This is a genomic window from Floridaenema evergladense BLCC-F167 (assembly GCF_041929205.2).
Lineage (GTDB): Bacteria > Cyanobacteriota > Cyanobacteriia > Cyanobacteriales > Aerosakkonemataceae > Floridanema > Floridanema evergladense.
In genome coordinates this window covers 5,165,515-5,223,185 of record NZ_CM171625.1, presented here as the reverse complement: position 1 = coordinate 5,223,185, position 57,671 = coordinate 5,165,515, and the positions used below count along the sequence as shown (strand labels likewise).

Genomic DNA, 57,671 nt, shown 5'->3' with positions numbered 1-57,671 from the left:
ACTCCACCGACTAAATCAACTAATTGACGGAATGCTTCGGTGGTGACTCGGACATAGCGATCGATCTGTACGCCATCCAAAGTGTTACTAACAACTTCAGCTGCTAAAGCTGCACCACCATCAGCATTTGCTTGGTTAATTTTATCAATGCTTAAAAAGGGATTGTTTACATGAGTATCGCGGGGAATAGAAAGCATTTTCACTGAGTTTTCAGTCGGGTCTAAACGCAATAATAATAATGTATCGCTGCGACCATTTAAACCAGCAGGTGAGTCTTTTTGTGCATCAGGAACTCGATCGACTCCCATAACTAAAATGTTAACTGGTCGCGTCATTTTATGAACAGCGAACTTTTGAATTATATCTGTTAGCGATCGGGTTTGATGCTCTGCTTTGACAAAAGGTAAAGGTGCAAAAATTCCTAAAACAATTCCCAAACTAACAGCAACAGCGGTTGTTACACCAAATGCTAAACCCCATAAAAGACTTTGATTTTTTGCAGTTGATTGAATTCGCTTTACTGCGCCAGTTGTTAAACTTTGCAATTGCTGAACTGGCGAAGTTTTCGCAGTTTCTGAGGGAAAATTAGCCGAACTAGACTCGGAACCATGATTTATTGGTTCTGCGCTATCCATTTTTAACACTCCTATCACACCAAAAGCAATTTGATTTGCTTGTATTGCGTCAGTTGAATTTACTAACTTGAACAGATGAAAAGGCTAATTTCCTTTTTTGTCAAGTCAAAGCATTATACAAGGATTATGCCCTACTGCAAAAGAGTATAATATGAAACTGCTCCAGGCGCAGAGGACGCAGGGAAAGAAAAGAGAGGGAGAAACCGAGTTTTTGACTTTAAGTTTGGCAAAACTCGGTTTCTGAGAGTGGTTTAGATTGGCGATCGCAAATCTGGCTGTATACTATTAAACAAAATTTGCCAATTTTCTCCACTCGAAGCGCTTTCTGTTTCTTTCACCTCAAAAGTGAGGTAACAAGCTTTTGGTTCTTCTAACGCCTGTACGCAAAGTTCGGCGATATCTTCCCGACTTACTTTACCTCGAATATTGTCGCCTTGTTCAAACACTAAAGTTTTGCCTCCTGCTTCTTCAGTTAATGCAGTAGGTCGGATAATTGTGTAAGCAATTCCACTTTCTCTAACGCTATCTTCTCCCCGCAATTTCCAAGTTAAAATTCCCCCTAACGCATCATTCATTCTCACAGCTGGGGGTTCTTCTTCTAAGTTAATTCCCGGACGACCTGGACGAGTAACACCAGCAGAACTTACTAAGATAAACTGAGGTAAATTCGCACCATTGTAAGCTTTAATTGTTTCGATTTGCAAGGCAAAACCGCCTGGAGTAAAGTTAGGATTAAGTGCGCCATCATATTCAAATTTGCTCAACATTAATTGCAAAGAACGAATTTGACTAGCATCAATCTTTTCCCCATCGGGTACAGTTTTAGCGCGAAAAACGGGAACTAAATCGGCAAAAGGAATGCGAATATCGATCCAAGTATTTGCGATCGTGTCAAAAGAATAGCTATAACCAATTCCATCCCATTTTGTGTCGGTTCGCAGAAAAAATTTATAACGTTTGCCATCACCTTTAACGCGCAACTCAACACCTTCGTAAGCAGATAAATCCAAAGGTGTATCAAAATTGCGAGTGCGAATGGAAGCGAAACCTCCCGAATTTGCGGTGGAAACATTACCAGCAAATAAAGCAGTATTATCTACTAATTGGATATTGCTGGCGCTAACTCCACCCATCACTACATCATCGATCGCACCCCAAACATTTTTAATTTCCTCCCCAGCATTCCGAAAATCAAAAATCATTTTCTCGTCAGCTTTCCCTAAATATTTCGCTGCTGCTTGCACCAAATTTCTCACACCTTGGTATTCGACAATTTCGGGAGAATCTACCACTTCAGGCATATAAAATTTCACACCTTGATAATACTTTTCCCGGTTAGGAGTGTCGCCTTCCACAGGTTGCACACGCGCACCAGTACAACAAATTACCGCAGTAACATTTCGGAAAACTTCCTCAGTTAAAGTTTCCGGTTTAGTAATATCACCTGCAATTAATTCCAGGTTATTACCCAACATTTCCCTTGCTTTTTCCACATTTCGCACCAAAGCGCGTACTGAATATCCGCGTTCCAAAAGTCGTTTTACTACGCGCTTTCCCACACCGCCAGTTGCACCAACTACTAACACTACTCCCACTCTTTTTCCTCCCTTAAATTGAGTAGATTTTTCATTGAAATTTCCTGAAAATATCCGCTGAATGCAGTTGACAAAGGGAATTACTTCAAAGTAAGTGAGAGTTTGGAAAAATCTGCCAAATTCCCAAGGTGCGCGATTATTTGCTGCCATAATCTATCCTTGCTACTTAGTGCGATCGCCCACCTTTATTTTAAAATGGAAAAAGGTAATTTGTGATTCGTGATATGGATGTGAGGCAGTGATTCCAGAATTTGATGAAAACGGTAATTTACCTCCAGGGATTCATTTTTGCGAATGGGAAGAGTTTAAAGAGAGATTTGCTACTAATTCTATGAAACGGCGGATGATAGATGGTTTAGAATTAGCAATGACCCAATTAAAAGCAGCAGATTGTAGAATCGTTTATATTGACGGTAGTTTTGTTACTAGTAAACCAAATCCAGGAGATTTTGATGCTTGTTGGGAACCAGAAGATGTAAATTATAATTATCTCCGAAAAAATGCCCCTATATTACTAAACTATTTAGATCGTAGCGCCCAGAAATCTAAATATAAAGGTGAAATATTTCGTTCAGATCAATCCGTAGGAGATTACGGTTTAACTTCTTTAGAGTTCTTTCAACGTGATAGAGAGTTAAATTCAAAAGGTATTATCGCTATAGATTTAGTAAGGTGGAAACCATGATTAAAAATGAAAAACAGTATGAATACAGCCAAGAATGCGCTCGAAGATTTGAATATTCTATCAAGTCGTTAGAGCAGGATGAAGAACTGAAGAAAAAAGACCCCGAAGGGTGGCAACTTTCTCGCGATGTCAAACAATCTCACCTGATTGCTTTACAAGCAGAAATTGCTGAATACGAACGACTGATTAACTGTAACAAAAGTCAGCCAATTCAAATTACAGTTGAGAGCCTAAATAAGCTACCTGATGCTTTAATTAAAGCTAGGATAGCTGCCAAAATGAGTAAGCAAGAATTAGCAGAAATCTTAGGAATTGAAGAACAGCGAGTTAAGCAGTACGAAGAGACAGATTATCAGTGTGCCAGTTTTGTGGAAATTCTCGAAGTTAGCACAGTTTTGGGTGTAGAATTTGCAACAGCTGTAGTGCAAGTAGATTTTGAAGAAATAGAAGCTGCGAAACAAAGTGCAGAAAAATGGCGAAAGGAAAAAGTAAGTACGACAAGTAAACCTGATAAATATTAGTAAGTTGTTCAGCAAAATAGGATTAAATTATTAGCTTAGGAACTATTCATAGTGATGAAAGAGTGCTAATACAATTTCACATAAAGGTTGATTCAAATAAATTATAGGAGTGAGTTTAGCTAATATCTTGCGCTACTCACTGTCAAACCTCAACAAAACTCGCACCCATTTCCTGCTAAATTAATAACATAATTTCGCTAACTTTTCATCACCATGTCTTCCCAACCCCAACTATTAACCGATCCATTTTTGCAACTTCCTACAAAAGACTCGATTCGAGTAGTTTGGTTTACAGAATTTCCCGGTTCTCGTCACACTGTTACCTTTGGTGAGAATTTGGACAAAAATGTTAGCGCCAACACAATTAAACTCAGTCGCACCCGCGAAGATCAAAAGTCAAAAGTAGGAAAACAAACCGAAGAAAACCAAGTTTATCAACAACCAGTTGAGCGGAATATCTGGCGACACGAAGCAGAAATTACTGGTTTAATTCCAGGTAAACGAATTCCTTATCGAGTAAATAGTGAAAGGGAAGATGGGGAAATTGTAAGTAGTGAAATTTTTACTCTTGCAGCTAAACCTTTACCAGAAACACCTTTAAAAATCTTGCTAACTTCCGATCATCAATTAATGCCAATGACAGCAGCAAATTTGCAAAAAGTAACCGAAACAATTGGCAGAGTTGATACTGTTTTTTTTGCTGGAGATTTAGTGAATATTGCCGATCGCGCTTCCGAATGGTTTGATGATAACCGAGGTAATGCTTTCTTTCCTTGTTTGCAAGGAAAAGCTAAATCTAAACTAGAAAAAAATGGTAATTTAATTACTTACAAAGGCGGAGAAATCATTCAACACGCTCCTATATTTCCTGCACTTGGAAATCACGAAGTAATGGGTAGATTCTCCCAAGAAAACAGCTTAGGTGAACAATTCAACGATCCTTTACCCCGCGAAATTGCCAAACAAATTTATCATGATAAAGCTAATATATCTGAAGAATTATGGTTAAAAAATTACTCTTTTAATACCGATACTTACGAAGAAATTTTTACCTTACCTAATGATAGTTCTGGCGGGAAAAAATATTATGCAATTACTATTGGTGATGTGCGTTTAGTAGTATTGTTTGCTGCTTGTGCTTGGCGCAGTCCTAGTTTAGCTAGTACTATTAAAGGGAAGTATCGGGAGAGCGATCGCGATTTAAACAACCCGGAAAATTGGGGATACGGACAACATATTTTCGAGCCAATTCATCAAGGTAGTAACCAATATCAATGGTTAGAAAAAGAATTAAACAGTCCCGAATTTCAACAAGCAAAATATAAAGTAGTAATGTTACATCATCCACCCCATTCTTTAGGTGATAATGTAGTTCCTCCCTTCACTTATCCAGTGCAAATAATCGATCGAGACAGTGAAGGCACAATTAAATCAGTTCGCTATGAATATCCCAAAGAAAAAGATTATTTAATTCGGGATATTGAACCATTACTCAACGCTGCAAAAGTACAATTAGTATTATTTGGACATTCCCATTTATGGAATCGTTTTGTTAATTCCAGTGGCGTTAATTTCCTCGAAACTTCCAACGTTGGTAACTCTTATGGTGCAGCTTTAGGCGATAATAAACGACCTGTACCTATTAACAACTCGGAAAATTATGCTGCAACTGGCGACCCCAACGGATTAGATCCAATTATTCCAAAAATTGCGCCTTTAGTTAATGAAAATAATCAACCATTGCCATATATTGCCAGTAATGATATCACTGTGTTTAGTATTTTAGATACTGGCAATGGTACAGTGAGCAGTTATCGCTTTGATACAAGAGAACCAAATTCTCAGGTAATTAAATTTGATGAGTTTTATTTGAATTAAGTAGGGTGCGTCAGAGTAACAAGATTGATGGAAATCGCCAAAATCCTCAATTCTGATGCACCCTACAAAACCGATTTATGAGTTGAATTGGGAACGTTTTCGCTTTCTCTTAATCGCCTGTTTTGCTAACCAAAAAGCACCCACAGAACACAATACACTTGCAACTAAAGCAATTACAAAGGGGTGAGGGGGAAGGAAAATTCGATCGCGCCCCGGAAAACTCCAAGGTTGTGTAATTAAACCGGATGTAGAAGCAACGATCGCACCTGCGGCAATTCCCACACCTACCGCTTGAATCAAATCTTGCAAGTCTTGATTAGCTTTTTCTTGCTGTTTTTGTTTGGTTTGTTCAGTTTCTTGGCGTTGGCGATCGCGTTCTGCTTGGTCAATTTCTACTATTCCCCGAATTGAGGCGATCGCTTGTTCTATTAAATCTGTTCCATGTTCAAAATAGCCTAAATCTGCTTTGATTTGCCTCTGGAAATGTGGCGCGGTTTCTTGTCCGAAATACTTGAGAAACGATAGTTCTTCCTTATCGATTTCTAGTTTACCACAAATTTTCTGAATTGTCTCATTATAATTGTAAAGATTAATCTCAATTGTATTGCCAAAATCTTCCATTTTTCGGAGTAAGCGAGTGTAGGATAGAGACTTTCTGGCGAGGGTTTTTAACTGGGTTTTAAAATCGTCGAGATAAGTGTGGTTAGGATTAGATGTATCGAGTTTTTGTTGAATGCGATCGAGATTTTCTTCTATTTCACTGTAAGCTTGGTTTAGTGCTTTATAAATCAAGCGACTAGCTTGAAAAGCTTTGGTGATTTTGGCACGATACAGGAATAAAATAATGAGTTCCTGTTGATACTGATCATATTGTTGATCTGCCGTTTCATCGCGGAATAACCAAACAAGAACCTGGGAGTCTTGTTTGGGGTTTCCATATTCAAAAATAGCACTATCAAACAACTCACCAGCGCGGGAAAAAGGGGGTGTTTTGTCTCCGAGTAAAGTTTGACAACATTGATCGGCTAAGTTGCGGAGATATTTGCGATCCCTTTGTTTAGTTTTGTTGGTTAACCAAGCGGTTATGAGCAGAGTTTGTCCTAATATTTTATCAGATTTAGGCAGAATTAAGATATGATTAGGATTAAATTTTTGTAGTACCTCAACCTCGACATCTCCCACAGTTTCATCCGCATCAGAATAGCCGATATTGAACCAAAGCGCATAACAATCTTGGATTTTTTGGGGTTGAGCAAATCCTTCGATTTCGGGATTTTGAGTGCTAGTAAAATTAAGACTATCGTCTTTAAGTAAATAGGTGCGATTATCGTTATTTGAATCATCTGGGAAAATCAGCTTATCAGTAATATTTTCACCCTGAAAAAAGCAGTTAATAATTTTATCTGCTGCTTGCCAAAGAGGATTTTTAGATCCTTCTGCGCCATCAGTTAGGGAATAAGCAAAGAGGTAAATATTAGGGGCAAAAATCTTATTTACTTGGTTATCCATAGAAATTCACTTAATGGCGAGGGTTTATCGGTTATTTTCAGGCATTTTTATCTAGTAAATCTGCGAATAATGGCATCTTGTAATTGTAAGTCGGTTAGGAAGTCATTTTGCGATCGCCCAGCCATATACTGCATAATAATTTCGGCAGATTGTAACATATCAAGCAGAGATTGTAGATCCCGTTCCATAAATTACCTGTGCAGAAGAAAGAATAGCTTGACGACGCAAATAGTTACGACTAGTTTCAATACCTTTCCGAGTCACTAAATCAACATCACGCTGAAAAAGTGTTTTGAGTTCTTCTTCCATCTCAGCTAAATCAAACAGCGTTGGATGAGCTTCTTGGTGAAATTGTACCATCACATCAATATCGCTATTTGCATGAAAATCATCCCGTAAAATAGAGCCAAATAAGGCAAATTCTGTCACCTGCCATTTGTGACAAAATTCAGCTATTTTTTCCATTGGCAGGGCGTTTTTTGTTGTTGTAGCCATCTTCAATTTCCTCAAGACACATTTCAATTACTTCGCGGATATTTTGCATTAACTCATCAATGGTTTCTCCTTGGCTATAGCAGGCTTTAAGTTGTGGAACTTCACCAATATATAAGCCGTCTTCGTCTCTTTCAATCACTACATAAAACTCTTTATTTGCCATTTGTAAATTCTCACTTTTGTTCTGATTTTTCGATTTTTTCCCGCAAAGCTTTGTAAATTTCAGGATAGCGATTTTCGAGAATATTTTCTAAATTTGTATCTTTACTTTTTTTCGGTTTTGGTTTGCGGTTAGCAGCAAGGATTGCCTCTGCTAGTCCTTCATAATCATCGCACAAGTCCTCAATTCTCTTGGCAATATCTTCCAGTGATTCTTGGTTGATTTTTTCAATGTCTTTTTGCATTGAATCTAACCCAGCTATTGCACCAGTCTTCTCGAAAATCTCTGGGTTAACATCCCAAACTTTAAGAAAGCTATTAATCAATTTTTCGGGTTCCATAATGTTATATTCCTCTAATCAGTTCGTTTAAAAAATCTCGGATTTTACTGTCCAACGGCGCAAAAAGCAGCCCAATAATAAGGCGACTCATACCGTTTAACATCAAGTTTTTTCCTCCAACCTAATGTTAGGTCATAGCACATAGCTTTGCGTCGTTCCTGATTAATCAACTGACAACCCTTAATCCAATCTAACAACTCTGCAACTGTTGTTGAGCGCATCCACTCTTGGGTTTTTTTCAGCGCCAAAGCTGCTGGGGGTTGACTTTTTCCCAGGAGGGTTTCATAAAAGCGAATCATAAAAATTGCCGTCGAGACATCATTCACCGCCCATAATGTGCCTAAGACATTGCGCGAACCTGCGAAGAAAAACCCTGCCAGAATGCTGATATATTCATCACTAGTAGTGCTAATGTCGGTGATTCCCGTTTCGCAGGCGGAAAGGGCAACTAGGCGACAGTTCCGCAAGCGCAGGTTAAAGATTTCTGGCAATGTGAGACATTCTTCGGGGTTAAAGTCTCCCCGACGAGAACGAATCACCGGGATGCCTTTTTCGGTGGCTGCGGTTTCTGGGAGTTTGGCATCAGCGAGTATTAGTCCTGAAATGCGGGGGTTGGTGAAGTTGAAATAGCCGTGACAGGAGAAATGGGCGAAAGTGGTTTCTTTTAACTGGGTGATGGCTTGGTTGAATGCGGTTTTATTGGCGGCTTTTCCTGGTAATACCGTAGCGGGGTTGAAGGCGGTTTGAATCGCTTCTACTTCGATGTCGGTGTAGGCTAAGTCGGCGGTGGGGTTTTGGATGGCGAAAAGAGATCCCCCCCCTGCCCCCCCTTCATAAGGGGGGGAGAAAGAGGAAGAGGAGAGAGGTGGCTCCCCTTGTGAAGGTGATCCCCCCCCTGCCCCCCCTTCATAAGGGGGGGTGGTATTTCCCTCAGATCTTGCACCAGGGGAGGTAGAACCTCCCAGATCCTCGTTCCCAGGTTGAACCTGGGAACGAGAACCTCTCAGATCCTCGTTCCCAGGTTGAACCTGGGAACGAAAAATGGAGGCTCTGCCTCTTTGCTCAGGGGAGGTGGTATTTTCGGATAAGGATAGCTGCAAAATCTGACTGCTGGGGGCATAGCGAATGCCTTGGGGGAATCTGTCGCTGAGATATTCGGTTTGGGAAAGGGGTAAGGCGTGGAGGGGGAATAAATGCAAGGCGCGATAGGGGATTAAGATTAACTGCTGATACTGGGAGGGGATTTGGGAAATTAGGTGATTTAGTTCCAGTATTTCGGCTAACCGTTGCAGGTATGAGGGTAACTCTTGTCGCCAGTGGTTGTCGCGGCTGAGATAATCGGTTAAATATTCATTTTTCAACTGTTCTAAGGCAGCTACGGCACTGCTATCGGTAGAGACAACTATGGGGTGTTCGCCTTGGTGGGTGACGATGAAGGCTTGGATGCCTTTAGAGGTAAGATACCACTCGACAAGTGCAGTTTGTTCATTGACTAATGCCTGTATCTCCCGGTAGCGGATGGGTTGGACTTGTTGCCCGAAGCGGAATTTTGGGTCGTGGGGGGTGATTTCGGTGGCGATGAAGTGGTCGATTTGTTGGCGTAACTGGGTGAGGTTTTGGGAGTCGTTGGGGGTGGGAGTGGTGGAGGGGGAAAGGGCGATGCTGCGGGTGTCGTCGTTGGGGGAAGGGTTGTCTGGGGGGGAGGCGCTACTGTCGCGCTGCTGCTGGAGGTTCCACCACTGTTGATATAATCTGTCGTAGCGTTCCCAGACTTCTGGGGAAACTCCTTCGGGTTTCAGGCGGGTAGCGGCAAGGAGTTCGACTAAGTTTCTGGCTTTGCTGCGTTCGGCATATTCTAAGGCTGCGGCGTAATTTTCTAATTCTAGGCAGACTTCGATCGTTACTTTATAGAGTTTCTGCCATTCTTCGGCTAACTTCTGTCGCGCTGCTTCGCCGCCAAGGGTGATGCCACTGCGAATTTCTTCTACGGTGTCAATGGCTGCGGCAAAGGTATCGTAAGCATTTTGGATTTGGGAAGCATCCCGATAGGCAAGTCCTAAATTAAATGAGGTTTTAGCATGGTTTTGGGGAAAAGCGGTGGGGGTATAAACGGATAAAGCAGCTTGATAAGATGCGATCGCATTTTCCAGATTCTCCCCCCGTTCTCCTTTGATGCGGTTTCTGTAGGCATTCCCCAAGTTATTTTGCGTCATTGCCCAATCTTCGGGAAAAGCGGTGGGGGTATAAACGGATAAAGCGGCTTGATAAGATGCGATCGCATTTTCCAGATTCTCCCCCCGTTCTCCTTTGATGCGGTTTCTGTAGGCATTCCCCAAGTTATTTTGCGTGGTTGCCCAATCTTCGGGAAAAGCGGTGGGGGTTCTAACGGTTAAAGCGGCTTGATAAGATGCGATCGCATTTTCCAGATTCTCCCCCCGTTCTCCTTTGATTCTGTCACTGTAGGCAGTCCCCAAGTTATTTTGCGTCATTGCCCATTGTTCGGGAAAAGCGGTGCGGGTATAAACGGTTAAAGCGGCTTGATAAGATGCGATCGCATTTTCCAGATTCTCCCCCCGTTCTCCTTTGATTCTGTCACTGTAGGCAGTCCCCAAGTTATTTTGCGTCATTGCCCATTGTTCGGGAAAAGCGGTGCGGGTATAAACGGTTAAAGCGGCTTGATAAGATGCGATCGCATTTTCCAGATTCTCCCCCCGTTCTCCTTTGATTCTGTCACTGTAGGCAGTCCCCAAGTTATTTTGCGTCATTGCCCATTGTTCGGGAAAAGCGGTGGGGGTTCTAACGGTTAAAGCGGCTTGATAAGATGCGATCGCAATTTCCAGATTCTCCCCCCGTTCTCCTTTGATTCTGTCACTGTAGGCAATCCCCAAGTTATTTTGCGTCATTGCCCAATCTTCGGGAAAAGCGGTGCGGGTATAAACGGTTAAAGCGGCTTGATAAGATGCGATCGCAATTTCCAGATTCTCCCCCCGTTCTCCTTTGATGCGGTATAAGTAGGCATTCCCCAAGTTATTTTGCGTGGTTGCCCATTGTTCGGGAAAAGCGGTGGGGGTTCTTACGGTTAAAGCGGCTTGATAAGATGCGATCGCATTTTCCAGATTCTCCCCCCGTTCTCCTTTGATGCGGTATAAGTAGGCAGTCCCCAAGTTATTTTGCGTGGTTGCCCATTGTTCGGGAAAAGCGGTGGGGGTATAAACGGTTAAAGCGGCTTGATAAGATGCGATCGCATTTTCCAGATTCTCCCCCCGTTCTCCTTTGATGCGGTATAAGTAGGCAGTCCCCAAGTTATTTTGCGTCATTGCCCAATCTTCGGGAAAAGCGGTGGGGGTATAAACGGTTAAAGCGGCTTGATAAGATGCGATCGCATTTTCCAGATTCTCCCCCCGTTCTCCTTTGATTCTGTCACTGTAGGCATTCCCCAAGTTATTTTGCGTCATTGCCCATTGTTCGGGAAAAGCGGTGGGGGTATAAACGGTTAAAGCGGCTTGATAAGATGCGATGGCGATTTCTAGGTTATGCGATCTCCTGCCTAATGGAAAATTCTTGATATCAATGGCAATACTATTTAATAATGATGCTAAAGCTTGATTCTTCTCCAGATTATTCGGGTCAAGTTCTGAGTGAAACCATTGTGTGAGAATTTCCCCAAAGGTCAGGTCAAGTTTATCTTGATGTTGTGCTAAGAAGGGATAAACTACCTTGGGGTCGCTGTCGCTGTCAATTTCTACTTGCAACAATCCCATTAAAAAATTGAAATACTCTTCCCCTGTGGCATTACCTTGAGTTTCGCCACCTTCACCCCCAGAAGAGTTGAGATATTCCCCCACCTTTTGCGCCAGATTTCGCAAAAAACCCGCCTGATTTTCTTCCCCTGCTTCCTGCAACTGTTGCGCCAGCAGTTCGCACACCTGCACAAATCCCCCATCCACCAAATCGAGAGACTGGCTGAGAATTTGGTTTTCCTCGCCACTGGGACAGGTGAGGAGTTGTTGAATTAAATTGAGATAAGCTGCGATGCGTTCTTCGTTCATAATCTTTACACCTATAACTAACCACGATAGGCATCCCGCCGATGCCTTACCAGCACGATCAGCACTATCCTCTCCCGATCGTCGATAATATAAACCACGCGATAATCACCGATGCGAATTCGATAAAAATCGCTCCCCTTCAACTTAACCACACCTTCTGGACGAGGTTCCAAACTCAAGCGATCTATCTCCTCGGCAATGCGTACCTGAAGATTGATATCTAGCGATCTCAATTCCTTAGCCGCAGAGTTTTTAAAACGGATTGTATAATCCTCATTTGTCATTAGCTTGAGCCTCGATTTCTTGCTTGAGATCTTGCCAAGAAACCTCTTCTTCATCCTGACGAGTATGTGCTATCAACAAATCATAAAAATCTTCCCACAACTCACCCCACTGGGCTAAATCAATTAATACCGCCTGCTTTTCCCCCGCCTCATTCACAACAAATTGAATTCCTTTCATAGTTTTGTTCCCCAAACTAATTAATAAATAGACGAATAATTTTTTTGTTCTTTCAGCTTCTTAAAATCCCTCAAGAATAGGGTTCTATACTCAATATTCAATCCTCCGCCTCCGCTAAAAATTCAAGAGCTTGTTCCCGACTAAGCAAAGGAGTTTCTTTCGCCTCATTCATGGCTTTATTCAAGCAATAATCTTCAATACTTTCAGTTATTGTTTCGATGGATTGACTATCTTCCGGTAGAATTTTCCTCCATAAATCAATGGGAATCACTACCGCCGTTTGGTTGCCATGAGAATCTGTGATATATTTAACTTCTGAGTCATTCATTATTTTTTAAATCTCCTTTCCTTTGAGGTAGGAATACCTTAATTATGGCATAAACCCAGTTTCTTAGTTAGTCGCTAGTTTCACTAGCTGCCGCCAATACCTCTATATATAAAGAATCGCTTACCCGAAAGCTTGCTTGTTCAATCAAATTATCGATTATGGGTCGAATTTCTCTCACTAATCCCCGGCGTTTAGCTACCAGCAAAATACCCAATAAACCCGTAATAGATAGTCCCAAACGGACAGCTTGCCTACGTCCTAATCGTTCATCAATTAACAATTCTTCTGCATTAAGTTCCAAGGCTAGAGCAATAGCTTCTGATTCTCCCCGATCTAAATTGTATTCTGTTTGTAGGGTTTCTATTAGTTGGTAATCGCTTGGCTGATAAACCTCAATCCAATCTAAGGATAAAGCATCTATAATCCGCGAATTATCCTCACCCCCTCGCCTCAGTTCATCTGCAACCGCAGGAGGAATTAACACCCGTTCATAAAGTTGCTGCAATAATAAAAGATAACCCACTATTACTAATCCATTGATGGGAGATGTATCGCTGACAATAATCATAGCCATCCTTTGGTTTTTAAGTGTTGAATATCTTCTTGCAATTCCTCTACATCATAATGAATGTTAATCCCGCGTTCTGCCATCAATTTCTGAAAGCTGATTTGAGATATATTCAATAATTCTGCGGCTTTTCCTAAACTAATTTTTTCCTGTTGGAATAACATCAAAATCACTTCTATTAGCAACTTATCTTCAGATAATCCACTCGCTTTTACGATGTCATCAGAAATAATTAAACTCATCTTATAACCTCCCAATTAAATGATTTAAACTCCACAAAAGTGCAAACAATGGCTTTTATTATAGCAGAATCCGTTTTTTTAATTAAATATTGCGTTCTAATCGTTTGACTAAAAACAAACTCAAACCGTAGAGGGTAATACTTTCGCCAAACATTTCTAAAAATTCCTCTATGGTGATTTTTAAACTCGATAAAATCAGTGCTAAGGAGTTGCCATTTTCTGCCATTTGAGCGAATTTAACTTGCAAAAACAAGTAATATATAAAATCTAAAAATACTCCGCCAGCAAATGAAAGGATGACTCCTAATACTGTAATAAATGTTCCTTTAGGATAAGCTTTCCAAAGTGCTATTATGTCCCGATAACCAAGCAAGATAATGATAATTCCTGCTGGTACATAGACAAATATCCAAGCACCTCCTCCACCAGGAAATCGAGGCATCCAATCTAATGAATTGAGGAATTTTGGTAATTCGGAAGAGTGAAATTTAAACAGTTTTTCGATGAATAAATCGAGAAATCCTGCGCCGACTGCTAAGAGGAACCAACGGGAAGGAAGGGGTGCAGAACGCTTTTTTCGGAAAGCTGCAATTACTAAACAAATTCCAATTAAAAGCAGTTGAATTGCTGAATAGATTACAGGGATTGACCATTTGCGATCGAAATCAAAAACCCCTAAAGCTTTGCCTGTAGTTACAGCACTTATCAAATAGATTAGCGCGAGGATGGTGTCGATCGCAATTAAGCTAAACAACCCTAATTTACTGTAGTGCTTAATCGTCGCTGGATTTGATAGTCTCATCTCTGGTAAATCTGTTAACTAAGTTACAGTAATAATTAATACTTTTAGCTACTTTAATTTAATTTATTTTCTGAAAAGTCTTCAACAAATTGTAAAGTTATATTGCAAATATTTAAAAAAATATTGAAAAATAAACCAAATTCTAATTCAAACTTTAACGTAGAAATTCATAGCAATATTACGAGGATCGCATCATGGCTAATGATATACAGAAGTACCGGATGGTCTGCACTCTTACCTTTGGCGATATCTACGGTCAAATAGTAGTTTGGTTAATTGTAATTTTCCTCTCTTTAGCTTCTGCTTTGGCATTATGGAGCACTAGTCGCCAAATTTACGCCTTAGCTGCTGTGGGATTAATTGTAGTTCTGTCTCTGCCCTTCTTACTTTTTGCTTTCGTCACGACTCTATTAAATCACATTGAATTTAAACCGATCGATGCCACAGAAAGTACACGCACTAGTCCGGTAAATATACCTAAACCAAAAACCGCTGAAGCTACTTGATTAAGGGATTGGGGATTGGGGATTGGGGATTGGGGACTGGGGACTGGGAAAAAGTGCCAATAACCAATGACCAATGACTAATGACCAATGGCAATCTCTAAAGAATTTCCCTGCTTTTTGCGGGGAATTTTTTTTGTGAGTAACCATAGATAAAGAGGAAATTTGAATTTAAAACTGACAATGTTAGAACACGATGTCGTTATTATTGGTGGTGGATTAGCTGGGTGTCGCGCCGCTGTGGAAATTGCCCGGACCGATCCAAAATTAAATGTAGCTGTAATCGCCAAAACTCACCCAATTCGTTCTCACTCCGTCGCCGCCCAAGGAGGTATCGCCGCTACTTTAAACAATGTAGACTTAGAAGATACTTGGAAAGCTCATGCTTTTGATACGGTCAAAGGTTCCGATTATTTAGCAGACCAAGATGCGGTAGAACTTCTCACCCGTGAAGCGCCAGATGTTTTGATTGACTTGGAGCACATGGGCGTGTTATTCTCGCGGTTGCCTGATGGTCGCATCGCCCAACGTGCTTTCGGCGGACATTCCCATCGTCGCACCTGTTACGCTGCTGATAAAACAGGTCATGCAATTTTACATGAATTAGTTAATAACCTCCGTCGCTACGGCGTTCACATTTACGACGAATGGTATGTGATGCGGTTAATTTTGGAGGAAGGACAAGCGAAAGGCGTTGTCATGTACCGCATTCGCGATGGCGAGATGCAGGTTGTCCGGGCTAAAGCTATTATGTTTGCTACTGGTGGTTATGGTCGGGCTTTTAATACTACTTCTAATGACTATGCCTCGACGGGTGATGGTTTGGCAATGTCTGCTTTGGCGGGTGTTCCTTTGGAAGATATGGAGTTTGTGCAGTTTCACCCGACTGGTTTGTATCCGGTAGGTGTGTTAATTTCAGAAGCGGTAAGAGGCGAGGGTGCTTATCTCATTAATTGTAATGGCGATCGCTTCATGTCAACCTACGCCCCTAGCCGAATGGAACTCGCTCCTCGTGATATTACCTCAAGAGCGATCGCTCTGGAAATCCGTGCTCTTAGAGGTGCCCACCCTGATGGTAGCGCTGGAGGGCCTTTTGTCTACTTAGATTTGCGCCATCTGGGACGGGAAAAAATCATGAGTCGCATTCCCTTTGCGTGGGAAGAAGCACATCGACTTTTAGGAATTGATGCGGTAGAAAAACCCATGCCTGTGCGTCCAACTGTACACTATTCAATGGGCGGAATTCCAGTTAACACCGATGGTCAAGTTCGCAGTAGTGCTGATAGTTTAATTGAAGGTTTCTTTGCTGCGGGTGAAGCTGCTTGTGTTTCCGTTCATGGTGCAAATCGTTTGGGAAGTAATTCGTTGTTGGAATGTGTTGTTTATGGCAGAAGAACTGGCGCTGCGATCGCACAATACGTGCAAAATCGGAAACTTCCCGAAATTGATGAAACGCTATATTTAGCCCAAGCACAAACCCAAATTCAATCACTTTTTGAGCAAAAGGGAGAAATCAGAATTGGCAAATTACGTCAAACTTTCCAAGATTGCATGACTCAATATTGTGGAGTATTTCGCACTGCGGAATTGATGCAAGAAGGATTAAACCAATTGCAACAATTAAAACAACAATACGACAATATTTATCTAGATGACAAAGGCAGTGTTTGGAATACAGAAATTATTGAAGCGATCGAACTTCGGAGCCTAATGATTGTGGGAGAATTAATCTTATCATCTGCCTTAAACCGTCAAGAAAGTCGCGGCGCACATTATCGGGAAGATTTTCCCGATCGAAATGATAACAACTTCCTCAAACATACCTTAGCTTACTATTCCCCAGCCGGAGTTGAGATTCAATATAAACCTGTCAGTATCACCATGTTTGAACCCCAAGAAAGGAAGTATTAATCCTTTTTATTAAGCCAAAATACCAGGCGATTAGAAATCGCGGCTAAACAGACAAAGCCTGCCTCCGCAGGCTAAAAGTCCGCGCAGGCGGACTTGGTTTGTATAGCCCCAGACTTCCAGTCTGAGGGGCAATTTACACATTTGGGATGCTCGCAATTTAGTAGATAATTGGTCAGAAATATTTGCTAAATTCATCTTAGTTTTTGAATTAGGGAGTGCGATCGTAATTCCTCATAACAAACCAATTATAATACAAGTCATTTAACAAATATAATTATGATGAATCAGCGTAAAATTGGTTTAACTGGCGGTATTAGTACAGGTAAAACAACAGTTTCAAATTATTTAGCCAACACTTATCATTTACCAATTTTAGATGCAGATATTTATGCTCGTGAAGCTGTACAAATTGGTTCTCCTATTCTGCAAAAAATTGCCCAACATTACGGAACAGAAATACTTTTACCTGACGGTACATTAAATCGGCAAAAATTAGGAGAAATTGTTTTTTCCAGCAATGAAGAACGCATTTGGCTAGAACAACAAATTCATCCTTATGTCAGACAACGCTTTGCAGAAGCAATGAATCAATTACCATCAAACAGCACAGTTATTTTAGTCATTCCTCTACTATTTGAAGCCAAATTAACTAACTTAGTCACGGAAATTTGGGTAGTATTTGTTGATGAACAGCAACAAATAGAACGATTAATGCAAAGAAATAATTTAACCCTTGAACAAGCAAAAACTAGAATTAACAGTCAAATGCCACTCGCAGAAAAATGTCAAAAAGCTGATGTAGTTTTAGATAATTCTGGTAGTTTAGAACATCTTTATCAACAAATAGATGCTGCATTAACCTCTTAACCTTTCTACAAAATTTTGATGTTCAGATGTTGCTAAACCCATTTGTAACACCGACTGAACCTCAAGCAAATTTCCATTGATTAAAGCCGGAACTGCTAACCATAAACCCGGAAAAACTTCACTTTTAATTGTTCCGGTTGCATCGTTTGGTAAAGCAATATATTCTCCTTCCCTTAACCGAAACCAATCAATTTTTTGTTCGTTCACTTGCCAGACTAAATATTCTTGCACTTGATTGCGACGATAAGCTTTTAATTTATCTCGTAAATCATAAGAAGCACTACTCGCAGCTATTTCAGCAATGAATTCTGGCGCACCTTCTAAATAATTATCTTCACTAATAATTGTTTGTCCACCATTCTCAATTCTTAATAGTGCATCGGGTTGAGGTTCATTATCAGCATCAAGACGAACTGTAGTATTATCAAACAATCCAACTCCCGGTGTAGCAACCTGATAAGAAAATAACCATCCTATAATCTGAGCATGAGGTTGACCGTGAATTACCCGAACTGGCGAACCCATATAAACTACTCCTTCAATTAATTCTGCCTTTTTCAAATTAGACATTATTTCGTAGCGTCGTTCAAATTCAGGACGGGTTAGACGATCGCCATTTTCCAAAGGTAAAATTGCCATTGTTTTTGTCATAATTCAACCTCCAATTTAAACAATCTGGCTCGTTGTGGCGACTTCAGTCGTCATATCTGACAAAGAAACGACTAAAGTCGTCACAACAAACTTAATATTAAGCAGCTTCTCCACCAACAATTACATTTTTAATCCGCAAACTTGGGCCACCACAACCTACAGGTAAACCAGATTGTCTACCTTTACCACAGCCACCAGATTCATCCCAATAAAAATCATCGCCGATCGCTTCAATATCAGCCAAAGTAGTAAACACATTTCCCGAAAGAGTTACATCGCGCACAGGTTCAGCAATCTCTCCATTGCGGATCATCCAAGCTTCTCCAGCACTAAAAGTAAACATTTCTCCATTCGTCATTCCCCCCAACCAATTACGCGCATAAACTCCTTCTTTGATATCACTAAATAAATCTTTGACAGGTGTATTTCCCCGTTCAATCCAAGTATTTGTCATCCGCACTAATGGGGGATAATGATAATTCAAACAGCGAGCATTTCCCGTCGCAGTTTCACCCAGTTTGCCTGCTGTTTCACGAGAATGCAATCTTCCCACTAAAACGCCATCTTTGATTAATTGGGTTGTAGTTGCTGGCGTACCTTCATCATCGTAATAATAACTACCTCGATGTCCTTCTGGGGCTGCACCATCAAAAATTTGCAATTCTTTTGGCCCAAATCTCCGTCCGATCGTCATTACTTCCAACAAATCGGGATTTTCATAAGTCATATCTGCTTCCGAAAGATGACCGAAAGCTTCATGAACAAACAAACCGCTTAAAATTGGGTCAATGACAACCGTGTAACAGTTCCCTTTAACTGGGGGTAAAGCTAAAGCATCAACGGCGCGTTGTGCGGCGCTTTTAACTTGAGAATCTAAACCAAGTAAATCTTCATAAGCTTTGCGCGATCCTGTAGTTTCCCTACCAGTTTGTACTGTATCTCCATCTCTGGCGGTAGCAGCAAAGCGCATTTCCATATCCACCCAAGATTGTTCTAGCATGGTGCCTTCGGAAGTAGCGAGAATCACCTTCTGGGCATTGTCACTATAACGCACTGAGGTAGTGGTAATCCGTTTGTCTAGACTGCGAAGAATTTCTGTGTAGCGATCGCACAACTCTTTCTTTTGTGCCAAAGTAATATGTCGCGGATCGGTGCCAATTAAAGGTAAACTGCAAATATCCTGCACTGTTTGAATCGGTGCCAGAATTGTCTCTTCTTCCCCTACCATTCTGGCAGATGCGATCGCTTCCTCCACCCGTTCCTTCAGCGTCGAAAGTTGATTAAAACTAGCAAAACCCCAACCTCCCTTATAACAAGCTCTCACCTGCCCACCAAGAGAGACCCCTTGAGAAAGAGTTTCAATCTTATCTGCTCGCAGTAAAATATCAGTCCCTTCCGATTCTTCCAGCCTTATCGCCAAATAGTCAACTTGAGAACCGTAAACAGCGATTAAATCAGAAAGCAAGTTTTTCCCATCGATCAGTAAAGTCTGCATAACAGGCAACATTGAATAAAAGTTTGAGTTAACTGAAAAGTGAGCTAATTCGCTCTATTGTGCAATTGAATAGGTGAAGTTAGCTAGTACAGTAAGACACAAGGCAAAAAAAGACTTTTACAAAGCTTTTTCACTTGTTCTTAACTGTATAATTATTTCTGCCATGCTGCACTAGAACGCCGATTCAGTATTGTAGTCGGGGATGAGAAACCGGGTTTCTTTCCCTAGCGCAGTCGATATTTTGTTACCCCAAGCCAAAGAAACCCGGTTTCTGGGATTACTGAATTGGTGTTCTAGTTATACCTACTTATGTCAATTTAAACAGAGAAATTGATTGACTAGTTTCAACTCCTTCAGCAGCGAGCTAAGTTTTACTTATAATTTCAATTTATTAATGAAAGTAAAAAGTAGCAGGATAAAACTTAATATTTAATCAACAAAAAACTTTTATACTGTTTACAGTATATATTTTAAAGTTTATTTGGGCAAGTTAGAAATATAGAGTTTATCAGCATCTACCATCTGGAGGAAAAAAAGTTAATGAATATTCATTTTTTGAAATTAGGACTACAGAGAAATGAAAATAAAAGTAAAGGATTCACATCAGTTGATTTCATGGCGCATATCTTTGTGGTAATCATGTTTGTCTTTATGATGTTGGTTTACTTTACTTCATCAAATACCTGTCAAAGTACAGCTTGCTATAGCCCTAAAATACTCAGAATTCCGGTTATGTATTGACGCTTGTAGAGACGTTGTATACAACGTCTCTACAATTTTATGATTAGAATTTACATAATTGGTATGTTATGCGGACTATTGCTGAGATTAATGAAAAAATAAGCAATCAAACTGTAGTAGTGTGGACAGGAGAAGAATTAAAAGCCAGAGTTGCAGAAGTTGGTGTTATCCAAGCAGCAAAAGAAGTGGATGTAATTACCACTGGCACGTTTGAACCAATGGAATCTTCAGGAGCGATTATTAATTTAGGTCATACCGATCCCCCGATTAAAATTCGCTCTTGTTGGTTAGATGGAGTTTTGGCTTATTCTGGTTTTGGGGCAGTAGATTTATATTTAGGAGCGACTCAAAGCGTAGATTACGATCGCGGTGATGGTTTAGAAGAAGAATCAAAAGAACGGGGTGGGGGTCATGTAATTGAAGATTTAATTGCTGGAAAAGCTGTGCATTTAAGAGCGATCGGACAAGTCACCGACTGTTATCCCCGCGCTTCCTTTGAAACTACAATTACCCGCGATACCATCAACCAATTTTATCTCTATAATCCGCGAAATCTCTACCAAAATTTTCTAGTCGGAGTTAACGGAGGCGATCGACCACTCTACACCTATCTTGGCCTACTGCAACCCCGACTAAGTAACGCCGTCTATTCCAACCCCGGAGCCATATCCCCCCTATTCAACGACCCCAACCTAGAAATCATTGGCATTGGCACCCGGATTTTTCTTGGTGGTGGTATTGGATATATAGCTTGGGAAGGTACACAAAACTTTACCTTACAAAAACGCTTACCCAATCAAACTCCGATCGGCCCTGCTGCCACCCTCGCCTTAATCGGCGATGCCAAACAAATGGAGCGACGTTGGGTGCGCGGTTGCTACTTCAAACACTACGGCCCCTCCCTAATGCTCGGAGTCGGCGTACCCATACCCGTTTTACACGAAGAAGTGGTCAAAAAATGTACCATCCAAGACAAAGAACTAGTTGCACCAGTAGTTGATTTTTCCATCCCTCGGCGGGTGCGTCCCACCTTTGGACTCGTTACCTACGCTCAACTCAAATCCGGTCGCATCACGATTGAAGGCAAACAGGTAAGAACTGCTCCCCTCGCCAGTATTTATTTGTCTCGCCAAGTCGCCATCGAACTAAAACAGTGGATTAGTAGCGGTAAATTTACCTTAACCGAGAGAGTTGCTGCTATTCCGAGCGATCGAGCATTCTTACCCCAAGACCGCTGGGGCGGAACTATTGCCCTAGAATAAGAACAGGGGAGCAAGGGAAATTCTGGAAAACTCTTCTTTCCCCTTGTCCCCTTGTCAACCTCAATACCCTATCTCCCTAACTACTCACCTCGCTGCTAGGTTGACGTTTCGGGCGAGGAACAGGTTTAGGAATAGGTTTCGGCGTTCCCCCAACAGGAGCAGAAGTACCCTCTGGAACACCTGTCGGACGTTGAGGACGATCTTTTTTCCAAGGTTTTTTCCCACCAGGACCACCACCACCCCGTTTTCCTCCAAGGCGCGGTTTTCCTGGTTTTCTCTGGCGCAAAGAGGCAATATCTTGTGCTTGCTGAATTACCAGACAATGAGCATCTCTAGCTACTTGAAAATCCCAGAAGTAACCTACAGCTTTCTTCTCCAAAAGACCATTGAGCGTCAATTTGAAGAATTTAGGCTTATCACTTTCCTTCTTCGGTGCTTGCTTAATCTTGACAATGATTTTTTGTTGGTCTTGAGATTGAAAAACCACCTCACCACGAATGGAAAAATAACCATCTTCTGCTGGTTGGGTAGGTTCTGGCGCTACTTCCTCTTTTGCCTCTGCTTCTGGTGCTTCTGACTCAGTAGCTTGACGCTCTTTATCTAATTTCTCTGGTTCCCAAACACCAACAATTTGTACATGAAGGTCGCCTTGTTCTTGTCTGGTTCTGGGGTAAACTACCCACAGGTGTTCGCTCTCCAGATCTAAGTGATTTTTGACTAAACTCATTACCCGACCTAGCAAGACAGCATCAATTTGTTTTCCATCAGCTGCCAGAACGTTACCCCGAGTAAATTGTTCTTCACTGGGAACATATTTTCCGCGCACTAAACCAATGGCTCGATATTGCAGCGGTTCGCTTGGAGGTGGAATTGGTTGTAATCGCGATAAATATAGATTTTGATTCTCATCCTCAGCTGGGGTAGTAACTTCAGCTGAGTTTGTATCTGAGTTGTTTGTTAGTGTTGGCGCAGCGGCAGGTTCCCCAGTTGAAGTTGGTTCGCCTTTTTTAGGTTCGCTTTTGCTAAGTGCAACAATTTTAAGAGTAGTTTCGCTCTTGGGAGTTGCCGGACTTTTGGGCGCAATAGGTTCGTTAGCAGTTTTAGGCTCGCCCGTTGCTTTAGCTTCGCTCTTGGGAGTTGCCGGACTTTTGGGCGGAATAGGTTCGCGAGTAGTTTTAGACTCGCCTGTTACTATTGATTCGCTTTTAGCTGGCGGGACGCTTTTAGGCGGGTTAGGCCGACGTACCACTAGCTGCTCGGTTGCTGGCGCTGGTTCGGAATTGTTAGCGGACTGGGGAAGCTGATTAGGATTGGGAGAGGGACTCATAAAAACTCCTTGGAGCGGAGACACACTTCATTCTGGCTTGGATGGAAAATGTCTGGTTTTGATTCAGGAGGATTGGTTCCGCCTGTACCAGTCAAAAGCCAAAACCTGTATCTACTACTCTATTCTTTCGTTGAACATTTCGTAGTTGACAGGATGCTCGCAATCCACTCTAATAAAGCAGTTGATTGCGATCGACAAGTTTTTTAGCCTGTCTATTCTACTCAATGCAATGTGTATATTGCTTCATCCGCAAAATTTCAGTAATTATTTGCATCGTTATTGTTTATCTTAACGATCGAGGTTTAATGGCTGGTATGTCAATTTGATTTTGGTTACTTTAGCGACTCTTAGTTGATAATATTAATCAGAGTTCAACGAAGGTTTGTGTCTGAAAAGCTCCGTCGCTGGTTGATTTTTGGGTTTCTGCTCTTGGGAACTATTGCTTTCGTGATTCCTACGGTTGCGCTTTTGGGTAGCAGGCCCAATCAAGAGTCCTTTTCTGCTAGAACACCTGCATCTGTTCAAACGCCAGCTGGGAAGCAAGAGGAATTACAGGCTCAGGCGAAGGGTTATCAGTTAGTTCTACAACGAGAGCCTGATAATGAAACGGCTCTTAAGGGATTGCTGTTTACTCAGCTAGAGTTAGTACGTCAGGGAGCCGCTGATGTGAAAACCACGATCGAACCCTTGGAGAAGTTGGCAAAATTAAAGCCGGAAAATACAGAATACTCGGTTCTATTGGCTCAAGCTAAACAGGAGACTGGCGATCGCGAAGGAGCCGCTAAAGCTTATCGCTCTATTCTGGAATCTCAACCGGGCGATGTCAAGGCTTTACAAGGTCTTGTCAGTTTGCTATTAGCTGAAGGTCGTCCAGAAGCTGCTATTGGTTTACTGCAAGATACTTTGCAAAGCGCTCCCAATCTGAACCAAATTAAGCCTAACACTGTCAATGTAATTTCTGTGCAACTGATGTTGGGACAGGTTTACGCCGAACAGGGACGCTATGCTGATGCGATTAATGTCTACGATAATGCGATTAAAGCTAATAAGGAAGATTTTCGTCCGGTTTTAGCTAAGGCTTTGGTGTTACAAAAACAAGGCAAAACTGAGGATGCTAAATCTTTGTTCAATACCGCAGCTAATTTAGCTCCGGCTCAATATAAAGACCAAATTGTTAAATTAGCATCGTCATCCCCTGCTGCTTCTCCTGCGCCTACTGCACCTGCTACTAAGCAAAAAGCAGAAACTAAAAAGTAGTTAATTGGTCATTGGTTTTTAGTCAAGAGTTAACAAATGACCAATGACCAGACGGGAGCATCCCAATTTTGCAAAAATACAAGCGATTAGAAATCGCGGCTACACAGACAAAGCCTGCCTCCGCAGGCTAAAAGTCCGCGCAGGCGGACTTGGTTTGTATAGCCCCAGACTTCCAGTCTGAGGGGCAATTTACACATTTGGGATGCTCCCGACCAGATTATTTTCAGACTCCTTCTAAGTACGAAACTAATGCAAATAGGAGAAACAATAGTCCTCCTATAGCAGTTAATTTACGTTCGGAGATTTTTTTAGCGATTAGTCTGCCGCAAGTTACGGCGATCGCTGCACAAATTCCATGCCCTAAAATGGCTCCAGTGGTAACTCCAAAAGCATTGTATCCCGCTGCTAAACTGATGGTAGCAAATTGAGTGCGATCGCCCCACTCTGCTACAAACGTCATCACAAATGCTTTAATTACAACTGCTAAATTACTCTCCTTATGCCGAATTTTTGCTTCGGCTTTCTGCACTACTTCTAAGGCTTCTTCAGCTTCCTCACAACAAGGTTTGGCTGACATTTTGCTGGCTTCATAAAGTAACTTTAACCCAAAGGCAACAAATAAGATAATTTCCGCATAATACACATAGATTTTTGGTAAAAGTGATACGGCTTGTCCGACTAAAACTGATAATATGGTCATCGCTGCTAAGGCAGCAATTACGCCAATAAATATCAGCTTCCGCGAATGACGCATTGCTAAAATTGCCGCAATAAAAAATGTTTTATCGCCTAATTCTGAGACTGTAATTAACAATAATCCAGCAGTAAAAGCCGTTAACATTCTCTCAAACTCTCCTGGGTGTTTTTCTATTTCCCTGAGCGAGCTTGATGAGTGCAATAGACTTCACCAAGCTCACATCAGTTGTGAACTTAGTGAAGGTCTCGCTTGCAAGATTAATAAGCTCAATCTTTTTTTGAGCTTGAAAAACTTGTCACCCGAACCAGGCCGATCGCCAGTATGTTGATCCAGATGGGCTAGGCAAATCTTTATTTACTATTGCTCAGATTTGCTAGCAGCTACTCCCCTTCGTTTACAAGGTAATTTTACATCTATATTTTGTAGTAGGCAAGTAGTTTTCTTTTCATTGTTCTTTCATTTTTTAACTCAGTTGGTTGAGCGTACCACTTTAAATATTTGCTTACTGTTAATTATTTGGATATTCCGAAGCCAAGGAACTACAAGCAGAGATTAATCTTTCTGCGGTTTGGCGATCGACAGGTCGAGAAAACAAGAATCCTTGACTATATTCGCATTCTAAAGCTTGCAATTGTAGAAGTTGCTCTGAGGTTTCTACTCCTTCTGCAATTACATCCATTTCCAAAATATGAGCTAAAGAAATGATGGTGCGGATAATTTCTAAACTTTCACTGTCAGAGCCCATTTGATTTACAAAAGAGCGATCGATCTTTAAAGTATCGATCGGTAGTTGATGCAATCTTGCTAATGAAGAATAACCAGTACCAAAGTCATCTATCGAAAGTTGAATTCCTAAATTTTTTAATTGTTGTAACATGGCTATTTCGGAAGCATGATTTCCTGTCAAGCTACTTTCTGTAATTTCTATTTTTAAATGTTCTCGTTTAATTCCGGTTTCTTTTAAAATTTGGTCGATGCGTTCTATTAATCCCAATTGAGCTAATTGAGCCGCAGAGAGATTCACGCTAATTGTCAAGGGAAATTTATGAGGAAATTGCTGTTCCCAAATCACCATTTGGCGACAAGCTTCTCTCAATACATAGCGATCGATTAAACTAATTAATCCTGTTTCTTCTGCTACAGGAATAAATTCTACTGGTGAAACCCAACCTTTGTTTGGATGATGCCAACGGACTAAGGCTTCAAAACCAATTAATTTGTCAGTTTTAATTGAAATTATTGGTTGATAGTAAACATGGAATTCTTGCCGTTCGATCGCTCGTCTTAAATCTGTTTCTAACTGCAATCTTTCCACCGCTTGAGTTTGCCATGTTGGTTCAAAAACTGCATAACGACTTTTACTTAATTGTTTGATTTGGTGCATGGCTGTATCAGCAGCACGCAGGTAATCGTCTGGTTGTTCGTAACCGACATCACTAAATGCAATGCCAATACTAGTACTCATAAAAACTTCCTGTCCGTCTAAGTCAAAGGGATAGCTAAGTGCTTGATAAATCTGCTCTGCCAGATAAGTAGCATCATTACTTTCTGACAAGTTTGTTAACAAGATAGCTAACTCATCTAATCCTACTTGTGCCACTATTGACTTTTTACATTCCGCATTATTAAAAGTACTATTTCTATCTAAAGTTGCTTCCTGTAAAGATTGATTTTCAAAAATTAAACTTGACTCTAAATCAGCATTAAAAAGTAAGAAATGGTGATTTTGTAAAGCAGTTTCAATGCGTTCGGTAGCAGCAATCATTAAGCGATCGGCCAAATGATGACCCAAACTAAACTTAACCCTTTGAAAACGGTCTAAACTCAAAAATAGTACAGCAAATAAACTATCTCGATTATTGTTTTTCAATTTAATAGTTTCTGCAAGCAATTTCATAAATAAAGTGCGGTTTGGTAAGCCAGTAATGGGGTCATAATAAGCATAGAGTTGCAATTTTTCTTCCGATCGTTTGCGTTCTGTGATATCCCGTGATATACCAATTAAACCAATAATTTCTCCTTGAGAATTCCGACAGACATTTTTTGTAGCAAGATATATCTGAGTTTTATTATTAATAGGAATAACTTCTTCCACAGTTTCCGACTGACCGATGCTCATAATTCGTCGATCGATCTCCATGATTTTTCTAGCTGTTTCTAAGTTAAAAAGTTCTGTATCATCCTTGCCAATAATTTCTTCTATGGGTTTACCTAAAATTTTGGCAGTTGCTGAATTAACAAACACATATTTTCCCTGAATATCTTTAATGAAAATAGCATCTGTAGTACCCTCTATTACTGCCCTGAGAATATTGTTACTATCTGATAAGCTAATTTCCATTGCTTTTGGATCGCTAATATTTTTGTCTGATTCTTCATTGCTTAATGATTCCTTTTATTTTTTTAGCCGTGCTTATTTTGCACCCATTTAACAATTGCTTCTGTTAATCCCTCCAAAGTGTATTCTGTTGCTTCTATATCTACTTTTCCTAACAACTCTTGGCAAGTTTTTGAGGTTTGAGGGCCGATCGAAGCGATCGTAATTTCTTGTAACCTATCCAATGGTAATTTATCTTTAATTAACTGATAAAAGTATTGCACAGTTTTGGAACTAGCAAAAGTAATAATATCTATAGATTTTTCCCTTAATGCTTGTAAAACTTCCGGTGCGATCGAGCTAGGACAACCGGATTGATAAGCGGGAACTTCTACTACTTTTGCACCTTTAGCAGTTAATTCTTGGACTAAAACTTCTCTTCCACCTGTTTCCACTCTAGGAAAAAGAATGTTTTGGTTTAGTAATTCTTCAGGAAAATTTGCTACTAAAGAATCTGCCACAAAATCAGGTGGAATAAAGTCAGGAGATAAGTTATATTGAGCTAAAGATCCAGCAGTCTTCTTACCCACCACAGCAATTTTAACTTTCTCTAAAATTTGTAAATTTTTTCCTCGATCTTGCAATCGGCTAAAAAAGTAATCTACAGCATTAGTAGAAGTAAGAATTAACCAGTTAAAGGTATGTAAATTGGCGATCGCTTCATCCAAAGCAAACCAACTCGAAGGAGGAGTAATTTCTAAAGCTGGCATTTCCATCACTACTGCACCTTGCTGTTGCAATAATTGGCAAAATTCGCTAGATTGTCCGGCAGCACGAGTTACTAATATAGTTGTGCCTGTTAAAGGAATTGGGTTACTATTACTCACGTTTCTATTATTAGTAAACTAAACTTGACTAATAATGCAGTTTAACTGAATCTGCCATCAAAATATATAATTTTAATCAATACTTTGCAAATAGGGGTGTAACCCTACAACCTCACCAACTACTATCACAGATGGAGAAAGGGAAACATTAGATGTTACCTGAACCACATTTTTCAATTCTGCCGTCCAAACCTGTTGTTTGGGATGTCCCGCCCAACGAATTACTGCTATGGGGGTTTTTGCCGATCGTCCAAACCTCAGCAACCGACTCACAATTTCCTCCAGATTTCTTCCTCCCATTAAAATTACCAAAGTTTCAATTCGAGAAATTGTCTCCCAATCTAACTCGTCTGGTTCATGGGCACTAAAAACTGCAAAACAGCGACTTAAAACAGGATCGGTTAAAGGAATTCCGGCTAATAAAGGTGCTGCTAAAGCTGAAGAAATGCCTGGTATTACTTCAAAATTACAACCAGAACTTTTCAACACTTGGATTTCCGCAGTACTACGACCAAAAATAAATGGATCGCCGCTTTTTAGCCGGACTACCTGTTTTCCTTGCTGACATTTTTCCACTAGCAAGGCATTAATTTCCGCTTGTTTTGTGCTAGGTTTACCACCACGTTTTCCCACATCAAACAGGCAACAATTTGTTGGTACTAACTGCAAAAGTTGAGCATCAACTAAAGCATCATAAACCAGTACTTCCGCTTGCATTAAAACTTTTTGCGCCCGTACCGTCAAGTAATCTAAATCACCTGGGCCAGCACCAACAATATAGACTTTGCCTGTTTGTGTAGACATAAATTACTGCTTTGTGTTCAGTTGTTGGATCATGCTATCAATTCTTTGGGCATCCTCATTTCTACCTTGAGTTGTCAATAACTCTTTAGCCTTTTGCCAATTAGCGATCGCCTCACTATTATTGTTTTGTTGTTTCGCCACTTCACCTAATATTAAATAAGCAGGAGCAAAATTTGGCTTTGATTGCAATAACTCTCTAGCTTCAGCACTAGCTTCATTGTATTTTTTTTGCTGTCCAAAAATTGCCGCCAATCGCATTTGAGTAGCTGCTAATTGATCGATTTGTTGTTGTTTTTTTAACAAATCTTTAGCCTTCTGCAAATTAGTTACAGCTTCCTCCGGCTTACCTTCTTGCAGAGCAACTTCTGAAATTAACAGATATGCCGGAGCAAAATCTGGCTTTAACTGCAACACTTCTTTCGCTTCCGCGTTAGCTCGATCGTATTTTTTTTGCTGTCCCAAAACAGCGGCTAACTGGATTTGAGTAGCTGCTAATTGGTCATTTTGTTGTTGTTTCTTCCACAAATCTTTAGCCTTCTGCAAATTAGTTACAGCTGCCTCTGGTTTACCTTGTCGCAGAGCAACTTCCGATACCAACATATATGCTGGAGCAAAATCCGGCTTTGTAGCTAACAATTCTTTGGCTTGGGCACTAGCTCGATCGTACTGTTTTTGTCGTGCCAAAAGCATTGCTAATTCCCATTGAACAGCCGCTGATTGATTAACTTGTTGTTGTTTTTTAAACAAATCTTTAGCCTTTTGCAAATTGCTGACAGTTTCCTCCGGTTTACCTTGTCGCATAGCAATTTGCGCTGACAAAATGTAAGCTGGAGCAAAATCAGGTTTGAGCGCAATAGCTTGCTTAAGTTGGGTACTAGCTTCCGCAAAATTGCCTTGTTTTCCTAGTAAACTAGCCATCTGAAGTTGGACAGCCGCAACCTGTTCCGTTCGCCCTTGTTTCTTCCATAAACTCTGAGCTTTTTTCAAACTTTCAATAGCTTCATTATCCTTACCTTGTCCAGACAAACCCGCTGCTAAAACAATGTGAGCAGGTGCCAGATCCGGCTTCAGACGAATAGCTGTTTGGGATTGCGCGATCGACTCATCAAACTTCTTCTGTTGCCCCAAAGCCACAGCCAACTTCATCACCGTTTCCACATCATCAGACTTCAAACGCAAAGCCTCCCGATATTGAGAAGTCGCCTCATCCAACTTACCCTGACGCTGCAACAACTCCCCCAAATTAGAATGAACTGCGAAATTTTTCGGGTCTAACTCAATAGATTTACGCCACAACTCTTCCGCACTTTTAAAATCCTCTCGCTTAGCACTAGCCAATCCCTTTTGATAAAAATCAGCAGCACTACCATCAGCAGGTTTAGCATCAGTTGTAGTTGTTGATGGGTCAATATCAATTGGTAAATTAAGATTAGGAACAGTTTCTAAACTTGAAGAATCAGTAACTGTACCTGGACTAGATTGTGCAATACTCGGTGTACCCACCACAGCCGGAACATCACTAGGAGCAACAGGTGTTGCAGCAGGTGTCGCAGTAGTTGTAGCAGCAGTTGTAGTTGTACTACTAGGTTGCCCAGAAGTTGTAACATTAGTTGACTTCGACTGCGAAGAACACCCAAAAGCAGCAAAGCCAAAGCAAAGTACAGTAATCAGCAACAGGTGAATAGACTTGTTTTTTTCAGACATTCTTAAACAAAGGTGTTAATAGTAACTCTTAGCTTAGTTTAAGCGCTCAAATCAAATTAAGGCAGAGGGACTTTCGGGGCAGAGGCGCAGAGGCGCAGATAAGAAATAAATTTTCCCCTTGTCCCCTTGTCCCTTCGTTAGTTATGAGTTTTAAGTTTTAAGTTTTGAATTAATAACTCAAAACTCATAACTCGCCCTTGTCTCCCAGTCCCCAGTCCCCAGTCCCCAGAAACTCCTCAGCGCCACTTGAGGAAATTCTGCAACCGAAAAGGCTCTTTAGCAGGAGAGGGCTGAGGGTAGCCGCCTCGCAATAATGTCCAAGTAATACTATTGACGACACCGTTATCTTTTAATTTATGTTTTTGTTGAAAATCCTTAATAGCTAACTTAGTCTTTTGGTCAAAGATTCCGGTGCGATCGATCTCATAACCATTGACTTGCAACAAACCTTGTAACTCATACACATCACTGCCACTGTAACCCAGTCTGACCACACGAGTTCCTGGTTTCACCGTAGATTTTAATGCAGCCCAAGTTTGTGGCCCAACTACACCATTAATGGTTAACCCATATTTCTTTTGAAATGACCTGACAGCAGCTTCTGTAAGACTGCCAAAGTCTGCATCAATAATCCTAATCGTATAACCATGAGCACGTAAAAGACCTTGCAACTCCGCCACCGCCGGGTCAAAATCCCAAGGATGTAGTTCTTTCCCTGTAAACGCCGCATCACAAGCGGTATCTGTAATATTTTGATTCAAAGTCATTGCAGTCACCTCCGCCGTAGGTTTTCAGTTTATGTTTTTTAGACAGCATAAGGCTGAGAAATAATATATTCCGTCGTGTTATTAAAATTCTTTCTGAGAAAAGTCTCTATCTCTGGAGAGAAAACGGCTACTTTTCTATATTTACTCTAATAGTTTTGTTAAGCAAATACCAGCTTTAATCACTAAAATTTTAAGAGGTAAAAGAAAAGACAGCAGCATTATCTGCCACTGTCTCTCTCTCACTCTCTCTAACTACTGTTAGCGTCTCAAAACAGATTTTTTGCCGCACAATTACCAGGGATTACCTCTCCGATTACCCTCATCTTCGTAGTATTCTTCGTTACCAGACCCACCTCCAAACGTTCCTGTATCAGCTGGATCGCCGTAAGGGTCTTCACTAGCAGGGCGCACGTTACCGAACATTCCTGTATCAGCGGGATCGCCATAAGGGTCTTCGCTAGCTGGACGCACATCACCGAACATTCCTACATCAGCAGGATCGCCATAAGGGTCTTCGCTAGCGGGACGTACATTACCGAACATTCCTACATCAGCAGGATCGCCATAAGGGTCTTCGCTAGCAGGGCGCACATTACCAGACATTCCGGCATCAGCTGGATCGCCGTAGGGGTCTTGGTTAGCTGGATAGACCTGTTCATCTTCTTGGTTATTATTAGAGCCAAAAGCGATTTCGCCTATTTTTCGCAAAAATCCATCTACCATGATTCATTCTCCTAATGTTATGAACGTTTATTAAACCTTGTTGGAGACTAATGCCAGAAAGTCTTACCAAATGGGTTATTGTGCTGGAGCTAAGTCTGTGAGATCTCTGCCTGTAGTTCTTCCGTTGTAGCCTTGGAAGTCTTGGTATTGTCGGGCTTCTTCTTCAGGAACTCTGATTCCTCCGGGTGGTGGCGTTACCCATTGGGCACGACCTGAAGCATCACGATAGTAGACACGCCCGTTTTTGGAGAGGTAATATTTGCCTGTTGCTCCTTGCTCTTGTTTATTCTTGTGCTGGTTGTACAGATAATAAAGTGCCGCAGCACCAGCCAAAATTGCTACTTTTTGTCCGGTCGATAGTCCTTGACGGGCTTGGGGTCTAGGAGGATTTCCCGGCGCAGTTCTATTGACAGTGTTTTCTGCTGTAGGACGATTATTGTAAGCGGGAGGTTGGTTGGCTCTGTCTGAGCTTGCACAAGAAGCAAAGATTGGTGCGCTTAAGGTGGTTGTAAGCAACAATGCTACTGTTTGTGTAAATTTTTTCCCTTTCAAAACTATTTTGTCCATTGTTCCTTAGTATGGTAAGTAGGTTATCGGGGATGCTACGGCTTGTAATTTTGGTTATTTACCAATAAAAGTTTTAACTTTTAATCTAATATTGGTGACTATCCCAAATTGGTTCCTCCAACTTGGGATAGAATATTAGGTCATCCTGAAGAATGACCTGAGTTTGATTTAGTTAAATCTGATGCGGGGAACAATTAATGGTTTTACTTGGTCAGGCAAGCTAGGGGAAATAGGAGATATTCTAAGAAGAATAGTTTCCAGATAAATTGATAGAATTTGGCTACCAAGGTTTTATCTTGTAAATCTACTTTTTGACTTTGCCACCAAAGTAATCCAAGTGTTAATAGGTGCGTGCTGACTAAGAGTATGGTGTTAACTGAAGGTAGCCAAAAAATCCCTGCTATTACTATGCCTAAGTAGCAGGTTGTTAGTAGCCAGAGTGAGAGGTTGAAGACGGTTTTTTGTCCTAGTTGAATTGTGAAGGTGGTAATGTTGTATTGTTTGTCGCCTTCGAGGTCGGGTATGTCTTTAAAGATGGCGATCGCAATCGTAAACACCAAAATAAATAAGGTTAATGCCCAAACTTCTGGGGGAATTTCTGGTTTGGCTTGCATTACCCAACGAAAGTGGAGATAAAGTCCTAAGTTGACGATCGCTCCCCGCACTGTAAAAATACAAATCGCTGCCCAAAAGGGAAACCGCTTTAAGCGAATTGGTGGTAAGGAATAAGCTGTGCCAATGGCTAAACTAATTCCCACCATTTCTAAGAGATATGGCCCCATTAATCCTGCTATTAATAAGGCTGATATTCCGGCAATGCTGATAATTATTATGGCTTGTTTGCGAGTAAATTCTCCGGCAGCTAAGGGCAAGTGCGGTTTGTTAATTTTGTCGATTTCGACATCTTCTATTTGATTTAATCCGACTATGTAAATGTTACCACCAAGGCAAGCAACCCAAGCACCTAACAATTGCCAAAGTAATGATAGGTTAATGTTGTCGTTTACGGATGCGATCGCTATTAAGTACAATCCAACTACACTGCAAGTAGTACCAATTACTGTGTGAGGTCGGGAGAATTTCCAATAGGGATAAAACCAAGGTTTTGCAGGCTGCTTGCTGGCAGAATCTACAATTTTAGTAGAGGATGATTCAATTTTTTGCCAAGTTTCTTTCATTTTTTTTGAACCACAAAGGCGCGAAGGACACGAAGAAAGAAGAAGAAAGAGGTTTAAAAAGATAGAAGGGTGGCTCTCCTGTACTCATGGTGATAAGTAAACCTAATTAATTAGCCAAGTGCTTACTACACAAGGTTTCCCAGTCCCCAGTCCCCAGTCCCTAAAACCAGAGTTTTCCACCACAAGTACGGGAGAGCCAACGTCTCTACATCTGTTGTAAATTTGGGATTATTTATTGCCACAGAGTAAGCCGAATTTAATTAATCCGCGATCGTATCCGCGTTGCATTAATCCGAGAGACATTGCGCCTTGAATTGTAGTCCAACCGGAAAAGAGTAAGCCGATTATTGCTTCTAAATTAAATACGGAATCAATAACAACATTCCAAAAAGGTGCGACGGCTTTTGACCAATCTGCGGTGCGGATGTTGTGGAAGGATAGATTTTTGGCGATCGCTTCATATTCTGGCAAAGAAATCACGAATGGTAAACAATAAACTCGATAAATTTCTGCTAAATGTTGTTGTTCATCAGCTGTTAATGGCTGATCTGGCGACGTAGTTGGACGATGACACCAAGTAGCCATTAAAAAAGTTCCGCCTGGTTTTAATACTCGATAACATTCCCGTAAAAATTGCTCTTTATCCGCCATGTGTTCGCCACTTTCCATTGACCAAACAAAGTCGAAAGAAGCGTCAGCAAAAGGCATTTGCAAAGCATCTGCAACCAGAAATTCAGTTTTTTCACTCATTCCGGCTGTCGCCGCCCGTTCTTTCGCCCTCGCCGCCTGTACCGGACTCAGGGTAATTCCCGTAACCGTAGCGTTGTATTTTTGGGCTAAATATAACGAACTACCGCCAATTCCACAACCAACATCTAGAATTTTCTCGGCTTGTTGTATTCCCGACCATTTTAGGAGTTCTTCAATCAAGTCAATTTGCGCCTGACGACGTTCTTTTTTGATGTTTCCTTCGGAACCGTAGTAACCGTGGTGCATGTGTTCGCCCCACACCTGCTCCCAAAGTCCAGAGGAAGCATCGTAAAATTCCTGAATTCTTTGATTTAGGGTAGATGGCATAGCAAATATCTCTGTGTTAAGTTCTGTAACATTAAAAATTAGCCTAACAGAGGAGGTCATTTAATTCATTTAATTTTAGATTTTTGATTTTAGATTCAAAGTACGCAGAACGGAGTAAGCTGCAAAAAGAATACTAAGTAAACACTCCATGACCATATCTAGAACTATTTGTTTAGGTTTTATCGCTGTAATTGCGATCGGAACTCTCCTTTTAATGATGCCTTTCTCAACTAGCAGTGGGAAGTGGGATGACCCGATTGTGGCATTGTTTACATCTACCTCTGCGGTTTGTGTGACTGGACTATCAGTAATAGACCCTGGAACTTACTTTTCTTTTTGGGGACAGTTGATTCTGGTTGCTCTTGTCCAAATAGGGGGACTGGGGTATATGACAACAACAACTTTTTTGATTTTGCTGGTGGGAAGGAGGTTTGATTTACGGCATAAAATGGCAATTCAACAAGCTTTAGACCGCCCAGGATTGCAAGAAGCTCCCCAATTAATTCGCTCAATTATCGCCACGACGATGATTTTTGAAATTACAGGGATTTTCTTATTAATGCCTGTGTTTGCGCCCAAGTATGGGTTAAGTAAAGGTTTGTGGTTGTCAATTTTTCACAGCGTTAATTCTTGGAATAATGCAGGTTTTAGTTTGTTTAGTGATAGTTTTATTGGCTTTCAATCCTCGGTTTTGTTAGTTGCTGTAGTCACGGGGTTAATTATTTTTGGCGGAATTGGCTATGGGGTAATTTTTGAGTTTTTCTTGTGGTTGCGCGATCGCATCCAAGGCAAAAAAGCTTGTATTAGATTCTCTTTAAATTTTAAAGTGGCGATTAGTACAACGATCGCGCTTTTAGTCTTTGGCACAATTGCTTTCTTTTTTATCGAATGGAGAAACCCAGGAACCTTTGGGCCAATGAATTTTGGAGAAAAAATACTCAATGCTTGGTTTCAATCTGTGACTCCCAGAACGGCAGGGTTTAACACAATTGATATCGGAAAAATGACCACAGCCGGGTTATTTTTAACTATTGCTTTAATGTTTATTGGTGCTAGTCCCGGAGGTACAGGCGGAGGAATCAAAACTACAACTGTGCGCGTTCTCACTAGTGCAACAAAAGCTATTTTACAAGGGCAAGAAGAAGTTGTTCTCTATAAACGCGAAGTAGCAATTTCGTTGATTTTAAAAGCGATTGGAGTCTTAATTGGTTCAGTTGCTACTGTGCTACTTTCGACAATTTTGATTTCCCTCACCGATCGAAATTTCGACTTTCTGCAAATTCTGTTTGAAGTTGTCTCAGCTTTTGGTACAGTTGGTCTTTCGACGGGAATTACCGCTAAACTCTCAGTAATAGGAAAGTTAGTGCTCATTGCCACTATGTACATCGGTCGGGTAGGAGTTTTATTATTCATGGCAGCACTATTAGGAGATCCCCGTCCTAAATCAGTGCATTATCCAGAAGAGACTCTTTTAGTGGGATAATGTTGATATTGTCACATATCTTGTTACTCTAAAAAAGTAATCATCATAAATTCAAATTCACCATAAATCATGAGTCTTTCATCATTGAATTTTTTCCGCAGTTTACGTAAAGGAAATAACCAATTTGCGGTAATTGGTTTGGGTCGTTTTGGTAGGGCTGTCTGTTCCAGCTTGTATAAAATGGGATACGAAGTAATGGGAACAGATGTAGATGAAAAAAGAGTGTCGCAAGCATTAACCGATCAGGTACTTTCTCATGCGGTGCAGCTAGATTCTACTGAATCTTCAGCACTCAAAGAGTCAGGAATTTATGAGTTTGATACGGTAATAGTGGCGATCGGAAATTATCTGGAAGAAAGCATTATTACTACACTAAATTTAAAGGAAGCTGGTGTTCCTCATGTGGTAGCCAAAGCTTCTTCTGAAGTTCATGTGAAACTCTTAAAAAGAGTTGGTGCAGATCATGTAGTTTATCCAGAACATGAAGCTGGTTGTGAGTTAGCACGAGCTTTAACTAAACCAAACATTATCGAAAGATTTGAACTAGACCCTGAAAATAGTATCGTAGAATTGGTGACTCCCGATGTGTTTCATGGCAAAAGTATTGCCGAATTACAACTGCGGAATCGCTACGGAGTGAATATATTGGCTGTCAGTTATGACGGCAAGTTTGAAATTAATCCTAACCCCAATAAACGACTAGATAAGGGTTCAGCAATAGTAGTGATTGGTTCTAATAAAGATATCAGTCGTTTACCAATTAATTGAGTTTTGCCTCTTAAATCAGGAGTTTTATTTATTTCTTTGGAGTCTCCAATCTTTGTTTAATTTGATTGATTAATGTGGTAAGTTCTGTAGCCTTGGAATTGTTACCTTGGTCTTCATAAATTTTCCTAGCTCTTCTCAAAGGTGATAGAGCTTCTTGTAACTTACCTTGTTGGTATAAGAGAATGCCTAAATTGTAGTGAGCAAGGGGATTTCCTGGCTGACGACGAATAGCTTCATTGTAAGCTACGATCGCTTCTGCTGGTCGGTCTTGTTGCACTAAAAGATTTCCTAAACTAACCTGTGCATTGGCTGATTTAGGATCGAGATTTGTGACTCTTTGGTAAGTTTCTATAGCTGCATCAAAGTTTCCCTGTTGTTCTAAAGCTATGGCTAAATTTAACTGAGCTTTGACATTTTTAGGATTGACAGCGATCGCTTGACGATAAGCTTCTATTGCATTATCTAAATTTTTTTGTTCATAAAATGCTACTCCCAAATTGTAGTAAGCATTAGAATTACGGGAATTAATAGCAATAGAACGTTGATAAGCGGCGATCGCTTCATCTAATCTACCTTGGCGATACAAAGCTATGCCTAAATTGTAGTGAGATTCGGCTAAAGAAGGGTCTAATTCAATGGCTTTAGAAAATTCCGCGATCGCTTCTTCATTTCGACCATTTTCTAACAACACATTCCCCATATAATGATAAGCCAAGGCAATACTAGGGTCGCGTTCCACAGCTTTTTGGAAAGCGGAATAAGCTGCTGCTAAATTTCCCACACTGTAATCGCTAACTCCTTGCTGAAAATAACCAGCTGCTTCCAAATCTTGAGTATAAACTCCTTGAATTAGCTGTTTTGTTCCTGGCATAATAACGGGTTTACCCACAGCAATAGGTGTCAAAAGCGCTGTGCTAACAATGACAAGTAGATGACTGTACAAGATTTGTTTTAACATAAGCTAATCATCAGAAAATTAAAGTTTATTGTGGTTGTTGCGATCGAAGCGTTCTCAGCGTCACAACGTAACTAATCTTAATCGCAATTATCATAACTAGCAACTTGGTTTGTCATAAATTAACTAACCATTAAATATCAATTCATCCTGGCTTCTGGCAAAATTAACATGGCATCACCAAATGAGTAGAAGCGGTAATTTTGAGCGATCGCATATTCATACAAAGACAACAACCGTTTCCTTCCGATTAAAGCACTAACCAACATCATTAAACTAGAGCGTGGTAAATGAAAATTAGTAATCAATCCCTCCACCACACGCCATTTATAACCGGGATAAATAAACAACTCAGTTTGACTGCAAAAAGGTTGTAATTCTCCATTTTGTGCTGCTCCTTCTAAAGAACGTACTGCTGTCGTTCCCACCGCAATTATTCTACCTCCTTTAGCCTTAGCCTCCTGAATTTTTGCCACTGTAGCCTGGGAAATCTCCACCCATTCTCCGTGCATTTGGTGACTAGTAATTTTTTCTACCTCCACAGGTCGAAAAGTCCCTACTCCAATATGTAAAGTGACAAAAGTTTGTTCGATTCCCTTCGCCGTCAATTTCTCCAATAACTCAGGAGTAAAGTGTAATCCAGCTGTTGGTGCTGCTACCGAACCAGGGGTCTTTGCATAGACAGTTTGGTATTGTTCTGCAAGAGATTGCGATTCTTTGATATAAGGAGGTAAAGGTACATGACCAAACTGCTCCAAAACTTGAATTAAAGACTTTCCCTCTGGTACTTCAAATTGCAAAATTCGCCCATTTGTAGCTTCATCCTTGTCCAGAATTTTTGCACTTAAAATAAAATTTGGTGGCTCATCTAAAGTACTTTTAGGCTCAAAATAAATTTCTGCTCCCGGTAGTAACCTTCTCCCAGGTTTTACCAAAGCTAACCAACAGTTATTTTTTTGCTCTTGAAGCAGCAAAACTTCTACAGGTGCGCCAGTAGATTTATGTCCGTAAAGTCTCGCATGAATCACGCGAGTGTTATTCATAACTAGTAAATCTCCTGGTTTAAGCAATTCCACTAAATCCCGAAATACTCGATCGCTATGTTGGGTAAGCGACTCAACTACTAACAAACGAGCGCTATCTCTTGGTGTTACCGGATTTTGCGCGATGCGATCGTCAGGAAGTTCATAGTCATAAGCAGACAATAACAGGTCTTCCTGGTTTACTCCAACAGCACTAGAAGACAAAAAAGATGCAGATTTTGGCTCGTTCATGCTTGATTCAGTTCAGTTACAGTTACTACTTTAACAACTTAAAATCATTTTCCTTTTACATAGTTGAAAAATTTGGGAAATTCTTTTAGAATGATGAAATATTAATGATATATCAACCTGAATTTAATTTTACTGCTCATTAAACTATTTTTTAAGCTGACTGAGAGTAAGAATTCCCCTATATTTGTAGTTTTGTAAAGTTTTTCTTCAATCTTGCGATACTTGATTTTATTATCTTAATAAGGGGGCAAAGATTAACTAATAATTGGGTAAACCTACCCAGCTAAGTTTGGGGGATTTAACCCAATATAAAAGGTTCTTTTTTAGCAACAATATTAGATGTAGCATTTGCTTTGCCGCCAAGCACGCCTTATGGATTACCTGTATTTCCTAGCTAACGCCAGTCTGACTCAAAGAGTAGTTGATTTTTTACACAAAAATAACCAACTTCCCCTCTACTCTGTAACCGTTTTACACCAAATTGACGGTTGGGTAATTAAAGTCAAAATGTGTAAAGAACTAGATTCTTATCTAGATGGTAATTTTAGAGCTTATTTGAGTGAATTAGGGATTCCCTACCAACCCGAAGTGCGCGTGAAGATGGCACTTTGGAGTTTGGATGCGGGTGAACCACCTATTGAAGTAATGCGTCGTTACCAAGTAGCAATTGTGTCTCATGGTAGACCCGACAAAGAAGAAATAGAAACATTCCGCAAGCAGTTTGTCAATGGGTTAGGATATTGCCCAGAAACTTTGGCTTAACCCCTAATATTTTTTCCGATTTGTCATCGATCGCAAGTTAAAAACAAAGGTTTTTACAATATACTACTTTAGGTAGATGACAAATTAAAAATCGTAGTTTATGGCTGACTCAATGTATTGTTGCAAGACAAGTTTATATTCGGCAATATATAGAGTTGACTCTTGAATTAAGTCATCTGTATTTTTTAAGGGGTTAGAGCCGGAATTATTAGTAGTAACACTACTGTCGGAAATGGTTTCTTGAGGCAAATCATTTTTTACCTTTTGGCAAGTAACTAAAGCTACATCAAATCTACAGATTTTATTGGCGAAATTTCCTGAAGCAAGAAATAATTGTGCGGTTTGCCAGAGTTTAGATTGTTTTTGGGGAGTAATAGACAATAAACCATCGCCATCCCAATTTCTCTGGCTCCGAGTTTTGACTTCCACAAATAGTAATAAATTTGGCTGTTTTTCGGCGATAATGTCTAACTCTCCCCAACGACAGCGCCAGCGACGATGGAGAATCACCCAACCTTGTGCTTGCAACCATCGTGCAACTAGGTCTTCTCCTAATGCACCGAAATCGGGATAATTAGATACTGAACGATTCGCCATTTACTGTAAGCAGCATGAATTTTCGACTAGACGATCGGATTTCCAAGATATTACTCAGTTTATGGCTCTGGGCAGTAATTTGCTTAGTAGCTTTTGTAGGAACTGCCACTCCAGTTCTAGCTTTGGATTATACCAACGAGGCTCTGGTTGGTGCAGATTTCTCTAATCGGGAGTTAACTGATTCTAACTTTACTAAAGCAAATCTCCGCAGTAGCGATTTTAGCCATGCAAATTTACGGGGAGTTAGCCTTTATGGGGCAAGCTTCCTATATGCTAATTTGGAGGGTGCCGATCTTTCTTATTCGACGATCGCGACTGCTCGTTTTACCAAGGCTAATTTGAAAGATGCGATTTTAGAAGGCGCTTTCGCTTTCAATGCTAAGTTTGAAGGCGCGAATATTGAAGGTACTGATTTCACTGATGTTTTGTTGCGAGACGATCAGCTAGAAGTACTTTGTAAAATTGCTAAAGGTACTAATCCTGTTACCGGACGTAATACTCGCGAAACTTTAATGTGTCCTGATTTAGGATACTGAAAAAGGTTTTGGCGGTTGAAACCGCGACTACACAAACCAAGTCCACCTTCGTGGACTGTTAACCTGCTTTGGCAGGTTTTGTCTGTATAGCCTGCGACTTTAGTCGCCACAACAATCATTACAATTAAAGTTACAATAAATCGGAGATGGAAACTTGGCATTCTTGCTCTAATTCCATACTCCGTTGTTTATAATTCAGGAATTCTTGGTAATATTTTTTTTGAAGTTCTGGGTCTGTAGAACTGTCGGTTTTTTCAAAAAGTGCTAGAAATTGGCGGGATTGTTTTTCGCACATAATTTGTTCCATGCGAATAATCGCCGCTTTGATTAATTCTCCGGCTCGATAAAGGTTTGCTTCTGCCATTTCATCTAAAATAAATAAGCGGGAAGCTTGCGCCATTTGTTTGGGAAATTCCACTGCTTTATCTTGCAGTTTAGAAATGAGATTTGCTGAGGTTAAGTTAATATCAATTTCCTGAATTTGTTGCCAGAGAAACCGATGATGGGAAAAGCTAAATTCTAGTTCTTGGTTCTCCAAACTATGAATAATATTTTGACGCTGTTCGGGACAATGAATATAAAGACGCAACAATAGAGCTTCGGCAATTTTTAATAAGTCGTCTCGTTGGGTCGTAATTACTTTTTCTGGGTTGGATGTTTGATTTTTAACTATACGAAGATTGGGTTTTGTTTGGGGGTAGTTACCCTGAATTGCACGAGCTACTAACAATGGCATTTGTAGTGATTTATCATTGCTCGATCGCACTTTCCAATTTTGAATAACTTGATTAAGAAGATTTTGAGAAATTAATGGTATTCGCCGTGAATCACCGATACTCAAACGTTCAGCGCATTGATTAACATAATGAGTTAGCTGATTATCGTCGATGATGTTAGCAAGAATTTTTACCATTTCTTCGGCAACTTGTTGATATCGATCGGCTTGTTTAAGGTCTTTTCCTTCTAACAATTGTTCAATTTGCCAAGCTAACCATAAAGGTGCTTCATGCAATAAATTTTCATATTGTGTAACGGAATAAGTTTTTAAGTATTCGTCGGCATCTTTGCCATTGGGAAGGTTGAGAATGCGGAGTTGAATTTCTCCCCGATAAGCTAAGTTAGCGATTTCTCCGATCGCTCTTTTCGCTGCGGTATTACCAGCTTTGTCAGCATCGAAATTTAATATTAATTGTTTGGATTCGTTGTAACGTAAAAGTAGTTTTACTTGGTCTAAACTTAAGGCAGTTCCCAAGGAAGCAACGGCGTTAGTAATTCCAGCAGCGTGGAGTGCGATCGCATCAAAATACCCTTCCACCACCACTGCTAAATCTTGCTTAGAAATCCCATCTTTCGCCTTATCTAAAGCAAACAAAGTTTTGCCTTTATTAAATAGTTGAGTTTCGGGAGAATTGAGATACTTTGGTTGTTCGTCAGCCAGAGTTCTCCCACCAAAACCGATTACTCTCCCTTGAACATCGTGAATGGGAATAATTACCCGATTCCGAAAATAATCATAATAGTTAATTTGCGATTCCTTGCGCCGACGAATCAATCCCGCTTGTTCTACTAACTGTACGGAGAAACGTTTTTGTTCCACTAAATATCGATAAAGAGTTTCCCAACCGTTTGGCGCACAACCTAACTGAAACTTTTGAATTGTTTCATCATTTAATTGTCGTTCCGATCGCAAATATTCTAAAGCTGCTTTGCCTGAAGGTTGATACAAAGCATGGTGATAAAATGCTGCTGTTACTGCTAGAATTTCAAATAATTGTTCTCTTAGAGTTAGTTGGCGTTGCAGTTCTTGACGTTGTTCCGGTTCCAAAGTTTGCACTGGAATCGAATAGCGTCGCGCCAAATTTAACACCACATCAGCAAAAGATTGTTTCTCCAGTTCCATAAGGAACGTAATTACATTTCCCCCAGCTTGACAACCGAAGCAATAATACATTTGTTTGTGGGGACTGACGCTAAAGCTGGGAGATTTTTCCTCATGAAATGGACATAAACCTTGGAAATCTTTGCCACGTTTGCGTAAAACAACTTTTTCCGAGATGATTTCTACGATATCAGCCCGTTGTTTAACTTGTTCGATCGTGTCTGGATGCAGGCGAGGTATTTGCATCGGTGGCTTGATTTGGCGATACGTGCTACGCGATCGCAGCAGCGATAAAGACTTAAATTGCTATTCCATTATAGTTGAACTCTTTCTCCGCTAAATTACTTAACCAGATTTGGACTATGAATCAATTTAACTCTTTTTATTCTTTTATATAATTTAATTTGGTTACTACTTGCTGAATTCGGAAAGTAACATAAATAGTAATTATTTGTTGAATAGATTACACAAAGCTGGGCACTTGTAGTAATGGTAGAGGAAAATGTAAATACAAAACAATATAAATATTTATCCTTAAATGTCATCCTCCATAAGAAGTAATTTCGGGTTAAATCAATCCATTCAGGAAGAAAATTCAGTCCAACCGTCTCTAAGCGATCGTCAATTGCAGACAATTTTTGAGACTGCGTTGGATGGAATGGCGATCGCAGACGATCGAGGGTGCTACCTAAATGTTAATTCTGCTGCCTGTAAATTATTTGGTTTAGAGAGAGATAAACTACTGGGACGTTACATCTGGGAGTTTGTCGAATCAGGATTGGACTTTCAAACAACTTGGCAAAAACTGCAACAACAGGAAAAAGTGCGGGGCGAGTTCCACTTCAAAAAGCTAGATGAGGAGATCCGCATCGTAGAATATGCAGCAACAGCTAACTTTTTGCCTGATTGCCATCTGTTAGTAATGCGAGACATTACTCCACACAAACAAGTCGAAAAACTGACTCTCCAACTCACACAACTCCAAACTCAACTACAGGAAGCAGGGATTGAGAGCGAGCAGGGAAACCTAGTTAACTCACAAAATCATCGCCTCAAACAAATAGCTCAACACATTCCCGGCGTGATTTATCAATTTCGGATGCGTTCTGATGGGACTTTCCATTTTCCCTACGCTAGTGAGGGATTGCGAGAGATTTATGGCTTTAGTCCCGAAGAAGTGCAGGATAATTGCTTGAAGGTGTTTACGGTGATTCATTCTGAAGATCTTGATCGCGTCACTCAATCTATTCTGAAATCAGCCGAAAACCTCACACCTTGGTATTGCGAATATCGAGTTTGTTTGCCGGATGGACGGACACTGTGGTTACTCGGTCATGCTACACCAGAGCGAGAACCAGATGGTAGTACTCTTTGGCATGGCTATATTCGGGATATTACCGAACAGCAAGCTGTGCTGCGCGATCGCAAACAAGCAGAAAATATGCTCCGCGAGAGTGAAGGGATTTGGCGCACGTTGGTTGATGTCACACCCGCAGCAGTGGCGATGTTCGATCGCCAGATGCGCTACTTATTAGCTAATCAAGCTTGGTATCAACAATACGGGTTGGAAAATACGGAAATTATTGGCCGATCGCACTACGAAATTTTTCCCGATGTTCCGCAAAAGTGGAAAGATATTCATGCTCGTTGCTTAACTGGAATTAGTCAGAAAAATGATGCTGACTTTTGGCTTCGCGCAGATGGTAACAGCGATTGGGTGCGCTGGGAAATTCGCCCTTGGATCGATCGTCAAGGCGAAATTGGTGGCTTACTAATGTACACGGAAGTAATTACCGATCGCAAACAAGCTGAAGCTAAATTAATCGAAATCACTCAATTACAACAAGCAGTTTTAGACGGCGCTAACTACACAATTATTTCCACCGATCCCAATGGAATTATCAAGACTTTTAATGCTGCTGCTGAAAGACTTTTAGGATATTCATCAGCAGAAGTAGTAGACAAGGTTACACCAGCAATTCTTCACGATTTAGAAGAAGTTAAACAACGGGCAACTGCACTAAGTATAGAACTTGGTCAACCCATTGAGCCAGGATTTGAAGTATTTGTAGCTAAGGCACGTTTGGGAATAGCTGACGAACATGAATGGTCTTATATTCATAAAGATGGTTCTCGTTTTCCCGTGTTACTTTCTGTGACTCCTTTGCGCGATCGAGAAGGAACAATTACCGGATTTTTAGGAATAGCAAATGATATCACGGAGCGCAAACAAGCTGAAGTCGAACTCAAGGAAGTATCAGAACGTTTATCATTCGCACTTAAATCTGGAAAAATGGGTTGTTGGGAATGGGATATCATTCAAAATACCTTGGATTGGGACGATCGAATGTACGAGTTATATGGTGTCACCAAAGAGTCTGATGCCAGATTAGTTTATGATATTTGGGCAACTGGGCTGCATCCTGACGATCGAGAAATTACCGAAACCATAATTCGTCAAGCTGTTTTAGGGGAAGCAGAATACGATCCAGAATTTCGCGTAGTTCATCCCGATGGTAGCGTTCATTTTATTAAAGCATTCGGTTTAGTTCGACGCGATGCTCAAGGGAATGCCCTAAAAATGATTGGGGTTAATTTTGATATTAGCGATCGCAAACGTCAAGAACAAGCTCTCCGTTTAATTGTCGAAGGAACCGCTGCCAAAACAGGCGAAGCTTTCTTCCAAACTTGCGTTCAATATCTCGCCCAAGTATTAGAAGTTCGTTATGCTTTTATCGCGGTATTTGTTGACTCAGAAAAATTAGTAGCTAACACTCTCGCATTTTGGGCGGGAGACGACTTTGGCGATAATTTTACTTACAATTTAGCCTGTTCTCCCTGTGAGAATGTGAAAACTCCAGATGCCCTGTGCATTTATCCAAATTCCGTTCAATCCCTGTTTCCCGAAGATAATGATTTAGTCACTTTACAAGTTGAAAGTTATGCAGGTTTGCCAATAATTAATGGTAATGGCGATCGCTTAGGATTGTTAGCAGTTTTAGACACTAAACCAATGGCGGAAGAACTCACAATGCAAGCAGCTATTTTGAAGATTTTTGCCACTCGCGCAGGTGCGGAAATCGAGCGAATAGAGGCAGAAGCAGTGCGACAATCTGAAATTAAACTGCGTCAAAAAACTGAAGAATTAGAAGCCACCCTCAAACAATTACAAGCTACCCAAATGCAATTAATTCAAGCCGAAAAAATGTCGAGTTTAGGGCAATTAGTAGCAGGTATTGCCCATGAAATTAATAATCCTGTGAGTTTTATTTATAGCAATATTCAATTTGCTACTGATTATGCTACAGACTTAGTTAATCTAATTCAACTTTATCAAGAACATTATCCTAGTCCGCCAGCAGCAATTTCTGATTTTATTAAAAATATCGACTTTGAATATGTAAACAATGACCTTTCTAAATTATTATTATCAATGAAAACTGGAGCCACGCGCATCAGAGATATTGTTAAATCTCTCCGAACATTTTCCCGTTTGGATGAAGCGGATTTGAAAAAAATAGACATTCACGAAAATCTTGAGAGTACCTTAGCAATTTTACAAAATCGGTTGAACGATCGAGCAAGCAATTCAGAAATTCAGGTTGTTAAAAATTATGGAAAGTTACCTCTGGTTGAATGTTATGGTGGTTTACTAAATCAGGTATTTATGAATTTGTTACTTAATGCGATCGATGCGATCGAACAACATCGAGAAAGTCTAGAACCTACAGAAAAATTAGCTTATCAGGGTCAAATTACCATTACCACTTCTATCACTTCCGAAAATCAATTTGTTATCTCCATTCACGACAATGGTTGTGGGATGAGTCCCGAAATTCAAGAAAAGATATTTAATCCCTTTTTTACCACAAAACCTGTAGGGAAAGGTACAGGAATGGGATTAGCAATCAGCTATCAAATTGTCACCAAGAATCATCCGGGTAGTTTGCGATGTTTTTCTACACCCAGAAAAGGAACAGAGTTTAGGATTGAGTTACCAATTTGCGATCGATCCAAAATTTTAAGCTAGATCCCCGCTAGATACCCGACTTCTTCAAGAAGTCGGGTATCTAATTAATTGGCAACAACTATTTCCCAAATCCTTTACCGCGATTTGTTGTAGGAATACAAAGACATTTTTCCAATTGTGCTTTCAAAGTTTCATGGTCTAAATTTTGACCAATCAACACCAATTGATTTTTTGGATTACCTTTCCAATCTTCATCATCCATCGTGAAACGCTTACCGCACAAATGGAAAATATGCCGTCTCGGACTTTCATCAAACCAAAGAATTCCCTTAGCACGAAATACCGTACCTGGCAATTGATTATCTAAGAAAAATTGAAACTTTCTAATTGACAAAGGTTTATCACTAGCAAAAGAAATCGAAGTAAAACCATCATTTTCTAAGTGATCTGAATGATGATGATGGTGTTCATGATGGTGATGATCGTGGTCATGATCGTGGGTGCAATGACCGTGTTCGTGATCGCAATTAGAATCGTCATGATCGTGGTCATGATGATGGTGTTCGTGCTTTGAATCCTCTGTTTCAAAATATTTATCAGATTCAAATAAACCCACACTGAGAATTAAAGCAAGTGGTACTTGTGATTTTGTAGTTCGCAGAATTCTTGCGCCTTCTTTAATATCCCGAATCTTCACTTCCAACAGATCTAAATCTGCTTCATCCACCAAATCAGCCTTATTTAATAAAATCACATCGCCATAAGCAATTTGATTGTAAGCAGCTTGGGAATTAAACAAATCCAAACTATAATTTGCTGCATCTACGACCGTAATAATCGAATCCAACCGAGTAAAATCTCGCAATTCAGTACCTAAAAAGGTCAAAGCTACAGGTAGAGGATCTGCCAATCCCGTAGTTTCTACTACTAAATAATCTACCTTGTCTCCCCGTTCCAAAACCTTGTAAACGGCATTAACCAAATCATTATTAATCGTGCAGCAAATACAACCGTTACTTAACTCCACCATGTCATCACCAGTGGAGATAATTAACTCATTATCAATGCCAACCTCGCCAAACTCATTGACGAGAACTGCTGTTTTTAAACCCTGTTGATTAGTTAAAATGTGATTGAGGAGAGTAGTCTTGCCACTACCGAGAAAACCAGTAATAATTGTGACTGGTAAACCTTGTTTGGGGGCATCCATTGCGATCGCTTGTTCAGAAGAATCTGCTGTTTGCATAGCCAAAGTTTCAAAAACGTCGGAAAATGGGAGTGTAACACAATAGTGCCGAAGCACTAACATCAGGATGCTTGCTGGCATCCCATACCTTGTTTCCCTATTATTGCCGATCTATCCTTAATCTTGAAATTTGTGATGACCCTAACGCTTTACAACACCCTCACTCGTCGGAAAGAAACCTTTACACCCTTGGAACCGGGAAAGGTAAAAATGTATTGTTGCGGCGTGACGGTGTACGACTATTGCCATTTGGGTCATGCGCGTTCCTACATTGTTTGGGATATGGTGCGCCGCTATTTACTTTGGCGAGGATACCAAGTTCGCTACATCCAAAATTTTACGGATATTGACGATAAAATCCTCAATAGAGCAAGGCAAGAAAACTCTTCAATGGAAGCCGTAGCGGAAAAATACATTCAAGCTTATTTTGAAGATATGGATCGGCTAAATATTATGAAAGCTGATGAATATCCTCGTGCTACTCATACTTTAGATGGAATTAAGCGGTTAATTCACGAACTGGAACACAAAGGTTTTGCTTACCCTGCTGCTGGCGATGTCTATTACACTGTGGGGAATTTTTCTGATTATGGCAAACTTTCCGGGCGCAATTTGGCAGATATGCAAGCGGGGGCGAGTGGTAGAGTTGAGGTAGAAGACCCGGAAGCGGGGAAGAAAAAACACCCGTTTGATTTTGCATTGTGGAAAGCGGCGAAACCGGGAGAACCTGCTTGGGAGTCGCCTTGGGGTGCTGGTCGTCCGGGTTGGCATATTGAATGTTCGGCGATGGTGCGTCAATGCTTGGGGGAAACTATTGATATTCATCTGGGTGGTGCTGATTTGGTTTTTCCCCATCATGAAAATGAAATTGCTCAGTCGGAAGCTGTAACTGGTAAGAGTTTAGCGAATTATTGGTTACACAATGGCATGGTGAATGTTGATGGTGAAAAGATGTCGAAATCTTTGGGCAATTTTACGACTATTCGCCAGTTGTTAGATGCGGCAAATGCACCTGAAGCAATGGCAGTGAGGTTGTTTGTGATGCAAGCAAATTACCGGAAACCGATCGATTTTACAGATGAATCAATGCAAGCTGCCCAAAATAGTTGGAATACCCTAAAAGAAGGTTTGCTTTTCGGTTATGAATACGGCAAACAATTAGGTTGGGAAAACGTAGGACAGGCATCTTGCCTGTCATCCTCAAACCCCAACCCTTACGAACAACGTTTTCAAGAGGCGATGGATGATGATTTTAACTCTCCTGCTGCTTTAGCGGTTTTGTTTGAAATTGCGAAAGAATTGGGTAAGGAAGGTAATATCTTAGTCCATGAGGGGAAAACTAAAACTTCGTCAAATGAGTTAGAAGCACAATGGAAAACTCTAGTTAATTTGGCAAATGTTTTAGGTTTGGAAGCTAAACCAGAGGTAGAAGAAGATGAATCTACTGAAGGTTTGAGTGATGCAGAAATTGAGGATTTAATTCAACAGCGACAGGCGGCGCGAAAAGCGAAGAATTTTGGGGATAGCGATCGCATTCGTGACCAATTAAAAGCTGCGGGAATTACTTTAATTGATACCTCAGAAGGTACTCGTTGGCATCGCAATTAATGACGACTCAGTGGCAACAAATCTAAAAAAGAGCCTTAGAAAGAAATCTCTCTAAGGCTTAACCAGGGTGCATCTACCACTTACTATTTCCTTAGATATACTTAAGATCCGGAATGATTTCATCAGAAAATTCTCAACCTCAAATATGTTCAGAAAAGGCAACGACACCTTTACCACCAGCTGTTTACATTGTCGGTGCTGGCCCAGGCGACCCAGATTTATTAACTGTGAAAGCACAAAAAATTTTGGCGCAAGCTGATGTAATCTTATTTGCTGATTCATTAGTACCAAAGCAAATTTTACATGGTGTTCGTCCTGATGCAGAAATTATCCCGACGGCGAACAAAACTTTGGAAGATATTTTACCTGTGATGATTTCACGGGTGCAAAATGGTAAATCTGTTGTGCGTCTGCATTCGGGAGATCCTTGCCTTTATGGTGCTGTACACGAACAAATCGAAAGTTTAGCAGAGGCAAATATTCCTTTTGAAATAATACCGGGAATTAGCGCTTTTCAGTTAGCGGCAGCTAAACTCAATGTTGAATTAACTGTACCGGAATTAGTTCAAACTATTATTTTGACTCGGATGAGTGGGAATGCTTCCGCAGTCCCAGAAGCGGAAGAGTTAGCTTCTTTAGCAGCACATCAAGCAAGTTTGTGTCTTTATCTGAGTGCGCGAATGGTGGAAGCAGCACAAACTAAATTAATGGCACATTATTCTGCTGATACTCCAGTAGCAATTTGTTTTCGCTTAGGTTGGCCTGATGAGAGGATTTTAGTAGTTCCTTTACATCAAATGGCAGAAGTAACTCAGCAAGAAAATTTAATTCGTACTACTCTTTATGTGATTAGTCCGGCGTTGGGTGCGGTGGGGAAAGTGCGCGAGAGGCGATCGAAACTTTACCACCCAGAACATTCTCATATTTTTCGACCAAAGAGGGGTCTGGGGACTGAGGATTAGAGACTGGAGAGAGTCAACAATTTGCCGAAATTGTTCGAGATTTTAGTCATTCTTGCTTAAGTATTCCCGAAGTTCCTTAAGTACTTGCTTTGCGGTTTCACTGGGCGATCGCGGTTGATAAACTAAACTACTTAGCAGTCCACCACGAACGCGAGGGCGCATAACTACGCGCTCTAGTGCAGGTATCGCAGGTGCAGCTAGTGGCATTCCCAGGTTGCGGAGGGCGATCGCAGCTGAATCAACTCGCATTTCAACGGGATTGTCCAAATCGGCAATCAGACGTTGCAGCGCAATGGTTGTGTGCGGTTCTCCCAATCGTGCTAAGGCAACGGCAGCTGGATGAGCGAGTGTGATATCCTCTCCTTCCACTAATTGCGTCAATCGTTTAGCCGCTTCTACTGGTAGCGGTGGCTCGCTGCGATCGCCCCACAACTCTATCAACCCATACTGCCATGCCGGATCGAGCCGATCGAATACTGCATCGACCTCTGCCCATCCCACTGAGCCATATTCGCGCAATTTGAGCCAAATTTCAGCGGGTGGATGCGTAAGATCCCGCAACTGAGCAGCGAGTGTCTTGGCGTACTGCCGATCGTGATTCGTACTCATATTAAAGAAAATTATACATTATAAGTAATAATGACTAGATTAGGAAATTCTATGTTAAGTTTTGCAACTAGTTGCTTGGTAAATTTATTCATAGCTATAAAGTTATTAAAGATTGTAGTGAGAATTGTATCTTTAGAGATTTGGGGAGAATATGAAACTGCTGTCGCAAACTGTGGAATTTGACTTTAATTTGCTGAGAAAGTACGATCGCGCAGTGCCTAGATATACGAGTTATCCCCCGGCAACGGAATTAAAAGAAGATTTTCGGGAAATTGATTTTAAAGCAGCGATCGCAGTTGGTAATTACAAAAATACTCCTTTGTCGCTGTATTGTCATATTCCCTTTTGTGAGTCTCCCTGCTATTTTTGCGGTTGTAATACGGTGATTACGCAAAGAAAAGAAGTAGCAGAGCCTTATTTAGATTATATTGGGCATGACATCGAAAGAATTGCGGAATTAGTCGATCGCGATCGACAAGTTCAGCAACTTCATTGGGGTGGAGGTACGCCTAATTATTTGTCTTCCCAACAAGTTGAGAAGCTTTGGAATAAGATTAATGACAATTTTAAATTAGCTTCGGAAGCCGAAGTTTCGATCGAAGTTAATCCCCGGTTTTTAGATAAAAATTATATCTTTCATTTGCGCGATTTAGGATTTAATCGGATTAGTTTTGGAATTCAAGATTTTGACCCAATAGTGCAGGAAGCAGTTAATCGTATTCAACCAGAAGTAATGTTGTTTGAAACAATGGAATGGATACGAGAAGCAGGGTTTGAAAGTGTCAATGTTGATTTGATTTATGGATTGCCATATCAAACATTAAAAACCTTTGAAAATACCATTTCCAAAACTCTGAAACTGAATCCCGATCGCATAGCTGTTTTCAATTTTGCTTATGTACCTTGGATCAAACCAATTCAGAAAAACTTGCCCCAAGATTCCCTGCCATTAGCTTTAGAAAAACTGAACATTTTGCAAATGACAATTGAAGAATTAACCGCTAATGGATATGTATTTATTGGCATGGATCACTTTGCGAAACCGAATGATGAATTAGCGATCGCGCAACGAGAAGGAGAACTGCACCGAAACTTCCAAGGATATACTACCAAACCAGAATCCGACTTGTTAAGTTTTGGCATGACTTCTATTAGTATGTTGCAGGATGTTTATGTACAAAATCACAAGCGGTTGAAAAGATATTATCAAGCAATTAATAATCGAGAATTTCCTATTGAACGGGGTGTTAGGCTAACTAAAGATGACATTATCCGTCGCTCTATAATTATGGAATTAATGTGCCAATTCCAACTTGACAAACATGATGTTGAAGAGAAATATCATCTCAGCTTTGACATGGATTTTGAAGAGTATTTTGCTCAAGAACGCTACGATTTACGATTGCTAGAAGCAGATGGATTAATTCACATTTCGCACAATAAAATTCTAGTCACACCAAACGGCAGATTATTGATTAGAAACATTGCTTCAGCTTTTGATAAATACTTAAGAAACCAGCAAATTGGACGCTTTTCTAAAGCAGTTTAAACTCAGATATTGCAGCAGGGAGGTAGAACCTCCCGGGTCTCGTTCCCAGGTTCAATCTGGGAACGAAAAACAGAGGCTCTGCCTCTTGGTAAAAGTTAAGTTAGACGATTTCCTAACTCTTTGGAGGTCTAAAAATGCGAATTTTATTAATTCAACCCAATTACCATTCTGGAGGCGCTGAAATTGCCGGAAATTGGCCCTCTAGTTGGGTTCCTTATGTTGGTGGTGCCTTAAAAAATGCGGGCTTTACTGACATTGAATTTATCGATGCGATGACTTATTATATCGAGGATGATGAATTAGGGAAAATCATTCGCGATCGCCAACCGGATGTAGTTCTAGCAACAGCAATTACACCGATGATTTATAAGTCTCAAAGTACGCTGAAATTAGTCAAACAAATTTGCCCAAATGCGAAAACAATTATGGGCGGCGTACACCCGACTTATATGTATCGGGAAGTATTAGCAGAAGCACCTTGGGTAGATTACATTATTCGGGGTGAAGGTGAAGAAATTACGGTTAATTTATTGCGTGCGATCGCCAATGGTACAGATGAACAAGAACGCCGCAATATATTAGGAATTGCATTTTTAGAAGAAGGCAAAATTGTTGCTACGCCAGCCCATCCACCAATCAAAGATTTAGACACTCTTACCCCAGATTGGAGTTTACTAAATTGGGATAATTACATTTATACTCCTCTGAATAATAGAGTTGCCGTTCCTAATTATTCGCGTGGTTGTCCTTTCCGGTGTCGCTTTTGTTGTCAGTGGAAATTTTGGCGGAAATATCGTTCGCGATCGCCCAAACATTTCGTTGATGAAATTGAATATTTGGTAAAAGAACATCAAATTGGCTTTTTCATTTTAGCCGATGAAGAACCGACGATTAATAAATCTCGATTTATTGCTTTGTGTAATGAATTGATCGATCGCAACTTAGGCGTTCATTGGGGAATTAACACCAGAGTAACCGATATTTTACGAGATGAAAAAGAACTGCCACTTTATCGCAAAGCCGGATTAGTTCATGTTTCATTAGGAACCGAAGCAGCTGCTCAATTAAACCTTAATTTGTTCCGTAAAGAAACTACGATCGCAGACAATAAAAGAGCAGTACAATTATTGCGAGAAAACGGCATTTTAGCCGAAGTACAATTCATCATGGGATTGCCAAACGAAACGCCAGAAACGATCGAAGAAACGTACCGGATGGCGCGAGATTGGAAAGCAGACATGACGAACTGGAATATGTACACGCCTTGGCCTTTTTCCGAACTGTTTCAAGACTTAGCTGATAGAGTTGAAATCCGCGATTATTCTCATTACAACTTTGTCACGCCAATCATTAAACCAGATAACATGACTAGGGAAGAAGTACTCAAAGGCGTACTTCGCAATTATGCCCGTTTTTATTCTTGGAAATTTCTGGAATATTGGTTTGAAAAAGATTCGTTCAAGCGGCGTTATTTACTCGGTTGTTTGTGGGCTTTTGTGAAGACAACGCTTAATAAACGATTCTACAATTTGAGTCGTGTGAAACAAAAAGGTTTACAAACAGAAATTGAATTTGGTTTTGATGAATCTAAGATTTTGAGTGCCGAACAAATGGCACAATTGAAACAGGAACGATTAGCAGATATTGACTCTTTGGGAACTATTTCCGCCTGTGGTGCTCCCAACGAAGTATCAGAAGGTAATGACTACATCAAAGCTCAACAGCAGCATGGAATGATTCAAGTTGCTGTAATTGAAGATGATGAACAAACTCGGATTAATTTACGGGTTAATTTGCGATCGCAAGATGGGATTGAAGTTGCCAGCGAAGCGACAAATGCGGAAACAGGGTTAGTGTTATTGGAATCAATTGACGTAGATGTTGCAGTTGTAGATAGCACTTTACCAGATATGGATTTAAAGAAATTTATTCGGAATGCGCGTAAAGTTCAAGCCAATTCTTACGTTATTCCATCAAAAATTTTGGTGTTGGTAAACCCTGAACAAACATCAATTTTAGATACTTTAACTACTGGAAATGATGCGTTTTATGCCGATGGATTTTGTGCCAAAGATGGAAACCTGGAAAAATTAGCAGAAGCGGTGCGAATCATTCACAAAAAAGGGAAATATCAAGACCCAGATCTGGCTCATCTTAGAATAGGATTGTCAGTTTAAAAATGGTTTAGTTGTAGGGAAAAATAATGTAGGGGTAATTTATGAATTATCCCTACCACAGCCAACGGCATAGTACGATCGCACTTGTAATCGAAAACCCTTATTTTGGGGGCTGGGATTTCTCGTAAATCAAGCATTTCACGAATTAATTAGGTTTACTTATCACCAGAAGTAAGAGACAGCCTGTTTTTCCTGAAGAACATTGAGCTAAATTAACGAGAAAGAGACCTACTTTATCCTGAAGTTCCCCAACTATGAGTGCTACTAAAATTGACTCAGTTGTTACCATTCGCCAGTTTACTTTAGCCGTGTTCTATAACGCCTCGATCGAAGCATGGCAGTTTCGCATTCTCAGTCCCGGTGGAGAAGTGTTTGGATTGAATAAAATTTATTTCTCGCCAGAAGCGGCATTAAAAGCTGGATTAAAGTGGATTGGTACAGGAAATTAACTGGGGTAAGCTATGACAGATCAAACAATTAAGCTTGACCAATTTTTGAAGTTAAAGGGAATCACGTCAACTGGTGGACAAGCAAAGCTGATGATTCAATCAGGCGAAGTGAAAGTAAATGGTAGCCTAGAAACGCGACGTGGACGACAATTAGTGAAGGGCGATCGCGTCACCGTAGCAGATAAAACTTTTATAGTCGAGTTATGATTTGCTCTGTGTTTATAACAAACATTGCCCACTTATTAAGATTGCAGGGGAGCAGGGGGGCAGGGGAAAGAATTAGACGAATTTTCTTCTGTTTCCAAACAATCCAATTTAAATGCGGAACAGCTTATTGAAACAGATCCTTGGCTTTTTGTAGAGACGTTGCACGCAACGTCTCTACATTGTTCGTTTGTTAGCTAAGTTTTATGTCGTTCGATTGACTGTATTCGGGTACATCTACTTTGACAGAGGGAACTTTCCAGATGTTTTTCAGATAGTCACTAATGGATCGATCGCTAGAGAATTTACCCATCCGCGCTACATTTAAAATCGACATCCAAACCCATTTTTCTCGATCGCGATAAGCTTGACTTACCCGGTCTTGACATTCGATGTATGATTGATAATCTGCTAGTAACAGATAATCGTCACGATATAGCAGAGAATCCACCAGTGGCTTAAACAAATTTGGATCGCCGTGAGAGAAAAAGCCGGAGGAAATGCGATCGATCGCTAACTTCAATTCTGGATTGCTATTGTAATAATCCCAAGGATTATATCCAGCAGCTTTCTTCTGCGAAACTTCTTGAGCAGTTAATCCAAATAAGAAGAAATTCTCCTCTCCTACCGCTTCTCGAATTTCGATATTTGCACCGTCGAGAGTTCCAATTGTCAGCGCACCGTTCATGGAAAACTTCATGTTACCTGTTCCCGAAGCTTCTTTACCTGCGGTAGAAATTTGTTCGGAAAGATCGGCAGCAGGGTAGACACGCTGGGCAAATTTGACGTTGTAATCTGTTAGGAAGACTACTTTGAGACGATCGCGCATATCCGGGTCAGTGTTGACTACATCTGCGATCGAATTAATCAACTTAATAATTAATTTTGCCATGTAGTAACCGGGAGCCGCCTTACCACCAAACAGGAAAGTTCGAGGCGTAACATCTAAATTTGGATTAGCCTTGATCCGGTTGTACAAAGTGATAATGTGCAGCGCATTTAAGTGTTGGCGTTTGTATTCATGAATGCGTTTTGCTTGAATATCAAACAGCGAATTAGGATCGATCGTAATGTTGTAACTTGTCTGAATGTAATTCGCTAAATCTTGTTTGACTTCTTGTTTTACTTTATGGAACTCTTTACGGAAATTAGTGTCATATAAAAAGTTTTCCAGTTTCCGTAAATCATCCAAATTTTTCACCCAACTATCGCCAATTTTGCTAGTAATTAGGTTTGCCAAACGGGGGTTACTTAAAACCATGAAACGGCGAGGAGTCACACCATTAGTAACATTGGTGAACTTCTCTGGATACATTTCATAAAAGTCATGCAGGGTTGTCTTTTTCAGTAGTTCGCTATGTAACTCAGCGACTCCATTAATGGCAAAGCTACCAACACAAGCGAGATTTGCCATGCGAACATATCTTTCGCCACTTTCATCGATGATTGACATCCGACGGAGGCGATCGAAATCATCAGGAAATTTGATGCGAACTTCGTCTAAGAAACGACTATTGATCTCATAAATAATTTTCAGATGACGGGGAAACAAACTACCAAACATATTTAGCGACCAACGTTCCAACGCTTCTGGCAATAGCGTATGATTGGTGTAAGCGAAAGTTTTAGTAGTAATATT

The 57,671-nt window shown here is 40.5% G+C and carries 53 protein-coding genes (2 of these 53 only partly in view); 19 read left to right on the top strand and 34 right to left on the bottom strand.

Going from position 1 to position 57,671, the window contains the following annotated elements; translation table 11 throughout:
- Together ACE1CA_RS25160 and ACE1CA_RS25155 are read right to left on the bottom strand one after the other, a co-directional pair.
- A protein-coding gene (locus tag ACE1CA_RS25160; RefSeq protein WP_413278635.1) for an LCP family protein crosses the window boundary here: on the bottom strand, window positions 1-635 show its beginning. The gene continues 775 nt to the left of window position 1, outside the view; only the first 635 of its 1,410 coding nucleotides appear in the window; its start codon is at window positions 633-635; its stop codon lies beyond the left edge, outside the window.
- A gap of 251 nt (window positions 636-886) precedes the next feature.
- Window positions 887-2,380 carry a CIA30 family protein gene (locus tag ACE1CA_RS25155; RefSeq protein WP_413278636.1) on the bottom strand — a complete coding sequence of 498 codons (1,494 nt, stop codon included), beginning with the start codon at window positions 2,378-2,380 and terminating at the stop codon, window positions 887-889.
- Between the two features lie 88 nt (window positions 2,381-2,468).
- Between ACE1CA_RS25155 and ACE1CA_RS25150 the strand changes: the two genes are divergently transcribed.
- From ACE1CA_RS25150 to ACE1CA_RS25140, 3 genes are all read left to right on the top strand, one after another.
- Entirely contained in the window at window positions 2,469-2,915 is a 447-nt protein-coding gene (locus tag ACE1CA_RS25150; protein ID WP_413278637.1) for a DUF6932 family protein, read from the top strand.
- Window positions 2,912-3,436: a helix-turn-helix domain-containing protein gene (locus ACE1CA_RS25145; RefSeq protein ID WP_413278638.1), complete on the top strand. Its 525-nt coding sequence runs from the start codon at window positions 2,912-2,914 to the stop codon at window positions 3,434-3,436. The genes ACE1CA_RS25150 and ACE1CA_RS25145 overlap by 4 nt, the downstream gene beginning before the upstream one ends.
- A gap of 213 nt (window positions 3,437-3,649) precedes the next feature.
- Window positions 3,650-5,314, top strand: coding sequence for a purple acid phosphatase family protein (locus ACE1CA_RS25140; RefSeq protein WP_413278639.1), 1,665 nt, complete (start codon window positions 3,650-3,652; stop codon window positions 5,312-5,314).
- Between the two features lie 75 nt (window positions 5,315-5,389).
- Here ACE1CA_RS25140 and ACE1CA_RS25135 read toward each other — a convergent pair whose 3' ends face one another.
- From ACE1CA_RS25135 to ACE1CA_RS25080, 12 genes are all read right to left on the bottom strand, one after another.
- Complete coding sequence (locus ACE1CA_RS25135; protein WP_413278640.1) at window positions 5,390-6,823, bottom strand: hypothetical protein; 1,434 nt, start codon at window positions 6,821-6,823, stop codon at window positions 5,390-5,392.
- A 47-nt stretch (window positions 6,824-6,870) separates the two neighbouring features.
- Window positions 6,871-7,011, bottom strand: a complete 141-nt coding sequence (locus tag ACE1CA_RS25130) for a ribonuclease HepT family protein (RefSeq protein WP_413278641.1) — start codon at window positions 7,009-7,011, stop codon at window positions 6,871-6,873.
- Window positions 6,983-7,318, bottom strand: coding sequence for a nucleotidyltransferase family protein (locus tag ACE1CA_RS25125; protein ID WP_413278642.1), 336 nt, complete (start codon window positions 7,316-7,318; stop codon window positions 6,983-6,985). The genes ACE1CA_RS25130 and ACE1CA_RS25125 overlap by 29 nt, the downstream gene beginning before the upstream one ends.
- Window positions 7,272-7,481 (bottom strand): type II toxin-antitoxin system HicB family antitoxin, encoded by a 210-nt coding sequence (locus tag ACE1CA_RS25120; RefSeq protein ID WP_413278643.1) that lies wholly within the window; start codon window positions 7,479-7,481, stop codon window positions 7,272-7,274. Before ACE1CA_RS25120 ends, ACE1CA_RS25125 begins: the two co-directional genes overlap by 47 nt.
- Window positions 7,482-7,491: 10 nt before the next feature.
- Window positions 7,492-7,818 (bottom strand): hypothetical protein, encoded by a 327-nt coding sequence (locus ACE1CA_RS25115; protein ID WP_413278644.1) that lies wholly within the window; start codon window positions 7,816-7,818, stop codon window positions 7,492-7,494.
- Between the two features lie 44 nt (window positions 7,819-7,862).
- Window positions 7,863-11,867 (bottom strand): CHAT domain-containing protein, encoded by a 4,005-nt coding sequence (locus ACE1CA_RS25110; protein WP_486517523.1) that lies wholly within the window; start codon window positions 11,865-11,867, stop codon window positions 7,863-7,865.
- A gap of 17 nt (window positions 11,868-11,884) precedes the next feature.
- The gene (locus tag ACE1CA_RS25105) at window positions 11,885-12,151 is read right to left on the bottom strand and encodes a type II toxin-antitoxin system RelE family toxin (RefSeq protein ID WP_413278646.1); all 267 of its coding nucleotides are present in this window, start codon (window positions 12,149-12,151) and stop codon (window positions 11,885-11,887) included.
- The gene (locus tag ACE1CA_RS25100) at window positions 12,141-12,329 is read right to left on the bottom strand and encodes a hypothetical protein (RefSeq protein WP_413278647.1); all 189 of its coding nucleotides are present in this window, start codon (window positions 12,327-12,329) and stop codon (window positions 12,141-12,143) included. The genes ACE1CA_RS25105 and ACE1CA_RS25100 overlap by 11 nt, the downstream gene beginning before the upstream one ends.
- 97 nt (window positions 12,330-12,426) lie before the next feature.
- Complete coding sequence (locus ACE1CA_RS25095; RefSeq protein WP_413278648.1) at window positions 12,427-12,657, bottom strand: hypothetical protein; 231 nt, start codon at window positions 12,655-12,657, stop codon at window positions 12,427-12,429.
- 67 nt (window positions 12,658-12,724) lie between these two features.
- Window positions 12,725-13,225, bottom strand: coding sequence for a PIN domain-containing protein (locus ACE1CA_RS25090; RefSeq protein WP_459563632.1), 501 nt, complete (start codon window positions 13,223-13,225; stop codon window positions 12,725-12,727).
- A complete protein-coding gene (locus ACE1CA_RS25085) occupies window positions 13,222-13,467 on the bottom strand; it encodes a UPF0175 family protein (RefSeq protein WP_413278650.1) in 246 nt (81 codons plus the stop codon). The genes ACE1CA_RS25090 and ACE1CA_RS25085 overlap by 4 nt, the downstream gene beginning before the upstream one ends.
- A gap of 82 nt (window positions 13,468-13,549) precedes the next feature.
- On the bottom strand, window positions 13,550-14,269 hold the full coding sequence (locus tag ACE1CA_RS25080) for a hypothetical protein (RefSeq protein ID WP_413278651.1): 720 nt from the start codon (window positions 14,267-14,269) through the stop codon (window positions 13,550-13,552).
- A gap of 194 nt (window positions 14,270-14,463) precedes the next feature.
- On the opposite strand from ACE1CA_RS25080, the gene ACE1CA_RS25075 reads away from it, so the two are divergent.
- The 3 genes from ACE1CA_RS25075 (at window position 14,464) to coaE (ending at window position 17,550) form a co-directional block, all read left to right on the top strand.
- Entirely contained in the window at window positions 14,464-14,775 is a 312-nt protein-coding gene (locus ACE1CA_RS25075) for a hypothetical protein (protein ID WP_413278652.1), read from the top strand.
- 180 nt (window positions 14,776-14,955) lie between these two features.
- The gene (locus ACE1CA_RS25070; RefSeq protein ID WP_413278653.1) at window positions 14,956-16,683 is read left to right on the top strand and encodes a succinate dehydrogenase/fumarate reductase flavoprotein subunit; all 1,728 of its coding nucleotides are present in this window, start codon (window positions 14,956-14,958) and stop codon (window positions 16,681-16,683) included.
- A gap of 279 nt (window positions 16,684-16,962) precedes the next feature.
- Window positions 16,963-17,550: a dephospho-CoA kinase gene (gene coaE, locus ACE1CA_RS25065; RefSeq protein ID WP_459563652.1), complete on the top strand. Its 588-nt coding sequence runs from the start codon at window positions 16,963-16,965 to the stop codon at window positions 17,548-17,550.
- Here the strand turns inward: coaE and ACE1CA_RS25060 are convergent.
- Window positions 17,539-18,201, bottom strand: coding sequence for a Uma2 family endonuclease (locus tag ACE1CA_RS25060; protein ID WP_413279207.1), 663 nt, complete (start codon window positions 18,199-18,201; stop codon window positions 17,539-17,541). The genes coaE and ACE1CA_RS25060 overlap by 12 nt on opposite strands.
- Window positions 18,202-18,298: 97 nt before the next feature.
- Window positions 18,299-19,696, bottom strand: coding sequence for a TldD/PmbA family protein (locus ACE1CA_RS25055; RefSeq protein WP_413279208.1), 1,398 nt, complete (start codon window positions 19,694-19,696; stop codon window positions 18,299-18,301).
- 809 nt (window positions 19,697-20,505) lie between these two features.
- Between ACE1CA_RS25055 and ACE1CA_RS25050 the strand changes: the two genes are divergently transcribed.
- Window positions 20,506-21,699, top strand: coding sequence for a homocysteine biosynthesis protein (locus ACE1CA_RS25050; protein WP_413282098.1), 1,194 nt, complete (start codon window positions 20,506-20,508; stop codon window positions 21,697-21,699).
- A 76-nt stretch (window positions 21,700-21,775) separates the two neighbouring features.
- Here ACE1CA_RS25050 and ACE1CA_RS25045 read toward each other — a convergent pair whose 3' ends face one another.
- On the bottom strand, window positions 21,776-23,026 hold the full coding sequence (locus ACE1CA_RS25045) for a hypothetical protein (protein ID WP_413282099.1): 1,251 nt from the start codon (window positions 23,024-23,026) through the stop codon (window positions 21,776-21,778).
- 384 nt (window positions 23,027-23,410) lie between these two features.
- Between ACE1CA_RS25045 and ACE1CA_RS25040 the strand changes: the two genes are divergently transcribed.
- A complete protein-coding gene (locus ACE1CA_RS25040; RefSeq protein WP_413282100.1) occupies window positions 23,411-24,283 on the top strand; it encodes a tetratricopeptide repeat protein in 873 nt (290 codons plus the stop codon).
- A gap of 223 nt (window positions 24,284-24,506) precedes the next feature.
- Here ACE1CA_RS25040 and ACE1CA_RS25035 read toward each other — a convergent pair whose 3' ends face one another.
- From ACE1CA_RS25035 to ACE1CA_RS24990, 10 genes are all read right to left on the bottom strand, one after another.
- Window positions 24,507-25,124 carry a TMEM165/GDT1 family protein gene (locus ACE1CA_RS25035; protein WP_413277256.1) on the bottom strand — a complete coding sequence of 206 codons (618 nt, stop codon included), beginning with the start codon at window positions 25,122-25,124 and terminating at the stop codon, window positions 24,507-24,509.
- 364 nt (window positions 25,125-25,488) lie between these two features.
- Window positions 25,489-27,321: a sensor domain-containing protein gene (locus ACE1CA_RS25030; protein ID WP_413277255.1), complete on the bottom strand. Its 1,833-nt coding sequence runs from the start codon at window positions 27,319-27,321 to the stop codon at window positions 25,489-25,491.
- Between the two features lie 62 nt (window positions 27,322-27,383).
- Window positions 27,384-28,184, bottom strand: coding sequence for a uroporphyrinogen-III synthase (locus ACE1CA_RS25025; RefSeq protein ID WP_413277254.1), 801 nt, complete (start codon window positions 28,182-28,184; stop codon window positions 27,384-27,386).
- Window positions 28,185-28,256: 72 nt separating this feature from the next.
- A complete protein-coding gene (cobA, locus tag ACE1CA_RS25020) occupies window positions 28,257-28,988 on the bottom strand; it encodes a uroporphyrinogen-III C-methyltransferase (protein WP_413277253.1) in 732 nt (243 codons plus the stop codon).
- Window positions 28,989-28,991: 3 nt separating this feature from the next.
- Window positions 28,992-30,692 (bottom strand): tetratricopeptide repeat protein, encoded by a 1,701-nt coding sequence (locus ACE1CA_RS25015; protein WP_413277252.1) that lies wholly within the window; start codon window positions 30,690-30,692, stop codon window positions 28,992-28,994.
- A 236-nt stretch (window positions 30,693-30,928) separates the two neighbouring features.
- Window positions 30,929-31,459 (bottom strand): peptidoglycan-binding domain-containing protein, encoded by a 531-nt coding sequence (locus ACE1CA_RS25010; protein WP_413277251.1) that lies wholly within the window; start codon window positions 31,457-31,459, stop codon window positions 30,929-30,931.
- Window positions 31,460-31,750: 291 nt separating this feature from the next.
- Complete coding sequence (locus ACE1CA_RS25005; RefSeq protein WP_486517522.1) at window positions 31,751-32,182, bottom strand: translation initiation factor; 432 nt, start codon at window positions 32,180-32,182, stop codon at window positions 31,751-31,753.
- A gap of 75 nt (window positions 32,183-32,257) precedes the next feature.
- On the bottom strand, window positions 32,258-32,749 hold the full coding sequence (locus ACE1CA_RS25000) for a hypothetical protein (protein ID WP_413277249.1): 492 nt from the start codon (window positions 32,747-32,749) through the stop codon (window positions 32,258-32,260).
- Window positions 32,750-32,952: 203 nt separating this feature from the next.
- Entirely contained in the window at window positions 32,953-33,927 is a 975-nt protein-coding gene (locus tag ACE1CA_RS24995) for a homogentisate phytyltransferase (RefSeq protein WP_413277248.1), read from the bottom strand.
- A gap of 228 nt (window positions 33,928-34,155) precedes the next feature.
- The gene (locus ACE1CA_RS24990; RefSeq protein ID WP_413277247.1) at window positions 34,156-35,004 is read right to left on the bottom strand and encodes a methyltransferase domain-containing protein; all 849 of its coding nucleotides are present in this window, start codon (window positions 35,002-35,004) and stop codon (window positions 34,156-34,158) included.
- A 148-nt stretch (window positions 35,005-35,152) separates the two neighbouring features.
- Here ACE1CA_RS24990 and ACE1CA_RS24985 point away from each other — a divergent pair, with 148 nt between their 5' ends.
- Window positions 35,153-36,487: a TrkH family potassium uptake protein gene (locus ACE1CA_RS24985; protein ID WP_413277246.1), complete on the top strand. Its 1,335-nt coding sequence runs from the start codon at window positions 35,153-35,155 to the stop codon at window positions 36,485-36,487.
- 69 nt (window positions 36,488-36,556) lie between these two features.
- Complete coding sequence (locus ACE1CA_RS24980) at window positions 36,557-37,255, top strand: potassium channel family protein (protein ID WP_413277245.1); 699 nt, start codon at window positions 36,557-36,559, stop codon at window positions 37,253-37,255.
- A gap of 28 nt (window positions 37,256-37,283) precedes the next feature.
- Here ACE1CA_RS24980 and ACE1CA_RS24975 read toward each other — a convergent pair whose 3' ends face one another.
- Window positions 37,284-38,213, bottom strand: coding sequence for a tetratricopeptide repeat protein (locus tag ACE1CA_RS24975; protein WP_413277244.1), 930 nt, complete (start codon window positions 38,211-38,213; stop codon window positions 37,284-37,286).
- Window positions 38,214-38,350: 137 nt separating this feature from the next.
- Window positions 38,351-39,484 (bottom strand): tRNA preQ1(34) S-adenosylmethionine ribosyltransferase-isomerase QueA, encoded by a 1,134-nt coding sequence (gene queA / locus ACE1CA_RS24970; RefSeq protein ID WP_413277243.1) that lies wholly within the window; start codon window positions 39,482-39,484, stop codon window positions 38,351-38,353.
- 372 nt (window positions 39,485-39,856) lie between these two features.
- Here queA and ACE1CA_RS24965 point away from each other — a divergent pair, with 372 nt between their 5' ends.
- Entirely contained in the window at window positions 39,857-40,246 is a 390-nt protein-coding gene (locus tag ACE1CA_RS24965) for a hypothetical protein (protein WP_413277242.1), read from the top strand.
- A gap of 84 nt (window positions 40,247-40,330) precedes the next feature.
- On the opposite strand, the gene ACE1CA_RS24960 is transcribed toward ACE1CA_RS24965, so the two are convergent.
- A complete protein-coding gene (locus tag ACE1CA_RS24960; protein WP_413277241.1) occupies window positions 40,331-40,843 on the bottom strand; it encodes a YraN family protein in 513 nt (170 codons plus the stop codon).
- Window positions 40,844-40,857: 14 nt separating this feature from the next.
- On the opposite strand from ACE1CA_RS24960, the gene ACE1CA_RS24955 reads away from it, so the two are divergent.
- A complete protein-coding gene (locus ACE1CA_RS24955; RefSeq protein ID WP_413277240.1) occupies window positions 40,858-41,379 on the top strand; it encodes a pentapeptide repeat-containing protein in 522 nt (173 codons plus the stop codon).
- Window positions 41,380-41,509: 130 nt separating this feature from the next.
- Here the strand turns inward: ACE1CA_RS24955 and dnaG are convergent, their stop codons facing one another.
- The gene (dnaG, locus tag ACE1CA_RS24950; protein ID WP_413277239.1) at window positions 41,510-43,504 is read right to left on the bottom strand and encodes a DNA primase; all 1,995 of its coding nucleotides are present in this window, start codon (window positions 43,502-43,504) and stop codon (window positions 41,510-41,512) included.
- A gap of 292 nt (window positions 43,505-43,796) precedes the next feature.
- Here dnaG and ACE1CA_RS24945 point away from each other — a divergent pair, with 292 nt between their 5' ends.
- The gene (locus ACE1CA_RS24945; RefSeq protein WP_413277238.1) at window positions 43,797-47,288 is read left to right on the top strand and encodes a PAS domain S-box protein; all 3,492 of its coding nucleotides are present in this window, start codon (window positions 43,797-43,799) and stop codon (window positions 47,286-47,288) included.
- Between the two features lie 58 nt (window positions 47,289-47,346).
- On the opposite strand, the gene ACE1CA_RS24940 is transcribed toward ACE1CA_RS24945, so the two are convergent.
- Window positions 47,347-48,474, bottom strand: coding sequence for a CobW family GTP-binding protein (locus ACE1CA_RS24940; RefSeq protein WP_413277257.1), 1,128 nt, complete (start codon window positions 48,472-48,474; stop codon window positions 47,347-47,349).
- A 135-nt stretch (window positions 48,475-48,609) separates the two neighbouring features.
- Here ACE1CA_RS24940 and cysS point away from each other — a divergent pair, with 135 nt between their 5' ends.
- The gene (gene cysS / locus ACE1CA_RS24935; RefSeq protein ID WP_413277237.1) at window positions 48,610-50,082 is read left to right on the top strand and encodes a cysteine--tRNA ligase; all 1,473 of its coding nucleotides are present in this window, start codon (window positions 48,610-48,612) and stop codon (window positions 50,080-50,082) included.
- 113 nt (window positions 50,083-50,195) lie between these two features.
- Window positions 50,196-51,044, top strand: a complete 849-nt coding sequence (cobM, locus tag ACE1CA_RS24930; RefSeq protein ID WP_413277236.1) for a precorrin-4 C(11)-methyltransferase — start codon at window positions 50,196-50,198, stop codon at window positions 51,042-51,044.
- Window positions 51,045-51,086: 42 nt separating this feature from the next.
- Here the strand turns inward: cobM and ACE1CA_RS24925 are convergent, their stop codons facing one another.
- Window positions 51,087-51,653, bottom strand: a complete 567-nt coding sequence (locus ACE1CA_RS24925; RefSeq protein ID WP_413277235.1) for a hypothetical protein — start codon at window positions 51,651-51,653, stop codon at window positions 51,087-51,089.
- Between the two features lie 151 nt (window positions 51,654-51,804).
- On the opposite strand from ACE1CA_RS24925, the gene hemN reads away from it, so the two are divergent.
- From hemN to ACE1CA_RS24905, 4 genes are all read left to right on the top strand, one after another.
- The gene (hemN, locus tag ACE1CA_RS24920; protein ID WP_413277234.1) at window positions 51,805-53,202 is read left to right on the top strand and encodes an oxygen-independent coproporphyrinogen III oxidase; all 1,398 of its coding nucleotides are present in this window, start codon (window positions 51,805-51,807) and stop codon (window positions 53,200-53,202) included.
- Window positions 53,203-53,336: 134 nt separating this feature from the next.
- Window positions 53,337-55,379, top strand: coding sequence for a magnesium-protoporphyrin IX monomethyl ester anaerobic oxidative cyclase (gene bchE, locus ACE1CA_RS24915; RefSeq protein ID WP_413277233.1), 2,043 nt, complete (start codon window positions 53,337-53,339; stop codon window positions 55,377-55,379).
- A gap of 254 nt (window positions 55,380-55,633) precedes the next feature.
- Window positions 55,634-55,828 (top strand): hypothetical protein, encoded by a 195-nt coding sequence (locus ACE1CA_RS24910; RefSeq protein ID WP_413277232.1) that lies wholly within the window; start codon window positions 55,634-55,636, stop codon window positions 55,826-55,828.
- 12 nt (window positions 55,829-55,840) lie between these two features.
- Window positions 55,841-56,035: an RNA-binding S4 domain-containing protein gene (locus ACE1CA_RS24905; RefSeq protein WP_413277231.1), complete on the top strand. Its 195-nt coding sequence runs from the start codon at window positions 55,841-55,843 to the stop codon at window positions 56,033-56,035.
- A 190-nt stretch (window positions 56,036-56,225) separates the two neighbouring features.
- On the opposite strand, the gene ACE1CA_RS24900 is transcribed toward ACE1CA_RS24905, so the two are convergent.
- Window positions 56,226-57,671, bottom strand: partial view of a glycogen/starch/alpha-glucan phosphorylase gene (locus tag ACE1CA_RS24900; RefSeq protein WP_413277230.1) — the 3' portion only. The gene runs 1,074 nt beyond the window's last position; only the last 1,446 of its 2,520 coding nucleotides appear in the window; its start codon lies off the right edge, out of view; the stop codon is at window positions 56,226-56,228.

Coding starts and splice junctions, on each gene's coding strand:
- ACE1CA_RS25155 (WP_413278636.1), bottom strand. CDS start 2,380: ATGGCAGCAAATAATCGCGCACCTTGGGAATTTGGCAGATTTTTCCAA.
- ACE1CA_RS25145 (WP_413278638.1), top strand. CDS start 2,912: ATGATTAAAAATGAAAAACAGTATGAATACAGCCAAGAATGCGCTCGA.
- ACE1CA_RS25140 (WP_413278639.1), top strand. CDS start 3,650: ATGTCTTCCCAACCCCAACTATTAACCGATCCATTTTTGCAACTTCCT.
- ACE1CA_RS25135 (WP_413278640.1), bottom strand. CDS start 6,823: ATGGATAACCAAGTAAATAAGATTTTTGCCCCTAATATTTACCTCTTT.
- ACE1CA_RS25130 (WP_413278641.1), bottom strand. CDS start 7,011: ATGGAACGGGATCTACAATCTCTGCTTGATATGTTACAATCTGCCGAA.
- ACE1CA_RS25125 (WP_413278642.1), bottom strand. CDS start 7,318: ATGGCTACAACAACAAAAAACGCCCTGCCAATGGAAAAAATAGCTGAA.
- ACE1CA_RS25120 (WP_413278643.1), bottom strand. CDS start 7,481: ATGGCAAATAAAGAGTTTTATGTAGTGATTGAAAGAGACGAAGACGGC.
- ACE1CA_RS25115 (WP_413278644.1), bottom strand. CDS start 7,818: ATGGAACCCGAAAAATTGATTAATAGCTTTCTTAAAGTTTGGGATGTT.
- ACE1CA_RS25110 (WP_486517523.1), bottom strand. CDS start 11,867: ATGAACGAAGAACGCATCGCAGCTTATCTCAATTTAATTCAACAACTC.
- ACE1CA_RS25105 (WP_413278646.1), bottom strand. CDS start 12,151: ATGACAAATGAGGATTATACAATCCGTTTTAAAAACTCTGCGGCTAAG.
- ACE1CA_RS25100 (WP_413278647.1), bottom strand. CDS start 12,329: ATGAAAGGAATTCAATTTGTTGTGAATGAGGCGGGGGAAAAGCAGGCG.
- ACE1CA_RS25095 (WP_413278648.1), bottom strand. CDS start 12,657: ATGAATGACTCAGAAGTTAAATATATCACAGATTCTCATGGCAACCAA.
- ACE1CA_RS25090 (WP_459563632.1), bottom strand. CDS start 13,225: ATGATTATTGTCAGCGATACATCTCCCATCAATGGATTAGTAATAGTG.
- ACE1CA_RS25085 (WP_413278650.1), bottom strand. CDS start 13,467: ATGAGTTTAATTATTTCTGATGACATCGTAAAAGCGAGTGGATTATCT.
- ACE1CA_RS25080 (WP_413278651.1), bottom strand. CDS start 14,269: ATGAGACTATCAAATCCAGCGACGATTAAGCACTACAGTAAATTAGGG.
- ACE1CA_RS25075 (WP_413278652.1), top strand. CDS start 14,464: ATGGCTAATGATATACAGAAGTACCGGATGGTCTGCACTCTTACCTTT.
- ACE1CA_RS25070 (WP_413278653.1), top strand. CDS start 14,956: ATGTTAGAACACGATGTCGTTATTATTGGTGGTGGATTAGCTGGGTGT.
- coaE (WP_459563652.1), top strand. CDS start 16,963: ATGAATCAGCGTAAAATTGGTTTAACTGGCGGTATTAGTACAGGTAAA.
- ACE1CA_RS25060 (WP_413279207.1), bottom strand. CDS start 18,201: ATGACAAAAACAATGGCAATTTTACCTTTGGAAAATGGCGATCGTCTA.
- ACE1CA_RS25055 (WP_413279208.1), bottom strand. CDS start 19,696: ATGCAGACTTTACTGATCGATGGGAAAAACTTGCTTTCTGATTTAATC.
- ACE1CA_RS25050 (WP_413282098.1), top strand. CDS start 20,506: ATGCGGACTATTGCTGAGATTAATGAAAAAATAAGCAATCAAACTGTA.
- ACE1CA_RS25045 (WP_413282099.1), bottom strand. CDS start 23,026: ATGAGTCCCTCTCCCAATCCTAATCAGCTTCCCCAGTCCGCTAACAAT.
- ACE1CA_RS25035 (WP_413277256.1), bottom strand. CDS start 25,124: ATGTTAACGGCTTTTACTGCTGGATTATTGTTAATTACAGTCTCAGAA.
- ACE1CA_RS25030 (WP_413277255.1), bottom strand. CDS start 27,321: ATGGAAATTAGCTTATCAGATAGTAACAATATTCTCAGGGCAGTAATA.
- cobA (WP_413277253.1), bottom strand. CDS start 28,988: ATGTCTACACAAACAGGCAAAGTCTATATTGTTGGTGCTGGCCCAGGT.
- ACE1CA_RS25015 (WP_413277252.1), bottom strand. CDS start 30,692: ATGTCTGAAAAAAACAAGTCTATTCACCTGTTGCTGATTACTGTACTT.
- ACE1CA_RS25010 (WP_413277251.1), bottom strand. CDS start 31,459: ATGACTTTGAATCAAAATATTACAGATACCGCTTGTGATGCGGCGTTT.
- ACE1CA_RS25005 (WP_486517522.1), bottom strand. CDS start 32,182: ATGGTAGATGGATTTTTGCGAAAAATAGGCGAAATCGCTTTTGGCTCT.
- ACE1CA_RS25000 (WP_413277249.1), bottom strand. CDS start 32,749: ATGGACAAAATAGTTTTGAAAGGGAAAAAATTTACACAAACAGTAGCA.
- ACE1CA_RS24995 (WP_413277248.1), bottom strand. CDS start 33,927: ATGAAAGAAACTTGGCAAAAAATTGAATCATCCTCTACTAAAATTGTA.
- ACE1CA_RS24990 (WP_413277247.1), bottom strand. CDS start 35,004: ATGCCATCTACCCTAAATCAAAGAATTCAGGAATTTTACGATGCTTCC.
- ACE1CA_RS24985 (WP_413277246.1), top strand. CDS start 35,153: ATGACCATATCTAGAACTATTTGTTTAGGTTTTATCGCTGTAATTGCG.
- ACE1CA_RS24980 (WP_413277245.1), top strand. CDS start 36,557: ATGAGTCTTTCATCATTGAATTTTTTCCGCAGTTTACGTAAAGGAAAT.
- ACE1CA_RS24975 (WP_413277244.1), bottom strand. CDS start 38,213: ATGTTAAAACAAATCTTGTACAGTCATCTACTTGTCATTGTTAGCACA.
- queA (WP_413277243.1), bottom strand. CDS start 39,484: ATGAACGAGCCAAAATCTGCATCTTTTTTGTCTTCTAGTGCTGTTGGA.
- ACE1CA_RS24965 (WP_413277242.1), top strand. CDS start 39,857: ATGGATTACCTGTATTTCCTAGCTAACGCCAGTCTGACTCAAAGAGTA.
- ACE1CA_RS24960 (WP_413277241.1), bottom strand. CDS start 40,843: ATGGCGAATCGTTCAGTATCTAATTATCCCGATTTCGGTGCATTAGGA.
- ACE1CA_RS24955 (WP_413277240.1), top strand. CDS start 40,858: ATGAATTTTCGACTAGACGATCGGATTTCCAAGATATTACTCAGTTTA.
- dnaG (WP_413277239.1), bottom strand. CDS start 43,504: ATGCAAATACCTCGCCTGCATCCAGACACGATCGAACAAGTTAAACAA.
- ACE1CA_RS24945 (WP_413277238.1), top strand. CDS start 43,797: ATGTCATCCTCCATAAGAAGTAATTTCGGGTTAAATCAATCCATTCAG.
- ACE1CA_RS24940 (WP_413277257.1), bottom strand. CDS start 48,474: ATGCAAACAGCAGATTCTTCTGAACAAGCGATCGCAATGGATGCCCCC.
- cysS (WP_413277237.1), top strand. CDS start 48,610: ATGACCCTAACGCTTTACAACACCCTCACTCGTCGGAAAGAAACCTTT.
- cobM (WP_413277236.1), top strand. CDS start 50,196: ATGATTTCATCAGAAAATTCTCAACCTCAAATATGTTCAGAAAAGGCA.
- ACE1CA_RS24925 (WP_413277235.1), bottom strand. CDS start 51,653: ATGAGTACGAATCACGATCGGCAGTACGCCAAGACACTCGCTGCTCAG.
- hemN (WP_413277234.1), top strand. CDS start 51,805: ATGAAACTGCTGTCGCAAACTGTGGAATTTGACTTTAATTTGCTGAGA.
- bchE (WP_413277233.1), top strand. CDS start 53,337: ATGCGAATTTTATTAATTCAACCCAATTACCATTCTGGAGGCGCTGAA.
- ACE1CA_RS24910 (WP_413277232.1), top strand. CDS start 55,634: ATGAGTGCTACTAAAATTGACTCAGTTGTTACCATTCGCCAGTTTACT.
- ACE1CA_RS24905 (WP_413277231.1), top strand. CDS start 55,841: ATGACAGATCAAACAATTAAGCTTGACCAATTTTTGAAGTTAAAGGGA.